This window comes from Anaerobacillus arseniciselenatis, assembly GCF_001865995.1.
Classification (GTDB): domain Bacteria; phylum Bacillota; class Bacilli; order Bacillales; family Anaerobacillaceae; genus Anaerobacillus; species Anaerobacillus arseniciselenatis.
In genome coordinates this window covers 115,343-159,718 of record NZ_MLQQ01000002.1, presented here as the reverse complement: position 1 = coordinate 159,718, position 44,376 = coordinate 115,343, and the positions used below count along the sequence as shown (strand labels likewise).

The 44,376-nt window shown below is 36.8% G+C and carries 40 protein-coding genes; 24 read left to right on the top strand and 16 right to left on the bottom strand.

The genetic code is table 11. The features are described 5' to 3' along the window. Nucleotides 1-92 precede the first annotated feature (92 nt). The gene (locus BKP35_RS05450; protein ID WP_071312397.1) at nt 93-962 is read right to left on the bottom strand and encodes an MGDG synthase family glycosyltransferase; all 870 of its coding nucleotides are present in this window, start codon (nt 960-962) and stop codon (nt 93-95) included. A gap of 236 nt (nt 963-1,198) precedes the next feature. On the opposite strand from BKP35_RS05450, the gene glgB reads away from it, so the two are divergent. The 8 genes from glgB to BKP35_RS05410 all read left to right on the top strand — a co-directional run bounded on the left by glgB (nt 1,199) and on the right by BKP35_RS05410 (nt 12,611). Then, nucleotides 1,199-3,211 (top strand): 1,4-alpha-glucan branching protein GlgB, encoded by a 2,013-nt coding sequence (gene glgB, locus BKP35_RS05445; RefSeq protein WP_084031480.1) that lies wholly within the window; start codon nt 1,199-1,201, stop codon nt 3,209-3,211. Further along, complete coding sequence (locus tag BKP35_RS05440) at nt 3,126-4,295, top strand: glucose-1-phosphate adenylyltransferase (protein WP_071312395.1); 1,170 nt, start codon at nt 3,126-3,128, stop codon at nt 4,293-4,295. The genes glgB and BKP35_RS05440 overlap by 86 nt, the downstream gene beginning before the upstream one ends. Nucleotides 4,296-4,311: 16 nt before the next feature. After that, on the top strand, nt 4,312-5,415 hold the full coding sequence (gene glgD, locus BKP35_RS05435; protein ID WP_071312394.1) for a glucose-1-phosphate adenylyltransferase subunit GlgD: 1,104 nt from the start codon (nt 4,312-4,314) through the stop codon (nt 5,413-5,415). Nucleotides 5,416-5,770: 355 nt separating this feature from the next. Further along, a complete protein-coding gene (gene glgA, locus BKP35_RS05430; RefSeq protein WP_071312393.1) occupies nt 5,771-7,222 on the top strand; it encodes a glycogen synthase GlgA in 1,452 nt (483 codons plus the stop codon). A gap of 514 nt (nt 7,223-7,736) precedes the next feature. Continuing rightward, nucleotides 7,737-10,169: a glycogen/starch/alpha-glucan phosphorylase gene (locus BKP35_RS05425; RefSeq protein ID WP_071312392.1), complete on the top strand. Its 2,433-nt coding sequence runs from the start codon at nt 7,737-7,739 to the stop codon at nt 10,167-10,169. A 152-nt stretch (nt 10,170-10,321) separates the two neighbouring features. After that, on the top strand, nt 10,322-11,278 hold the full coding sequence (locus BKP35_RS05420; RefSeq protein WP_071312391.1) for a TRM11 family SAM-dependent methyltransferase: 957 nt from the start codon (nt 10,322-10,324) through the stop codon (nt 11,276-11,278). Nucleotides 11,279-11,538: 260 nt separating this feature from the next. Then, nucleotides 11,539-11,727: a hypothetical protein gene (locus BKP35_RS05415; protein ID WP_071312390.1), complete on the top strand. Its 189-nt coding sequence runs from the start codon at nt 11,539-11,541 to the stop codon at nt 11,725-11,727. Nucleotides 11,728-11,753: 26 nt separating this feature from the next. Continuing rightward, the gene (locus tag BKP35_RS05410) at nt 11,754-12,611 is read left to right on the top strand and encodes a Cof-type HAD-IIB family hydrolase (RefSeq protein ID WP_071312389.1); all 858 of its coding nucleotides are present in this window, start codon (nt 11,754-11,756) and stop codon (nt 12,609-12,611) included. A 201-nt stretch (nt 12,612-12,812) separates the two neighbouring features. Here the strand turns inward: BKP35_RS05410 and BKP35_RS05405 are convergent, their stop codons facing one another. Then, the gene (locus tag BKP35_RS05405) at nt 12,813-14,003 is read right to left on the bottom strand and encodes an L-lactate MFS transporter (protein ID WP_071312388.1); all 1,191 of its coding nucleotides are present in this window, start codon (nt 14,001-14,003) and stop codon (nt 12,813-12,815) included. A 377-nt stretch (nt 14,004-14,380) separates the two neighbouring features. Here BKP35_RS05405 and BKP35_RS05400 point away from each other — a divergent pair, with 377 nt between their 5' ends. The 8 genes from BKP35_RS05400 to BKP35_RS05370 all read left to right on the top strand — a co-directional run bounded on the left by BKP35_RS05400 (nt 14,381) and on the right by BKP35_RS05370 (nt 20,404). Next, nucleotides 14,381-14,809, top strand: a complete 429-nt coding sequence (locus BKP35_RS05400) for a hypothetical protein (RefSeq protein WP_071312387.1) — start codon at nt 14,381-14,383, stop codon at nt 14,807-14,809. A gap of 35 nt (nt 14,810-14,844) precedes the next feature. Continuing rightward, nucleotides 14,845-16,401, top strand: a complete 1,557-nt coding sequence (locus BKP35_RS05395; protein ID WP_420534802.1) for a spore germination protein — start codon at nt 14,845-14,847, stop codon at nt 16,399-16,401. A gap of 57 nt (nt 16,402-16,458) precedes the next feature. Next, the gene (locus tag BKP35_RS05390) at nt 16,459-17,565 is read left to right on the top strand and encodes a GerAB/ArcD/ProY family transporter (RefSeq protein WP_211274597.1); all 1,107 of its coding nucleotides are present in this window, start codon (nt 16,459-16,461) and stop codon (nt 17,563-17,565) included. Then, nucleotides 17,562-18,779: a Ger(x)C family spore germination protein gene (locus BKP35_RS05385; protein ID WP_071312385.1), complete on the top strand. Its 1,218-nt coding sequence runs from the start codon at nt 17,562-17,564 to the stop codon at nt 18,777-18,779. The genes BKP35_RS05390 and BKP35_RS05385 overlap by 4 nt, the downstream gene beginning before the upstream one ends. Next, nucleotides 18,776-19,000 (top strand): hypothetical protein, encoded by a 225-nt coding sequence (locus BKP35_RS05380; protein WP_071312384.1) that lies wholly within the window; start codon nt 18,776-18,778, stop codon nt 18,998-19,000. Before BKP35_RS05385 ends, BKP35_RS05380 begins: the two co-directional genes overlap by 4 nt. Nucleotides 19,001-19,336: 336 nt before the next feature. Then, the gene (locus BKP35_RS05375) at nt 19,337-19,906 is read left to right on the top strand and encodes a class I SAM-dependent methyltransferase (protein ID WP_071312383.1); all 570 of its coding nucleotides are present in this window, start codon (nt 19,337-19,339) and stop codon (nt 19,904-19,906) included. 40 nt (nt 19,907-19,946) lie between these two features. Further along, nucleotides 19,947-20,120, top strand: a complete 174-nt coding sequence (locus BKP35_RS19395; protein ID WP_169819143.1) for a hypothetical protein — start codon at nt 19,947-19,949, stop codon at nt 20,118-20,120. Continuing rightward, nucleotides 20,114-20,404 (top strand): hypothetical protein, encoded by a 291-nt coding sequence (locus BKP35_RS05370; protein WP_071312382.1) that lies wholly within the window; start codon nt 20,114-20,116, stop codon nt 20,402-20,404. Before BKP35_RS19395 ends, BKP35_RS05370 begins: the two co-directional genes overlap by 7 nt. Nucleotides 20,405-20,440: 36 nt before the next feature. Here BKP35_RS05370 and BKP35_RS05365 read toward each other — a convergent pair whose 3' ends face one another. After that, nucleotides 20,441-21,655, bottom strand: coding sequence for an L-lactate MFS transporter (locus BKP35_RS05365; protein WP_071312381.1), 1,215 nt, complete (start codon nt 21,653-21,655; stop codon nt 20,441-20,443). A 480-nt stretch (nt 21,656-22,135) separates the two neighbouring features. On the opposite strand from BKP35_RS05365, the gene BKP35_RS05360 reads away from it, so the two are divergent. Continuing rightward, nucleotides 22,136-23,968, top strand: a complete 1,833-nt coding sequence (locus BKP35_RS05360; protein WP_071312380.1) for a UbiD family decarboxylase — start codon at nt 22,136-22,138, stop codon at nt 23,966-23,968. Nucleotides 23,969-24,155: 187 nt separating this feature from the next. On the opposite strand, the gene BKP35_RS05355 is transcribed toward BKP35_RS05360, so the two are convergent. Continuing rightward, entirely contained in the window at nt 24,156-24,878 is a 723-nt protein-coding gene (locus BKP35_RS05355; protein ID WP_071312379.1) for a CBS domain-containing protein, read from the bottom strand. Between the two features lie 386 nt (nt 24,879-25,264). Here BKP35_RS05355 and BKP35_RS05350 point away from each other — a divergent pair, with 386 nt between their 5' ends. The 3 genes from BKP35_RS05350 (at nt 25,265) to xerS (ending at nt 29,181) form a co-directional block, all read left to right on the top strand. Beyond that, nucleotides 25,265-26,428, top strand: coding sequence for an iron-containing alcohol dehydrogenase (locus BKP35_RS05350; protein WP_071312378.1), 1,164 nt, complete (start codon nt 25,265-25,267; stop codon nt 26,426-26,428). A gap of 122 nt (nt 26,429-26,550) precedes the next feature. Next, the gene (locus BKP35_RS05345; protein WP_084031475.1) at nt 26,551-27,696 is read left to right on the top strand and encodes a D-alanyl-D-alanine carboxypeptidase family protein; all 1,146 of its coding nucleotides are present in this window, start codon (nt 26,551-26,553) and stop codon (nt 27,694-27,696) included. A 399-nt stretch (nt 27,697-28,095) separates the two neighbouring features. Then, on the top strand, nt 28,096-29,181 hold the full coding sequence (gene xerS / locus BKP35_RS05340) for a tyrosine recombinase XerS (RefSeq protein WP_211274596.1): 1,086 nt from the start codon (nt 28,096-28,098) through the stop codon (nt 29,179-29,181). 244 nt (nt 29,182-29,425) lie between these two features. On the opposite strand, the gene fabG is transcribed toward xerS, so the two are convergent. Continuing rightward, entirely contained in the window at nt 29,426-30,166 is a 741-nt protein-coding gene (fabG, locus tag BKP35_RS05335; protein WP_071312376.1) for a 3-oxoacyl-ACP reductase FabG, read from the bottom strand. Between the two features lie 133 nt (nt 30,167-30,299). Between fabG and BKP35_RS05330 the strand changes: the two genes are divergently transcribed. Both BKP35_RS05330 and BKP35_RS05325 read left to right on the top strand, forming a co-directional pair. Next, on the top strand, nt 30,300-30,527 hold the full coding sequence (locus BKP35_RS05330; protein ID WP_071312375.1) for a hypothetical protein: 228 nt from the start codon (nt 30,300-30,302) through the stop codon (nt 30,525-30,527). Between the two features lie 184 nt (nt 30,528-30,711). Next, nucleotides 30,712-31,299, top strand: a complete 588-nt coding sequence (locus BKP35_RS05325) for a hypothetical protein (RefSeq protein ID WP_071312374.1) — start codon at nt 30,712-30,714, stop codon at nt 31,297-31,299. Between the two features lie 18 nt (nt 31,300-31,317). Here BKP35_RS05325 and BKP35_RS05320 read toward each other — a convergent pair whose 3' ends face one another. After that, nucleotides 31,318-32,181, bottom strand: a complete 864-nt coding sequence (locus tag BKP35_RS05320; protein WP_071312373.1) for a DUF421 domain-containing protein — start codon at nt 32,179-32,181, stop codon at nt 31,318-31,320. Nucleotides 32,182-32,431: 250 nt separating this feature from the next. On the opposite strand from BKP35_RS05320, the gene BKP35_RS05315 reads away from it, so the two are divergent. After that, nucleotides 32,432-32,782, top strand: coding sequence for a DUF4363 family protein (locus BKP35_RS05315; protein WP_071312372.1), 351 nt, complete (start codon nt 32,432-32,434; stop codon nt 32,780-32,782). Between the two features lie 162 nt (nt 32,783-32,944). On the opposite strand, the gene BKP35_RS05310 is transcribed toward BKP35_RS05315, so the two are convergent. The 8 genes from BKP35_RS05310 to BKP35_RS05275 form a co-directional block, all read right to left on the bottom strand. After that, nucleotides 32,945-33,154, bottom strand: a complete 210-nt coding sequence (locus BKP35_RS05310; RefSeq protein WP_071312371.1) for a DUF1657 domain-containing protein — start codon at nt 33,152-33,154, stop codon at nt 32,945-32,947. A 75-nt stretch (nt 33,155-33,229) separates the two neighbouring features. After that, the gene (locus BKP35_RS05305) at nt 33,230-33,925 is read right to left on the bottom strand and encodes an OmpA family protein (RefSeq protein WP_071312370.1); all 696 of its coding nucleotides are present in this window, start codon (nt 33,923-33,925) and stop codon (nt 33,230-33,232) included. Further along, nucleotides 33,918-35,750: a MotA/TolQ/ExbB proton channel family protein gene (locus BKP35_RS05300; RefSeq protein WP_071312369.1), complete on the bottom strand. Its 1,833-nt coding sequence runs from the start codon at nt 35,748-35,750 to the stop codon at nt 33,918-33,920. The genes BKP35_RS05305 and BKP35_RS05300 overlap by 8 nt, the downstream gene beginning before the upstream one ends. 284 nt (nt 35,751-36,034) lie before the next feature. Continuing rightward, nucleotides 36,035-36,499, bottom strand: a complete 465-nt coding sequence (locus tag BKP35_RS05295) for a NapC/NirT family cytochrome c (RefSeq protein ID WP_071312368.1) — start codon at nt 36,497-36,499, stop codon at nt 36,035-36,037. Between the two features lie 136 nt (nt 36,500-36,635). Beyond that, nucleotides 36,636-37,682, bottom strand: coding sequence for an ammonia-forming cytochrome c nitrite reductase subunit c552 (locus BKP35_RS05290; protein WP_071312367.1), 1,047 nt, complete (start codon nt 37,680-37,682; stop codon nt 36,636-36,638). 392 nt (nt 37,683-38,074) lie between these two features. Beyond that, nucleotides 38,075-39,058, bottom strand: a complete 984-nt coding sequence (locus BKP35_RS05285) for an anti-sigma factor (protein WP_169819142.1) — start codon at nt 39,056-39,058, stop codon at nt 38,075-38,077. A gap of 17 nt (nt 39,059-39,075) precedes the next feature. Beyond that, nucleotides 39,076-39,597 carry a sigma-70 family RNA polymerase sigma factor gene (locus BKP35_RS05280; RefSeq protein WP_071312366.1) on the bottom strand — a complete coding sequence of 174 codons (522 nt, stop codon included), beginning with the start codon at nt 39,595-39,597 and terminating at the stop codon, nt 39,076-39,078. A gap of 420 nt (nt 39,598-40,017) precedes the next feature. Then, on the bottom strand, nt 40,018-41,070 hold the full coding sequence (locus BKP35_RS05275; protein WP_071312365.1) for an LLM class flavin-dependent oxidoreductase: 1,053 nt from the start codon (nt 41,068-41,070) through the stop codon (nt 40,018-40,020). Nucleotides 41,071-41,270: 200 nt separating this feature from the next. Between BKP35_RS05275 and BKP35_RS05270 the strand changes: the two genes are divergently transcribed. Continuing rightward, nucleotides 41,271-41,714 carry a YndM family protein gene (locus tag BKP35_RS05270; protein WP_071312364.1) on the top strand — a complete coding sequence of 148 codons (444 nt, stop codon included), beginning with the start codon at nt 41,271-41,273 and terminating at the stop codon, nt 41,712-41,714. 195 nt (nt 41,715-41,909) lie between these two features. Here the strand turns inward: BKP35_RS05270 and BKP35_RS05265 are convergent, their stop codons facing one another. Beyond that, nucleotides 41,910-43,148: a translocation protein TolB gene (locus BKP35_RS05265; protein WP_071312363.1), complete on the bottom strand. Its 1,239-nt coding sequence runs from the start codon at nt 43,146-43,148 to the stop codon at nt 41,910-41,912. Nucleotides 43,149-43,428: 280 nt separating this feature from the next. Then, nucleotides 43,429-43,992, bottom strand: a complete 564-nt coding sequence (locus BKP35_RS05260; RefSeq protein WP_071312362.1) for a hypothetical protein — start codon at nt 43,990-43,992, stop codon at nt 43,429-43,431. Nucleotides 43,993-44,376 lie beyond the last annotated feature (384 nt).

Below are 44,376 nucleotides of genomic sequence, written 5' to 3'. Positions count from 1 at the left end.
TCATTATGAAGTCCTCCTTGGTTAACTAAGTTAGGGGTCATCTCGGTGCACGATTTGACACCCCGTATCATACCAGGAGGGCTCTTTTTTTTTCAAGTCCCCGAAAATCCTTCTAACAGGAATGCTCCTTTAGAAATAATCACATCACTTGCAGCAAGATATTTTGTAAAATCGTCGGTAAAGCCAAACGCTTTTACATTATGGTGCGTTTCTACTTTCTCAAGTTTTTTCAATGCTCGCTCATTATGTGCAGCCATACATAAAATTTGCAGTCGTTCCTGAAATTGCTCCAACACTTCAATCACTTTGTTATAGTTCGTTAAACCGAGCCCTCCACCTGAAATTAAGATCGTTTTTTGCTGAGGGTCTAAATCTAACTCTTCACGAATTTTTGATTTTGGCTGCCAAAATGATTCGTTTTGACGTATCGGAATACCCGTTTGATGGAACTTCTCGATAGGCATATTATACAGGTTGGCATAATACTCTAAATTAAGAGCACCCGTAAAATTGGCATCGACATTTTCTCGAATAAAAATAGGATGCAAAGCTAAATCTGTAATCACATTATAAAGTGGAATGTGAATCTCATTTCTTTCTTTCAATTTCGATAAAAACGCTGTAGCGAAATAATATGTCGTAACGATAAAAGGACAATTGTGACGTTGTATTAATGATAAATAATGTTTTTGAAATAATGTTCCTAAATGATCGAACAGCTTATAAAATTGGTATTCTTGTGTGAAATAATAAACTTTTCCCCATAATTTAGGAGTCACTGTTAAAGCCGATATATAACTACCGAGTACACTTCTAAAAAAAAATGGATGAAGCGTGTAAAAGATATTCACTATATCAGCTTCATACCCTCGTTGATACAGCTCATCTTTGATCGCTCTAGCCGCTTGATCATGTCCTTTACCAATGGCCCCTGAAAAAATCAAAGGTTTTCCTTTTTCCATACAAAAACTCCTCACCGCAGAAATACAAATTCAATCGTGTTTAATGTTTCCAAGATTAAATAAAATGATGATAAAAATAGAAAAAAAGATATTACTGTCGAAAAATTATTAACTTTTCGACAATTGCAATAAAGTTCTTGCTTGAAAGGGCTTTCAGTCATTATCCTTTAATATATTATTAAGTTTTTTAAATTTTCCATAGACAAATTCATAGTTTTATAGAGAGGTTTGAAATGATGATAAATACGATACATAGTGAGCACGATATTTTTTTATTCCATCAAGGAAATTTATACCACAGCTACAATATTATGGGCGCACACATAGCAGTTGAGAATAATGAACTTGGTGTACGATTCACGGTTTGGGCCCGTCATGCAAAAAGTGTTAGCGTTGTAGGTTCGTTTAACGAATGGAATGGTATGAAACATCCCATGAAAAAAATCAATGAAAATGGGCTATGGACAACCTTTATTCCAGGGCTAACAGAGGGAGACATTTATAAATACGAAATAAAAGCGAATGATGGGAATTTACTTTTAAAATCAGACCCTTACGCATTTTTCTCAGAATGTCGACCAAATACTGCCTCTAAAGTAGCAAAGCTCGATAATTATACGTGGGGAGATCAAAAGTGGCAGCAAAAAAAACAAAATGTTTATGAAGAACCGATGAACATTTATGAAGTTCATTTAGGGTCGTGGAAGTTAAAAGAAGATGGGGAGTTTCGTTCATATCGAGAACTCGCTGACGAACTCATCGATTATGTTGATCAGATGGGCTACACCCATATTGAACTATTACCGTTAAATGAGCACCCTTTCGATCGTTCTTGGGGCTATCAACCGACAGGATTTTTCTCTATCACTAGTAGATTTGGATCTCCTGATGAGTTTAAATACTTCGTTGACCGCTGTCATCAAAAAGGAATTGGGGTCATCCTTGATTGGGTACCTGGACATTTTTGTAAAGATGATCACGGCTTACGACTTTTTGATGGGACACCGCTCTATGAATATAGCGACCCTATTAAAGCGGAGAAACGAGAGTGGGGGACGTTAACGTTTGATTTTGGTAAACCGGAAGTCATCAGTTTCCTCATCTCAAACGCCATTTTTTGGATGGATGTTTATCATATTGACGGATTAAGAGTTGACGCTGTATCCAATATGCTTTATTACAACCATGGAAAAGGTGACGACGAAGAAATCGCCCGTAACTCGTATGGTGGTTATGAAAATTTAGAAGCGATCGCTTTTATTCGAAAGCTTAACGAAGCCGTTTTTCAATATTTTCCAAACGCTTTAATGATGGCAGAAGAAGCAACATCTTGGCCGAATGTGAGTCGACCGACGTACATAGGCGGGTTAGGCTTTAACTTCAAATGGAATATGGGCTGGATGAACGACATGTTGAAATATATGGAGATGGACCCAATTCACCGGAAGTACCATCACCAATTAATTACGTTTTCTTTCTTTTACGCTTTTAGTGAAAACTTTATTTTGCCGTTATCACATGACGAAGTCGTTCACGGAAAAAAATCGTTGTTAAATAAAATGCCTGGTGATTATTGGCAAAAGTTTGCAAACTTACGGGCATTTTATGGATATATGGCAAGTCACCCTGGAAAAAAACTATTGTTTATGGGCGGCGAACTTGGCCAATTTTCTGAATGGAAAGATCTCGAGGATATTGACTGGGAATTACTAGATTATGAAATGCACGAAAAAATGCATAATTATACAAAAGCGCTAAATCAGTTTTATTTAAAAGAACCATCGTTATGGCAACAAGATCATACTCCAGATGGATTTGAATGGATTGATGCGAACAATTTTAATCAAAGTATTATTACTTTTATTCGAAAAGGTAAGGTGAGCGATGATCAGCTAATTATCTTGTGTAATTTTACACCAGTCGTATACGAATACTATAAAATCGGGGTGCCTGAACTAGGAGATTACGAGGAAATTTTTAATAGTGATGCGAGTCATTTTGGAGGTTCTGGTCAAGTAAACGATGGCCTATTAAAAGCAGAAGATGAAAACTGGCATAGTCAGCCTTATTGTTTATCCATTAAAGTACCACCACTCGCTTTTGTTGTTTTTCGGTTAAAAAATAAACGATATAAATTAACTACAGATGAGGGAGGCAAAGAACATGAAAAGCAAAAAAGAATGCGTAGCGATGTTACTTGCAGGAGGGGAAGGAAAACGACTCGGGTTACTAACTCAAAACTTAGCTAAACCAGCTGTTCATTTTGGCGGGAAATATAGAATTATCGACTTTCCATTAAGTAATTGTACGAATTCAAATATAGACACTGTCGGCGTACTTACTCAATATCAACCCCTCATTTTAAATTCATATATCGGTATCGGATCTCCGTGGAGTTTAGATCGAAGAAGTGGTGGTGTTGCATTATTACCACCATTTACTGCCCAAAACGGTGGCGATTGGTATAAAGGAACGGCGGATGCGATTTTTCAAAATATCAATTTTATTGATCAATATGATCCAAAATATGTTCTTATTTTATCAGGAGATCATATTTACAAAATGGATTATTCGAAAATGATTCAATATCATGAGGAAAGAGAAGCGGACGTCACCATTTCAGTGATTGAAGTCCCGATCGAACAAGCAAGCCGTTTCGGTATTTTAAATACGACCGATGATTTACGAGTACATACATTTGATGAAAAGCCAGAAAAACCACAAAGTAACTTAGCTTCAATGGGCATTTATGTTTTTGACTGGCAACTGTTAAAAAATTCATTAATTAATGATGCAAGCGATTCCTTTTCTAGTCACGATTTCGGCAAAGACGTACTTCCTAAACTTTTAAATGACGGAAAACGATTATATGCGTATCCATATCAAGGGTATTGGCGTGACGTTGGAACGATCGAAAGCTTATGGGAAGCGAATATGGATTTACTAGAAGATACACCAGAGTTTAATTTAAATGATTACAACTGGAGAGTGTATTCGCAAAACCCTAATCAACCCCCACAGTATATTGGGCCTGAGGCAACGTTAAGTAGGTCCCTAATTAATGAGGGGTGCATAGTTGACGGTAATATCGATCACGCTGTTTTATTTTACGGAGTTCAAGTAGGCGAAGGCAGTGTGATTAAAGATTCTGTCGTCATGCCCAACGTAAAAATCGGTAAAAACGTGATTATTGAAAAAGCAATTATCGGTGAAAACAGTATTATCGAAGATGGATCTATTATACAACCAAATAAGTATGACAAATCTGATATTACTTTAATCGGTGATAATAGCCATATTTCAGAAAAAATTAAAGTTACTGCAGCAATATAATTGGAGGAATGTTTCGATGAATATGATGGGTGTCATCAATTTAGATAACGAGAAAGATTTTTTAAATGAATTAACGTACTTCCGCTGTGGCGCCGCTGTTCCTTTTGCTGGTCGATACCGACTTATTGATTTCGTCTTATCAAGTATGACGAATGCGCACTTAAATGAAATCGCTGTATTTACGAGAAGTAAATACCGGTCATTAAACGACCATCTTGGTAAAGGGAAATGTTGGGACTTAGATATTAAACATGGCGGTCTATTTATTTTACCACCTGACTGGAATGACCCGACAGATATTTCAAAAGGGGATTTGCAACACTTTCATAATAATTTAGATTTTTTCCATCGCAGTAAAGCGGAGTACGTGATCATTTCTGGAAGCCAACATGTTTGTAATGTCGATTATGAAGATGCCTATCAACAACATCTTCAATCCGGAGCAGATGTTACTGTTATTTATAAAAAAGTAGATCGCCTCGAGACAGAGCATAAACAGTGCCAAAAGTTAGACGTGCAGGCGGACGGTCGTGTTTTGGAAATCACCAACGAAGAATATAATAACAACATTTACATGAACATGTATATTATTAATAAATCGTTTTTACTACAGTTATTGGAAGAAGGTATTGCTTACGGTGCTTCTCATTTCTTTAACGACTGCATTGCATCCAAAGTGAAATCATTGAATATTCAAGCTTACGAATATACAGGGGTGCACTCTGTCATTAATTCTGTCGAGAGTTACTATAAAGGCAATTTGCAATTACTAGATCGAAAGTTTTACCAAGATTTATTTGATAAAGAACTGACTGTATTTACAAAAGTTAAAGATGAACCACCAGCAAAATATTTACACGGATCTAAAGTGACGAATTCGATTGTCGGTAACGGTTGTGTGATCGAGGGTACCGTCGAAAACAGCATCCTATTCCGTGGTGTAAAAGTTGAAAAAGGCGCAGTTATTAAAAACTCGATCATCATGCAACGTGGTGTCATAAAAGAAGGTAGTGTTATGGAGCATGTCATTCTCGACAAAGACGTGTCTGTAACAAACGGAAAACGGTTAATTGGTAATGAACAAATTCCGTTTGTCATACCGAAGCGGAAAGTGATTTAGGGGGCTTGTTGGATAGTTGGATAGTTGGATAGTTGGTTTGTTGATTTGGTGATTAGCGGTTAGGCTGCAGTAGAAAGTTGGAAAGTTGGAAGGTTGGAAGGCGGAAGCGGGAGATGATTACTCTTCTATGAGTTTTGCGCGAGAAGAGTAATTGAAACTGCGGAATGATTACTCTTCTACGAATTTTGCGCGAGAAGAGTAATTGAAAGAGCGGAATGATTACTCTTCTACGATATTTGCGTGAGAAGAGTAATTGAAACTGCGGACTGATTACTCTTCTCCGAATTTTGTGCGAGAAGAGTAATCAAAACCGCGTAATGTTTCTGTATAAATAAAATTGGGAGTTGGTACAATTATGAAAGTCTTATTTGTTGCTAGTGAGTGTACACCGTTTATTAAGACAGGTGGTCTTGCTGATGTTGTTGGTGCATTACCAAAAGAATTACAAAATGAGGATTACGACGTACGAGTCGTAATCCCTAAATATGAAGGCATCCGAGAAGATTTAAAACAACAAATGACTCATATTTATTCAGGTAGTGCTCCTGTTGGATGGCGAAACCAATTCGTCGGTGTTGAGAAGTTAGTAAAAGACGGGATTACCTTTTACTTTATTGATAATGAGTATTATTTCAAGCGCGAAGGTCTTTACGGCTATTATGATGATGCTGAGCGTTTTGCTTATTTCAATCGTGCAGTACTTGAAATGCTGCCGAATATAGATTTCCAACCAGATATTATTCATTGTAATGATTGGCAAGCATCACTTATTCCGTTATTTTTAAAAACGCACTATCATGATAGCTCTTTTTATGAAGAAACAAAAACAGTTTTTACCATTCACAATTTAAAGTATCAAGGTATTTTTCCGAAAGAAGTTTTATACGAACTTCTCGGATTAGGCGACGAGCACTTTACGGTCGATAGTATCGAATTCCATGGTAACGTTAACTATTTAAAAAGTGGGATTAGCCATGCAAACGTGTTAACTACGGTTAGTGAAACGTACGCTAAAGAAATTCAAAATCCTTATTACGGCGAACAGCTTGATGGTTTGCTACGAGCTCGTTCTGAAGAATTATATGGGATCGTTAATGGTATCGACTACGAAGAATATGATCCGATGAAAGATGAAAATTTATCTTTTCCTTACCGCAGTTCTCGTATCAAAAAGCAAAAAAACAAAACAGAATTACAAGAACAACTCGGTTTACAAGTGGATGAAGAGATTCCAATGATCGCGATTGTTACTAGATTAGTTGAACAAAAAGGGATAGATTTAATCACGCATATATTTGATGATTTATTACAACGAAATGTCCAAATCGTATTATTAGGAACAGGCGACTATCATTACGAACAATTTTTCCGTGAAGCGGCAAATCACTATCCTGAAAAGGTTTCGACGCATATTACGTTCAATGAAGGATTTTCTCGTAGGTTATATGCGGCAAGTGACTTATTTTTAATGCCTTCTCGCTTTGAACCTTGTGGGCTCGGACAGCTAATTTCCTTACGATATTTTAGTGTACCGATTGTTCGCGAAACAGGTGGTCTGGTCGATACGGTTCAACCTTTTGATGAGGATACATTAGAGGGAAATGGCTTTAGTTTCACGAATTACAATGCCCATGATTTACTTTTTACCATCAATCGCGCCTTAACGATTTATAACGATAAAGCTTTATGGACTAGTCTCTTTAATAATATTAAAAAATCGAACTATAGCTGGAATAAATCAGCTAAAGAATATTTGAATCTATATGATCAAGTGGTGAACTCATCAAAAATTACAGTCAAAAGCTAGTAAACTATAGTTTGTTGGTTAGTGGGTTTGTTGGTTTGGTGATAGTTGGAAAGAAAACATCGAATTTATATATGTTAAAGGGGATCTTTCAGCGGATGATTTCGTGAACGAGCGTCTGAGCTTCGTCAGAAAGTCACGGCGAAGTGAAGGAAATCATCAGCCTTTTTCAACCTATCTGGTAACGAATAATCGCCATGTGCGTTTTGTATAAAGTTTTATGTCGGTCGATTTTCTTTCACAGCCTCTTAGATCGAAAGAGGTCTTATTGAAAGGAAATCGACCGATATTTACACGCTAGAGGCGAATTTATGCTTCATAAAATAGATGATGATCATGTATCGCTATCACGAAATCTGTATAAAATAAATAACCTGTTTGAATTTCTTGAGCGAATTTCTAATTTGACAGATGTATAGGCTAAAGAATCGTCGTCCCGTATCTACTTTAGTAAATACGGGCGGTGTGCTGTAATGATAATTTAGTATGTTAATGAACTGAAGTTTGGAGGGAACGTATGTTTACTAATAAGGAAAGTTTTAAAAAAGCTTTTGTTGAAACACTCGAGAAAAAATTTAGTAACCGACTTGAAGATACATCCCCGATTAACTGTTACAAAACATTAGGCAGCATGATATGTACACACGTAAGTAACAATTGGATTAAAACGAGAAAAAAATATCAACAAGATGAAGAAAAGCAAGTTTATTATTTTTCCATGGAATTTCTAATGGGACGGTTATTAGAAACAAATTTACTCAATATCGGTACTTTGGAAATCGTTCAAGAAGGGCTTCAAGAACTAGGTCTTGATTATGAACAAATCGTCGATCAGGAACATGATGCTGGACTAGGTAATGGTGGTTTAGGCCGTTTAGCAGCTTGTTTTTTAGATTCGCTAGCTTCACAACAGTTTCCAGGTCATGGCTGCGGTATTCGCTACAAATACGGGTTATTTGAGCAAAAGATCATTGAGGGTAATCAAGTGGAATTACCTGACTACTGGTTAAAAGAAGATTATGTATGGGAAGTACGACGATCCAATGAAGCGGTGCAAGTTCGTTTTGGAGGGCATGTTGACATCCATGAAAATGATGGGAAGTTAACATTCCACCATAAAAACTATGAACCAGTACTAGCGATCCCTTACGATGTGCCAATTGTCGGCTTCAATAACCAAACTGTCAACTCTCTTCGTCTTTGGAGTGCTGAACCTGTCGTCAACGACTCGAATATTCAGTTCGCTAACTTAAATAACTACTACAAGTTTTTAGATTATAAGCGATCGATTGAATCGATTTCTGAGTTTTTATACCCTGATGATTCCCACATTGAAGGAAAGAAGCTACGCTTAAAGCAGCAATATTTTCTCGTTTCTGCAGGTATTCAAAGTATAATAAAAAGATATAAGGAAAAATATTCAACAAGCTTAAACAGGTTACATGAAAAAATTTCACTTCATATTAACGATACACATCCAGCTTTAATCGTTCCTGAACTAATGCGAATTTTAATGGATGATGAAGGTTTTAGCTGGGAAGAAGCTTGGGAAGTAACAACGAAAACGGCAGCATACACAAATCATACGACTTTAAGTGAAGCATTAGAAAAATGGCCAATTGAAATGATACAAGAGTTGATGCCTAGAATTTTTATGATTATAGATGAAATTAATGAACGCTTTTGTCGTGAACTATGGGAAAAGTATCCAGGAGAGTTTTCCCGCATCGAAGAGTTAGCGGTTATCGCTCACGGCCAAGTGCGCATGGCTCACTTAGCCATTGTCGGTAGCTTCAGCGTGAATGGTGTCGCTCAACTGCATACGGATATATTAAAAAGTCGTGAAATGAAACACTTTTATGACGTTTTCCCTGAAAAATTTAATAATAAAACAAATGGAATTACGCATCGACGCTGGCTTTTAAAGGCGAACCCGAATTTAGCGGATCGTATTACAGATGCGATCGGGAATCGTTGGATTGATGAACCGAGTATTCTCACTCGCTTAACTGAATTTGCATCAGACCGTGAATTTCAACAGCAATTAAAACATATTAAATACGAAAATAAAAGAAATCTTGCTAACGTGATTTACAAAAAAACAGGTGTTAAAATCGACGAACATTCTATTTTTGACGTTCAAGTCAAACGGTTGCATGCGTACAAACGACAGTTGTTAAACGTTTTTCATATTATGCACTTATATAATCGTCTACGAGAAAATCCTCATTTAGACATCGTTCCTAGAACGTTTATTTTTGGTGCAAAAGCAGCGCCGAGCTATTATTTTGCGAAAAAAATTATTAAGTTGATTAATACAGTGGCCAATGTCGTTAATAATGATCCTACAATCAATAATAAAATAAAGGTCATATTCCTTGAAAATTACAATGTATCTTTAGCAGAAAAAATAATCCCGGCAGCTGATGTTAGTGAGCAAATTTCTACGGCCAGTAAAGAAGCGTCAGGGACTGGTAATATGAAATTTATGATGAACGGCGCATTGACACTCGGAACGTTAGATGGAGCGAATGTCGAAATCCATGAACACGTTGGCGATGATAATATTTTCATTTTCGGTTTAAGCTCTGAAGAAGTGTTAAACTTGTATAGCTACGGAGGCTATTCAGCAAGGCAAATGTACAATTGCAACGAACGAATAAAAACCGTTCTTGACCAGCTTCTTGAAGGATTTTTCGGACATACCGACGTTGAATTTAAAGACATCTACTATCAAATTTTACAAAACAATGATGAATACTTTGTACTGAAAGATTTCGATAGTTATACAAAAGCGCAAGAGCATGTCGACTTAGCTTATCGGAACGAAAATAGCTGGTATGAAAAAGCAATCATTAATATCGCTCATTCCGGTAATTTTTCTAGCGATCGAACGATTCGCGAGTATGCAGAGGATATTTGGGGAATTCACCCGGTGAAGATTGATTAATCAATAAAATAAGACTCATTGCTGTGATGAACGACTATTGTTCGGCGGTATAAAAAGCAGACGCATGGATTTTCACATAGAAAATCTCCTGCGTCTTTTTGTGTAGGCACAATGGTATAATAAAGAAAATTGATTGTAAAGGATGAACTAGTTTGGCTGAAACTATACAAACGCCACCGTACTATTTATATAAATACTCCTACCATGAGGATGAACTTGCTTTATGCCAGTTAGAAATGCGCTCTCTATTTGGTTTTGATACGACATCGAGCTTTTTAGAAAGTCCACTACAAATAGCTCCTAGTCGTAGTCCATTTATTAAAGAAAGAATTGATGTCATTTATGAGGGGACAAGCATTGAAGACATTTCTCGCAAAGTTGCTAGGTTTCAAGTAGAAAAGTCAACTTTCAAAGTTGTTTTAATTCAAAATGACAATTATGAAGAAACTGAAAAAGTTGAGTTTACAGAAAGGCGAGCTATTGAGCGTAAAATTGGATTAAATATTAAAGGGACGGTCGATTTACATAACCCTGACCTCCTATTTGCGATCGTAAAACTAAAAACAAAATGGGTTTTCGGTCGTTTTACGAAGAGCGAAGCGGTGTGGTTACACCACCAACAAAAACCGAAAAATTATTCTACAGCCCTTAGTACAAGGGTAGCTAGAGCCGTCGTCAATATTGCCGTTCCAAACACAACAAATATGAAAGTAATTGACCCTTGTTGTGGAATTGGTACAGTTTTAATCGAGGCTTTATCGATGGGAATTGATATTGTAGGGAGTGACCTCAATCCACTTGTTCTTCCTGGAACACGAGAAAATATCGCTCATTTTGGTTTTAATACCGAAGTAACCTTAAAAGACATTCGAAATGTCCAAGGTGAATACGATGTGGCAATTATCGATATGCCCTACAACTTATGTTCCGTACTTGATGAAAAAGAACAACTTGAGATGCTTCTTGCTGCGAGAAAATTCACGGAAAAGCTCATCGTCGTTACGGTAGAAACACTTGATCCAATCATTGAAAAAGCAAATTTTAAGATCGTCGATCGTTGCGTCGCCAAAAAATCCTCTTTTACTCGGCAAGTGCTTGTATGTGTGTAAAGTTGGATAGTTGGTTTGTGGTTTGTTGGTTAGGGTTAAAAGAGGTGCTGCGAAGTATTCTAAAGTTGCTGCAGGAGCTTGCGACGTATTTTAGGGGATTGTTCGAGAAGCTTTCCCATGAACGGTGAACGCTGAACATACTAATGAGAACAACTTCACTGTAGAATTCCATCGATTTTTCGGGTATCATTAAGATATCAAATTGCTAGCACTAGGATATCACATAATATCATAAAGCTATTTAAGGGGAGGGCTGTTACGTGAGTGAAGAAAAAAGAGTGCAACTGAACGTGAGGGTAAGTAAAGAAACAGCAAATCAGTTAGATGAAATTGTTGAGTACTATCAACAAAACACAAAGCTTGGCAGAGTTTATAAAGGTGATGTTTTATCGGATATCATCGAAAAAGCCCATCAAATTATGCAAAAACAAAAAGAACGCGACCGCTAAAACATACATAAAGGAGTTAATTAAACATGAAAAAATTAGTAGCGATTGACCTAGATGGAACGTTGTTATCGTCCAACTTAGACATTTCAAAACGAAATATAACAGCGATACAAAAAGCGCAGCAACAAGGACATATTATCATGATTTGTTCTGGGCGTGCTCCAGAAGACATTAAGGAGGTATTAAAGGATACACCTATAGAGTGCCCGATTGCCGGTAGTAATGGGACAATCATTGAAGCAAACGGATCTCGCCTATTAGAAGTTTCTATCGACAATCAAAGCGTTAAAAATGTTGCGGCTATTTTAAACGAGAACCATTTCCCGTTTAAAGTTTATACGAACAAAGGAATATTTGTCGAAGCAAACTTTACCGAGCGGATGAAAGTTTTGCTAGATGAAAATGAAGACATAAGAAAACACTTTTCTGCTAGACAAATTAAGTTAATGACCGAACAACCGAAAGAAACGGAAATGTTAAAGTTTTTCGAGAGCATTGATCACATATTACAACTTGAGAATATCTCGGTCCAGAAATTTTTTATTGCTACTTTTGTGGGAAAGGAAGCTTTAATATCTTTATTAAAAGAAAAGGTAGAAAACATCGTCATTACAACTTCTGGTCCATATAATATTGAGATTATGGATACGAACGGAAATAAAGGCAATGCTTTAAAATTAATGGCAGAGCACTATAATGTTCCGATAGAAAATACAATCGCAATTGGTGATAACTTTAACGACTTACCGATGTTGGAGCAATCAGGTTTCTCAATAGCAATGGAAAATGGAGATCCAACGATAAAAGAACGTGCTTCAGCAGTCACAACGGCGAATGATGAAGATGGAGTTGCTACGGCGATTGAAAAATATGTTTTTGATTAGAATTTAAGTAACAATCGATGAGCAAATGTTAACCACTAGATAGGGAAATGTCTCTATTTAGTGGTTTTTAAGTTATCACTAACTAATCACTGAATAGTACATTTCTAAATTACAGAATACTGTTCTTTCTGAAGACGAGAATAGAAAAACCTGAATTAATGACTGAAGAATACATTAATTCAGGTTTTGTTGTTTTAAAATTTAGGTTGGGGATTTAGATACGCAAGTAGTTGGCGCAGTCACTAGCCTAGACATAATTACTGCAATTACACATAGTAAAGCTGCGATCAAAAAAGCTGTCGTAAAAGGTGTTTCAGCGGCGATCAGTGGACCAATGAAAGCAGACAATCCGTATGCTTGATACATTAATCCGTAATTGATTCCGATATTTCTCGTTCCATAAAAATCAGCAGTAATGGTAGGAAATAAAGATAAAAAACCCCCAAAACAAAAACCGATGATCGACATATAAAATAAAAACGTAGCAAAGTTCATCGTGACATCACTCATTAAAAACATCACTAATCCGGTTAAAATGTAGATAAAAGTTAACGTATTGATTCGACCAATATTATCAGAGATAACGCCTAACAAAATTCGACCAGCAGCGTTAAAGATCGCAATGACCATGACAGATGTGCCTGCTGTATCAAGATCAAGTTGAACTAACTCCATTCCGATATCAACGGCAAAGCTAATCACCATAAGTCCTGAAATACAGCCAAATAAATACATCGACCATAAAAGGTAAAATTGTTTCGTTTTAAGCATTTGCTTTGGCGTAAATTGATCATCGCATAATTGCGAAATACCTCCGAGTTTATTTTTACTCGAATAATTCGGAGGGTTGATTAATAATTGAGCACCACCGACAACTAAGATAAAATAAATGATCCCTAAATATAAAAACGTTGAAGATACACCGAAATTCTCGATGAAGTAAACCATCACCGGTTTAAAAACCAAACCACCAGCACCGAATCCAGCTACAGCAACCCCACTAATAAAGCCTCTTTTTTCAGGAAACAATTTGACACAGGCAGCAAGTGGACAAACATAAGCAATCCCGATACCGGCGCCACCAATAATCCCGTAAAATAAATATAATTGATATAATGACGTCGCTTGACTTGATAGTAGTAGCCCAACACCTAAAAGAAATCCACCGACTGTAGCGACTAACCGAGGTCCAATCATGTCTTGAACCTTTCCAGCTAAGATCGTAAATAAAGCAAACGTAGCGATCGTAATAGAAAAAGTAATGATAATATCGTCTTTTGCCCAACCAAACGTATTGGCGAGAGGCTGATTAAATAAACTCCACGCGTAAACAGCACCTAAACTTAATTGGATTAATATTGCACCAAGTACGACAAACCACCGGTTAAACATGTTAACCCTCCTTGTTAGTTAGTATCGTTAATGAAGTGCTATTTTATTTAAAAGTCGTCATGAAAATATTCACAGAAATAAGATGACGATAATTTTATTATGTAAACTAAATAATGAATTTCTTAATTCAATATTATCGCCATTAAGTAACTATATGTAGTTGCGTTAAACCGCTCGCAACTACATATAGTTTGATATGGCTCAATTTAGGGGGTTATGAAATTCACTCTACTATTTGTTTTTTAAAATTAATTGATTATCGATTTGCTTGGGCGTATTTGTTATTTTTATTTTCCATATTAAGAAGTGTTCAAAGGAAAATCTACTTTTTTGAAGAACTATATAAAATAAAATATTTGGAAAAGGGATGGAAAACGATGATTTATAGCAATTTTACATGTACGAAATATATAGCTGTTCAATCGGGAACTTCTAACGAGGCAAAAGCTGGATTTTTAGGGCATGCTACTCCTACTGAATTATGCAGGTTTATAAACGGGGAAATTTATCATGCGACAGCAATATTAGGACAAATAAGAACGGGAATGGATGATTTTAAGGAAGAAATGAAGAGATGGCAGCAAATTTTATTTCAGTGCGGAGGAGATTTGTACATTACTAACGATTTTAATGTCACTGGCAAAGAGGTCACATTTTTAAAAGAATGGTTAAGTAGGTTAGAGCCTAAAAACTTTGTCTTACAACTCTTTGTAATACGGTTCGCTCTCGGCTGGTTGGTTATTTTTTTAGGTTTAATGGAAAATATTTTTTTCGATACATATATTTGCTTTGATTTAGCAAAATAACCAGTAGTAATTATATTTTTTAGGAGCTGTTATTATTGTTTCGTAAACGGAGGAAAATCAAAAAGCTTGAGCAATTAATAGCAGAGAAGGAATTGAAACAGCCACAGGAATCTGTACAGCAGGCACCAAGGTCACAAGGTTCTCTCTCCGGTGACTTAAATGAAAACGTTAATGCCCTCCGTTCCATATATGATAATTGTTCAGATTTTATTATTCGTCCCTTTTTAATAGAGGGTAAGGAAAAAGCAACCTTACTGTATATAGATGGGTTATCAAATATTGAAGAGATAAATGCAAACGTCCTTACACCGCTTATGGAAATACCTAAGGGACAACAATCATATGAACTGACTGAACAAGAAGTTCATAACTTAGCATCTATTCTAGAAAAAAAGATCTCTGTTTCACAAGTTAAAGAAGTACATACCTATATGGATATAACTAATCAAATTTCTTTAGGAAAGCCAGTTATTCTTATTAATCAAAGTGTTAAAGGTTTCTCAGTAGATTTAGGAAAATGGGCAAAGCGAGCAATTGAAGAACCGTCAGCTGAATCAGTCATTCGTGGCCCTCGCGAAGGATTTATTGAGTCGATCGGGGTAAATATCGCACTCATCCGTCGAAAGATTCGAAGTCCTAAATTAAAAATGGAAGAATTGGAAGTAGGCCGTATAACGAAAACTACTATAGTACTTGCTTACATAGTTGGATTAGCAGAGCAAACATTGATAGATGAGGCCAAAAGTCGATTAAGGCGAATAGATATTGATGGAGTCTTGGAAAGTGAGTATATCGAAGAATTAATAGAGGATAATCCATCCTCTCCTTTTCCACAAATATTAAATACTGAAAGAGTCGATGTCGTTGCATCTTATTTGCTAGAGGGACATGTGGCCATCTTTGTCGATGGTAGTCCATTTGTACTCATTGCACCGACTACACTTTATTCTTTATTCCAAGCGTCCGAGGATTATTATCAGCGCCCTTTGTTAAGTACCGCAATTCGTTGGTTACGTTATTTGTTTATTGTAATTTCGCTTTTACTACCTTCTCTTTATGTTGCTGTTTTAACGTACCATCACGAAATGCTCCCAACAACACTTCTAATTAGTATGGCGGCCTCTCGTGAGCCCATTCCATTTCCAGCTGTAATTGAGGCATTATTAATGGAAATTATGTTTGAAATTTTACGTGAGGCAGGGATACGTTTACCAAAACAAATTGGGGCTGCAGTTAGTATTGTCGGAGCTTTAGTTATTGGACAAGCCGCTGTTGAAGCAGGAATTGTATCTGCACCGATGGTTATGGTTGTAGCAGTAACTGGAATCGCATCATTTTCGGTCCCTCGTTATAATGCTGGAATGGCGCTGAGAATGTTGCGTTTTCCGATGCTTATTTTAGCAGGAATGTTAGGTCTTTTAGGGATAATGCTCGGTATTATTGCTATTGTTGTACACTTATGCACCCTTCGTTCTTTTGGTGTTCCATATTTAAGTCCAATGGCTCCAATGCAAGGACAAGACATGAAGGATGTGATGATGCGCTTACCACGTTGGGCACATAGGTCACGTCCACATTTGACAGGAAACTAAAATAAATTTCGGGAAAGACCAGGTCAAAAGCCGAGCCCTACTAGAGGTGGTGACTAAATGATTGAAAAAGGGAAAATCTCCGCAGCACAGATGGCACTTATGATGCATCCGACAATAATTGCTACTGGTATTCTCTTCGTCCCGTCTATTTCAGCAGCTAAAGCGGGACGAGATATGTGGCTATCACCTATATGGGGATCTTTCATTGGTTTTCTTGTCGTTTTCATTGCCTATCAACTCCATAAACACTTTCCGAATGAAACAATTATTGAATATAGTGAACATATTGTTGGACGTATCCCTGGAAAAGTAATCGGGTTGATCTATCTGTTGTTTTATCTTCATGTAAATGGAATCATTATTAGAGAATACGGTGAATTTCTATCAGGAGTTTTTCTTATGACAACTCCCGAAAGTGTCATTTTCGGAAGCATGACACTCGTTTGTGCTTTCGCTGTAAGGGGAGGTTTAGAAGTTATTGCCAGATCCGCTCAGCTCTTTATCCCAATTGTTGTACTACTCTTCTTATTGATTGTTTTTTTCTTAGCTCTCGATTTAGCCCCGACAAACATGCTTCCAGTATTTGAGGAAGGAATTACGCCATCTATTCTAGGAGCAGCAGCTCCTGCAGCATGGTTTAGTGAATTCTTACTTATAGCATTTCTTCTTCCTTATTTAACTGACAAAGAAAAAGGGTTAAAATGGGCGAATCTTTCTGTTCTTAGTGTTGTTTTCATTTTGGTGATTACAAATGTTACTGCTTTGTTTTTATTTGGCGAAATCACAGCTGACCTCCTTTATCCTGTTATGAGTGCCGGAAGATATGTTAGGGTGGCTGAGTTTTTTACACACTTGGAATCGATTATTATGGCGATTTGGATTTTAGGAACATTTATCAAAATCTCGGTTTTCTATTATGCTCTAGTACTCGGCACAGCCCAATGGTTAAAGCTTTCAGAATATAAGTTTATCGTTTTACCTCTTGGTTTTCTTTTAGTTTTATTTGCTACATGGTCAGCCCCAAATCTAACGGAGCTAAAAGGTTTTCTCGGAACATCGGCAGTCTTTTATCTCCTTTCCGTGCAACTTGTATTGCCTAGCATTCTGTTATTAATCGTTGTCATACAAAAAAAAGTAATACAGAAGAGGAGCATACAGGCATGAACTCCTTTCATATACCTAAAATAAGCAAAACGCTATTAGTCATTCTATTATCCATTTTACTTTCTCTCGTTATTGGTTGTTGGGATCGCCGAGAAATAAATGATATTGCTATTGTATTAAGTACAGGGATTGATTATATAAATGAGGATGAGATAGAGCTTTCGGTTGAAATCGTCATGCCAGAAGAAATGGCTGGTCATATAGGAGAAGGTGGAAGGGGTGGGGATCGGTCAACTTTTGTAGAATCAGCTACAGGTGTTACAATGGCTGATGCAAGATCCAAGCTACAACAAAAGCTATCACGCTTTCTATTTTGGGGGCATGCGGAAAATACTGTAATCGGAGAGAAGCTAGCAGAAAAGGGAATTCGCGAGCATTTAGATTTCTTTTCCCGAATGCCAGAAACACGCTTACGAAATTGGGTTTTTGTTAGTGAAGGTAAAGCAAAAGATCTAATTTCAAGTCTTCCTCATTTAGAAAATAGTGCGGCTGCAACCTTTATCGAATTATCTGAATTTCAAATCGGAATGAATGTTACGATGAAAGACTTAATGCAAATGTTAAAGAGTGATACTGGAGGAGCGGCTTTACCGATATTCGAAAGTTTACCCCCTAAAAAAGAAAAAGGGAAATTGGAAGGAAGGTTCCAACCTTATCTAAGTGGGACCGCCGTATTTAAAGACGATAAAATGATAGGCAAACTCAATGATGAGGTTTCGAGAGGTTTATTGTGGATTAGAGACGAAATTCATTATGCAACGGTTACAGTTGACGTTGAAGAAGAAGGTGCAACAGGAAAAGTTTCTTTGGAGTTGATACGCTCACATACGGAACTTATACCAAAAATTAAAAATAATAAATGGAGTATGATTCTTAAAATATATGCTGAGGATGATGTGATACAAAATGCAAGCCATCTAGACTTAAGAAATCCTGACTTTATTAAAATGATAGAAACAAAAATGGAAGAAGCGATAGAGGAACGAATAAAATTAGTCGTCGAACAAGTCCAAAAACAAATGAAAGTTGATATTTTTAACTTTAACGAAAGTTTCCAGCGTCATTATACAAAAGAGTGGCAGACAGCAAAAAAAAATTGGGATGAAATTTTCCCGGAGATTGAGATTGAGTATATCATTGAGGCAGCTGTTCTCCGTCCTGGTACATCAACTACACCATCAGCAGTTCCAGAAAGGGAGTTGAAAGACGAATGAAGTGGGCAATGATTTTTGGTATTACGATTTTGACTGCATTGATACTTTGGTATGAGTTGCCCAAAATCAATCAAAATCAAAAAAAGGATAAATATGTACTTATAGCACTCTCAGCTATGAGCTGGGTTCTGGCAGTCCTCCTTCTATTTTTTCCAAATATGCCAGGCCCCACTGAATTAGTTGATCAAATTTATAAACCGTTAGGAAAGTTGCTGGAATAGTACTTGTTAACTTCCTCCATTGCAGTGAAGGTCTTAGCTTTGTTATATAAAGAAAGAGAGAACGGCAAATTAATGTAGGTAGTTCAGTTAACGTGGAGAAAAAGTAGAAATATCGTAGTAATAGCTACTAAAATCACAAATGTATATTAGTTGCTATTTTATTGTATTTACAATATTTTTTTGAATTTGGACCCCTAGTGGTCAGAGAAAAGTTAATGGAATTTCGAAGTCCTAGAATAGAATTTTTGCTGATGCATGTGCTTGTACAAGCAACGTGTTGGACCGGCTTTGTTATAATAATCCCTACCTAAATATGACATGAAAGGAGATTTCATTTTGGATCCGAATGAGAAATGGAACCATAAATACCGAGACCGGTTGAACCGTTTGGAGCAACCTCAACCTAATGACAGACTGCAAAACCTTTCTGAATACTTACAAGGCGGTTTAGCGCTTGATTGGGCATGTGGCCTCGGTGCTAACAGTTTGTATCTAGCTGAGAACGGTTATGAAGTAGATGCGTATGATATTTCAGAAGTTGCCCTCGCCCACCTTAAAGATCAGGCAGAAGCAAAACAATTAGCCGTTACGCCTCATTTAGGTGATCTTGAAAATTGGGCTCAAATCGATTTGAAAGAAGAAGCCTATGACTTAGTGACGATTACATATTATCTTGATCGTTCGATTTTTCCACTTGTGAAGTTACTCGTTAAGGAGAATGGCTATTTTTTTATGGAAACTTTCTTTTTATCACCACAAAAGGAAAAGCAAGGCGTGTCTGATCAATATAAACTACGACCTAACGAACTTCTTTCTGAGTTTGGCGATTGGCATATTCTTTATTATGAAGAAAATGAACAAGAGGGAAGGCAGACGATTTTTGTTCGAAAGCAATTCAAATTTTAATAACGTTTGGAAGCTACATAGTTAGAAAGGAGGGAAAACAATGTTTAACCCAGGATGGATTTTTGTCATTGCCAGCATTATTGCGGTATTAGGGATCGTTTATACCTTTAAACAACTAATGTCTAGTATTGATACTAAATTAGAAAAAGGCGACGAAGTGAATACTCAAGCATTACAAAAAGAGAATAACCGTTTTTTTATGAGAGGGTGTTAGTTGAGGCTATACCGATCATTTTCGTTATCGTTGGATTTATTCTTATTGCACCATTAGAGGGTGCCCTAGAAATGGTTGAGATTTTACCGGCTTTAGTGCTTGTTATTCTTATTTTAGCTGTTGGGCTAATAAATGTTTTTATGAGGTTACGTGAAACTCTAGCAATCGGTAACATATCGAATGAGGCGAAAGCAGCCATCTTAACGACGACGTTGATAGGTGTCAGCTTAATATCTGCTATTCCGATCGTTTCAATTGTTGCGATATTAATTATGCTCGCGTAAAGAAAAATGAGAGCCCGATGAACGGTACTCTCATTTTTAACTTCTGACAACTTCTTTTTTAATTAGACTAGCTACTTTTTCTTTCGGCTTTGGCTCCTCGGCTAAGCGCGCCATAAATATTGCTAAAACAGAGATTAACCCGGCGATGATAAACGCTTGTGTAAACGGAATTACTTTAATAATAAATGGACCAGCGAATGCTGACACTCCATAAGCTTGATACATTAATCCGTAGTTGCTGCCGATATTTTTTGTCCCGTAATAATCGGCAGTGACTGAAGGGAAGAGGGCAAGGAAACCACCGAAACAAAAACCGATTAAAGAGACAGCAACTAAAAACGTCACATAGTTCATTACCCCTATACTCATATAAAACATGATAAGCGCCGTTAAACCGTAAATCATCATTAAAGTGTTCATTCGACCAATGCGGTCCGATATTTGCCCTAAAACAATACGACCAGCGGCATTAAATAATGCAATGACCATCACTGCGTTTGCAGCTTGGGAAATGTCTAGGTTTACTACAGAAACTCCGATATCAACAGCATAACTAATCACCATCAATCCCGACATGCTACCGAATAAAAACATGACCCATAATAAGTAAAATTGGTACGTTCCAAGCATTTGCTTCGTTGTAAAATGCGTAGCAGTATCCATGTTTGTTTTATCTGAATTTGCGACTTCATTTGTTGTCGTAGGAGGGTTTTTCAACAATTGCGCACCAGCAACGACAAATAGTAAATAAATAATTCCTAAATATAGGAATGAATTTGAAACCCCAGTATTTTCAATAAAATAACCGATAACAGGTTGATAGATTAGACCACCAAGACCAAAGCCGGCAACAGCTACACCGCTAATAAATCCTCTTTTATCAGGAAACCATTTCACACAAGCAGATAGTGGACATACATACGTCATCCCGATCCCGATACCACCAATGACGCCATAAAAGAAATATAATTGCAGTAATGTCGTTGCTTCGCTAGCGAGTATTAACCCGATACCGAGAAGGAGACCACCGATCGTTGCAACCCACCTAGGGCCGATTTTATCTTGTAATCTACCAGCAAAAATGGTTGCTAAGGCAAATGTCGCAATCGTAATCGAGAAAGTGAAAACGACATCTTCTCTAGACCACCCAAATTTATCAATGAGTGGCTGATTAAATAAGCTCCATGCATATACTGCCCCTAAATTTATTTGTATAATTACTGCCCCTAACACTACTAACCATCTATTCATGAGATGAACCTCCTTAATAATCAAATGTCAGAATTTTTCGAATGATAACAAAAAGAGACCAATGTTGTGAGTTTCTCATCAACATTGGTCTCTTTTGCACGCACAAAGGTGTTTGCTTAAAGCCACCAAAAATATTATTTTTATAAATACTCAGATCGTTCCACTAAAATGCATTTGTACAACCCCGTCCTAAAAAGGGGTTAATTATTTTTAAAAATCACTTAATTGTATAAGCTAATAACATATTCGTAACCGATTTCTTTTGCCCTTGCTTAGAAAAACAGTGACAAAAGCTATCGTTTAATAATATTTTTTAACTCGTCTTTTATTTTAATCTATTATGTCACAAATTTAATTAATGTCAAGAAAAAGGATTTTTAGTTTAAATCTACACAAATTTTTCAGAGGTGAAACAAGACATCAGTCGACAGAAACGGTATAATTATCGATATAAACTATAGAAATAGGAGCTAGTGAGCCATGTATCGCAATTTAGAAGAATGTATACTTGATTTAGAACAGAATGGTCAGTTAATTCGTGTACATGAAGAGGTGGATCCACATCTTGAAATGGCCGCGATTCATTTAAAAGTTTATGAGGCGGGAGGGCCAGCGCTTTTATTTGAAAACGTAAAAGGTTCGAAATTTAAAGCAGTTTCTAATTTATTTGGGAACTTAGAGAGAAGTAAGTTTATTTTCCGTAAAACGATTGATCAAGCGCAAAGTGTAGTCGCACTTAGAAATGATCCGATGAAAGCTTTAAAAAATCCGTTTAACCATGTAAGTACAGGGTTCGCAGCATCAAAAGCGTTACCTCAGAAAAAATCAAATGGTTTACCGGTAACGCACAAAGAAATTAACATCTCAGACCTGCCACTGATTCATCATTGGCCGGATGATGGTGGAGCATTTATCACACTACCACAAGTGTATAGTGAAGACCCGGACAAACCAGGAATTATGAATGCGAATCTCGGTATGTACCGTGTTCAATTAAGTGGTAATGAGTTTGAATTAAATAAAGAACTCGGTTTGCACTATCAAATTCACCGCGGGATTGGTGTTCATCAAGAGAAAGCGAATCGATTAGGGAAGCCTTTAAAGGTGAGCATCTTTGTTGGTGGTCCGCCAGCGCATACTTTGGCAGCTGTAATGCCGTTACCTGAAGGGTTAAGTGAAATGACGTTTGCTGGATTACTAGCGGGGCAGCGTTTTCGCTATAGTTATGTTGACGGCTATTGCATTAGTAATGACGCTGACTTTGTGATTACAGGAGAAATCCACCCAGAGGAAACGAAGCCTGAAGGACCTTTCGGTGACCATTTAGGTTACTACAGTCTGACCCACGACTTTCCTTTATTTAGAGTACATAAAGTGTACGCCAAAGAAAATGCAATTTGGCCGTTTACAGTTGTAGGGCGTCCACCACAAGAAGATACTGCCTTTGGTGATCTTATTCATGAATTAACAGGGGATGCGATTAAACAAGAAATCCCTGGCGTCAAAGAAGTACACGCAGTTGACGCAGCGGGTGTGCATCCGTTACTTTTTGCGATTGGTAGCGAGCGTTACACACCTTATCAAAAAGTAAAACAACCTGCTGAGCTACTGACGATTGCGAATCGTATTTTAGGAACCGGTCAATTAAGTTTGGCGAAGTATTTATTTATTACGGCAGAAGATGGACAACCTTTAGATACGCATAAAGAAGAAGAATTTTTATGTTACATTTTAGAGCGTCTTAACTTACATCGCGACATTCATTTTCAGACGAATACGACGATTGATACGTTAGACTATTCAGGAACGGGATTGAATACAGGAAGTAAAGTTGTCTTTGCTGCTTACGGCGATAAAAAACGCGACTTATGTACAGAAGTCCCTGAGCAACTGAAAGGTTTGCATGAGTTTAAAAATCCACGCCTAGTCATTCCAGGAGTCGTCGCAGTGGAGGCTCCGAAGTTCTCAAGTTACGAAGAGGCTCAAAAGGAAGCGGACGCACTTTCTGAAGCAATCCAAGCAAAAGGTGTCATGCCAACTTGCCCAATGATTATTTTATGTGACGACAGTAGTTTTCTTAGCGAATCGATGAGTAACTTCCTATGGGTTTCCTTTACGAGAAGCAACCCGTCACACGACATTTATGGTGTGAATAGTTATTATGAACATAAACATTGGGGTTGTGACAATATGATTATCGATGTTCGCACGAAACCACATCATGCACCACCGTTAATTCCAGATCCGACGGTGGAGAAAAATATCGAGCGCTTCTTTGTTAAAGGAGCAAGTTTAAGCGAAGTGAAGATTTAAGAAATACGAGTGTATAGTCGTGCTTAAACTTCTGTAAGGAAATCGAAAACTAAGGCGTTTCGCTTTTTTAAAGCGGTGCCTTAGTTTTTTTGTAATTAGATGATTGTGGTGTATGCTTCGTCTCTAAATTTTAGGGTTTCGATTTAAGACATATATCAATTTTCAAATAATGAGACATCCACCGCATTTAATAGCACTTAAAGCTATTTGTTTGTAATAAATCAAAAGGGGTGATGATCCCTAGTAATTTTTCTAGCGGGTCACCGGTTTCCGTTATTAGTACTGCTTCGAGTCTAGTTAAATATTGATCGCGGTGGTTAAGAAATTTTTGTTGAATATCAAAAAGGTTTTGATTTTTATCAACAAAAACTACATTTTTCTTCTCTTTTTGAACAAATAAAATGTCCGATACTTTTATATCATCTTTTCTTATTTTCACTTCGATATCGTCTATATTTTGCGCCATCCATCTTACAATCGAACGGTCAGTAATTAAGCCTACAAATTGGTTGTCGTTGAATGCCGGAAATTGTGTATACGAATAGCTTTTCATTAAATGGAGCACTTCGCTTAACGTCGATGTTGCTTTTAACGTTTTTACATCTTTTTTAAATAGCGGGATGACTTTTTGTGGTTTTTGGATTTCCTTTAAAATATGTTCTAGCTTTTCGACAATGTGTGTATGCGGTTCTGCGATAGCGGTCTCTGGGTAGTTTTTATCGTGGACAATGGCATTTCGTAGATAGGTAATATCTCTTAAATCATTTAAATAATGCTCAATGACACCGTTTTTCTTTTTCGCCATTTCTAAGAGCTGATGGAAGGGGACATACTTTTTGATTTGAAGCATTTTTTCAAGTTCTTTCGTAATGGCATTATAAGCAAGGATAAAGCGCTCAGAATTCCTCAATTACCCCACCTCTTTAGGAGAATACGATCTTTTTTTATACTAGAGTGAATTTCATTAATACCTAAATCGAGCCATATCAAACTTTATGTAGTTGCGAGCGGTTTGACGCAATTACATAAAGATACTTTATGGCGATAAGGTTGAATGATGAAATTCATTACTTATCATAAAAATAGGATTTAAATTGGAGAAAAAGTTTTGCGTATAGATAGCTACACTTAACATGTAAAATTATTTTAATAACATTATATTCGACTATAATGGTTTTGGATGGGCATACGTACTAACCGTTCGTTTTCGTAGCAACTTATTTAAAGGGCAACCGATTGCATCTACTGAGCATTTCTTATAAAATTACTATAATACGATAAAGGGGGATACAAACAATGCAAGATTTTACATTTCAAAATAGCACGAAACTAGTGTTTGGTAAAGAAGCGGAAAATACGGTAGGTAAGGAAACCGTGAAATACGGAAGAAAAGTTCTTCTACATTATGGTGGAGGTAGCATTAAAAAAAGTGGTTTGTACGATCGTGTTGTCGAGTCATTACGCAAAGAAGAGGTTGAAGTTTTCGAATTAGGTGGGGTAAAACCAAACCCACGTGTCGACCTTGTTAGAGAAGGGATCTCCATTTGTAAGGAAAATGAAATTGAGCTTATTTTAGCTGTAGGCGGGGGCAGTGTCATTGATTCTGCAAAGGCGATAGCAGCTGGAGCGAAATATGATGGTGATGTTTGGGATTTCTTCACAGGAAAAGCAGAAATCAACGATTGTTTACCGATTGGAACAGTGCTAACGATTCCGGCAGCTGGAAGCGAAACAAGTGGTGCAACAGTGATCACGAATGAAGATGGTTGGTATAAACGAGCAACAGGTCACGATTTAATGAGACCAAAATTTTCACACTTAAATCCAGTTCTTACATATACATTACCTGAATACCAAACCGCTTGTGGCATTACCGATATGATCGCCCATATTTTAGAAAGATATTTTACAAATGAAAAAAATGTGGAGTTAACCGATCGTTTATGTGAAGCGACATTAAAAACAATCATTAATAATGCACATACAGTGTTGAAAGAGCCGACGAATTATGCCGCTCGTGCTGAAATTATGTTAGCTGGGACCATTGCTCATAACGACTCGTTAAGTACGGGTAGAATTGGTGATTGGGCAAGCCATGATATTGAACACGAAATAAGTGGAATTTACGACATCGCTCATGGCGCGGGATTAGCAATCGTTTTTCCAGCATGGATGAAGTACGTATACAAACATGATGTAAATCGATTTGCCCAATTTGCACATCGAGTCTGGGGTGTTGAAATTGACCTAAATAATTTAGAGAAGACGGCTTTAGCTGGCATTCAAAAAATGGAGGAGTTTTTCACTTCCATTGGTATGCCAATCACATTAAATGAAGCTGATATTACTGAAGAGCATATTGATGAAATGGCGCAAAAAGGGACAGAAAGAGGACCTTTAGGAAATTTCGTGAAATTAAATGAAGAAGACGTACGCCAAATATTACAGTTGGCGAGATAGCCCTGTCATGAAACTTGAGTAATTTTTTCCATTTTCGAAAGTTCTCAATTTGGTCATATTTTTCCTTTATAATAATAAACGTCTAGATCACAACGAGACTTTTACAAAGGAGAATATGCTCGATGATAAAGAAATTACTTTGTTTATTTATAATTGGATTTATACTATCGATATGTCAGCAAGACTTGGTGGATGCGCATGCTAAACCGATGTTACAAAGTGAGTCAGCAATTTTAATTAATGCTAAGACGGGAGAAGTATTGTTTGAGAAAAATAGTGCTGCACATATGTACCCTGCTAGTATTACAAAAATAATTACAGGGATTATAGCGATAGAAGAAGGGAATTTGGATGACATCGTTACGGTTAGCGAAAATGCTAGAAATGTCATTGGAACAAGAGTTTATTTACTCGAGGGAGAAGAAGTTCCTTTAAAAAGATTAGTTCAAGGCTTATTGATAAGTTCAGGGAATGATGCTGGAACAGCTATTGCCGAACATTTAGATGGAAGTGAAGAGGCGTTTTCAGAACGGATGAATCGGTTTGTACGAGAACAAATCGGTGTTTATAATACGACTTTTACGAATCCACACGGACTTTTTCACCGAGATCATAAGACAACAGCAGCAGATATGGCAAAAATAACCCAGTATGCGATGAAAAATGGAAAGTTTCGAGAAATTGTTGGTACGAATGAGATGGAGTGGATCGGTGAAGGTTGGGAGACGACCATTTATAACCATCATCAACTAATAAGGCAATATGAAGGAGTAACAGGAGTAAAGAACGGCTTCGTTAGTCTAGCCGGTTTTACTCTAGTCACTTCTGCAGAACAAGGCGATATGGAGTTAATAGCGGTAACATTAAAAGCTTATACGAGCGAAGGTTCTTACACCGATACTTCTAATTTATTAGATTATGGATTTGAAAACTACACAACAAACGTAATTCCAAAAGGAACAATTTATGAAGATGAGTTAGGAAAAATATATAGATTAACTGAGCCAGTTAAATTTACCACTAAAAAAGATGAGGAATTTGCCAAAGAGTTCACCGATGGTGGCATTTTAAAAGTATACGATATTAACGAAAATAAAATCTTAAAAGAGACGATAGAGCCTGGAGAGTTAACGAAAAGAAAAAACAAAGTAGGAGTAAGTTTGTTAGCGCAAGAACCGATGCCTAAATCTAATTTTCACAAATATATCTATATCTCAATTTTATTAGCGATCGTTTCAGTGGTTGTTTATTTTAAAAAAAGGAAGTAATTGATTGCTGTAAGAAGAATGATTAGCCGAGTGTTTTTGCACTCGGTTTTTTGAAAATAACGTACTGAATGTCCGTAAAATATATTTCACAAATCGCGCTAATGCAATATTCCAATACCTAAATGACTACTTATATTAGTAGTTTTTAAATATAGATTAGACGAGTAAGGGAAGGAAGTTTAACTATTTGAGATTTTTTTATTAAAAGAAAGTTTACAGCATAAATATTTACCACGAAATTGTACTTTGCCGTGAATTAAGGGAAAGGGAGGGAGCAATATATTTTAATTCAAAAATGTGTTTCATCCTGATAAAACACAAATAAACATTATTACGTAAAATATAAATTTGACGAAATAAACTCCATATATTAAAATAAAACGAAAGGGTGTGATCATTTTGAGCCAAGAAAATCGCCAACGTTATTTTGAGCGCATTGAAGAAAAATCAAACCAACTTCCTTGGTATGTCGTTGAATACATAGATAAACGCAAACGTAAACTTTCACCAGCGTCATTACTTAATTATTGCCATGACTATATCATCTTTTTTGATTGGATTTTAGCAGAAGAAATTTTCAAGGGCGACCGTAAAGATATCCCTCTTGAAATCTTAGAAAAACTAACAAAGCAGCAAATTGAAGATTTTCTATCGCATTTAGAATTTCGCTTAAATAACTCTAAACTAACCGTGAACCGCAAGCTATCTGCGTTAAAATCACTGTTTAATTACTTACAAAATATCGCTGAAACTAGTAACTTACAGCCTTATTTATCGCGAAATGTGATGGCGAAAATTGAATTAAATAACATTAATGAAGATCAAGAAACGCTAGCAAACCGTATGGAAGGCAAAATTTTGCGTGGTGATGAATATGAGCAATTTCGGCAGTTTGTTGCTCATGATTATGGAGTAATTAACAAGGAAAATAAAAAGTTGTATAATTTTCATGTTAAAAATCGCGAACGTGATACAGCAATCGTCTCACTTATATTAGGTTCGGGACTCCGTTTGTCTGAGCTCGTTGGTCTTGATATTGATGATATTGATTTTCAAAAAAATACAGTAAGAGTGCTACGTAAAGGAAATAAAGAGCAATACGTCTACATTAGCGATCAAGCGATGCTCGACTTAAAAGACTATTTAGCTGTACGAAACGATCGTTATAATCTTACAAAAACGACGAAATCATTATTTGTATCAGCGCCAATGGGTCCTAAAGGAACAACTAGACGGTTAACACCACGAGCGATCGAAAAACTTGTTGAAAAATACGCCAATGCGTTTGGAAAATCATCATTATCCGTGCATAAGCTGAGACATTCATTTGCTACTAGATATCATTCAGCGATCAATGATGTTCCTAAATTACGCCGTCAACTCGGGCATTCATCGATCCAAACAACGATGATTTATACGCACATTAAAAACGATGAACTTGGCGCTGCTGTAAAAAAGATGGATTTGCCGAATGAAGATGAATAATAACCTACATTATGAATTATAGAGGGAACCCCATTTGCAGCTCCCTCTATTAATTATGTTAGTTTACATAATATACGTTATGTAAACTAACTTCGGTATGGTCTCAAATGAGAAGAATACTCTGGATAGTGAGACGAAATTTAAAATTAAACGATTTCCTTCACTTACACTTATAACAAAACATCATAGAAAAAAATTATACAACTTGAGCATACCCAGTTACCACATGAACAACAGCTCTTTTTTATAAAACTACTCCCCCATCAATGCTTAAAATCTCACCTGTAATAAAACGTGCCTCATCTGATGCTAAAAATAAGTATCCGTTGGCGATATCTTCTGGGGTTCCTAATAACTTTAATGAAGACTTTTCTTTCATATAATCCAACACTTTTTCTGGCATTTTTTCGGTCATTGGTGTCAAAATAAATCCTGGTGCGATTGAGTTTACACGAATTCCAAATCTTCCAAGTTCTTTTGACCATGTTTTTGTCATGCCATTAACGCCCCATTTAGTCGCTGCGTAATTCGTTTGACCGAAGTTTCCGTAAACTCCAACAACTGATGAAGCATTAAGAATAACACCCCCCTGCTGTTCTTTCATTACATGAGCTGCCGCCTGTCCGACATTGAAAACCCCTTTTAAATTAACATCGATAACTTTATCCCACTGGTCTTCACTCATTTTTAATAATTGCGCATCCATTGTAATCCCTGCATTATTAACCACGATATCTACACGCCCGAAAGCATCTACAGTTTGTTTAATTAAATCGTCGACTTGCTTGCGATCCGTTACATTAACAACCGCCCCGATCACATCTGCGCCTGTTTCTTTCATTTCGCTGACGGTTTTTTCAATGTCTGCTTCATTTAAATCAGCAACAACGATTTTTGCTCCTTCTTTTGCGAACGTTTTCGCTGTTACCTCTCCAATGCCTCTTCCGCCACCTGTAATAATTGCTACTTTATTTTGTAATCTCATGATCAGCTTCCCCCCTGCATGATTAAGTTTGTTTTTATAATCTTCTGACTAATTAAGACTCTCTATCATTTTACATTTATTTCTTAAATAAGCACAAGCTAATCTTAAGTTTAATTTTAGGAGGAATTTGTTTATGACAGGTCAAAAAGGCTTTCAACCGCGTTCTACTCACCCTGATGGAAAAAAGGAGAGTATTATAAACGACAGCGTTGGCAAAGAAATGGGGATAAGTGCCGATGCGAACCCTCGTAACGTTGATCAAAAGTTCAATGATTTAGAAAATAGAGTGAATAACACGAGGAAAGAAGATATGGAAGAGCTAATTGAAGAAGTGAATATTGAAAAAGACGCTTTGCGATAATTAAAGGTCATGCTTAATAATAATTTAGAACAAATGTCCATAAACGGTAAGGGAATTCTCTCCACCATTATGGACATTTGTTCCAATTGGTATTTCACTCTTAATAGCACTATATTTCTTGAAAAAGGTCTCGACAATAACTAATCAAGGAGCTATAATATAGTCAAAAAAGGAGGTGATTTACATGGAGCACATTTTAAAGCAAATTTTAAATAAACTTGATTCGTTAGAAATGGGACAACATTCCTTTGACAAGAAATTAGATGGCTTTGAGCAAAAGTTAGTCGATTTTGGCCATCGTCAAGACAGTTTTGAAGAAAAGTTAGTCGATTTTGGCAACCGACAAGACAGTTTTGAAGAAAAGTTAGTCGATTTTGGCAACCGACAAGACAGTTTTGAAGAAAAGTTAGTCGACTTTGGCAACCGACAAGACAGTTTTGAAGAAAAGTTAGTCGATTTTGGCAACCGACAAGACAGTTTTGAAGAAAAGTTAGTCGACTTTGGCAACCGACAAGACAGTTTTGAAGAAAAGTTAGTCGACTTTGGCAACCGACAAGATCGTTTTGAAGATAGAATGACTTCCCTCGAAAAAGGACAAGACGCTATCGCTTTGGAGCAATGTGAAACTCGAAAAGAAGTTGGATTTTATTATGCTAGTATGATGAAAAAGTTTGATGAAGGTAAAAAAGAATTAAGCAGTGAAATTAAGCAAGTAACTGCCGTTCAAAAAGAACATCAAAATGTTTTAGAGTTTTTAAACGAAAAACAATAACTCCTCGATTGCACGCCATTACTCCTTTAAATAAACGGCCATTTCACCGATGAGCTTGTCCATCTGATCAGCATAAGTTTTATACATTTGTTTAGCTTCCTTATTTTCAGTTTGTAAAGAAAAATTAACGAGATTAGACTGAAGTTGTTTAATATTGGCTGCGACTAAGAGCTTTTCTTTCATTTGTGGAATTTTCAATTTATCATTAAAAAGATCTACGTAAACATTTCCTAGTGAATCTATTTGTGCTAAAAATACGTCAGCAAAATCGTTGGCTCCCTGCTTTTTAATTTCTCCGAGTAACCATTCTTTCGTATATCCGTAATCAGTTAACGTTTTGTTTAGTACGTTTCCGTCCATAATCACGATACACGGGGCCGATTCTTTTTCAACAACAAGTCCAACATCTTTGGCTGTGATTGGTTGTAACTCACTTTTTTTCATGACTGTGATTTCACCGTTTTTTTCTAAAATCGCGGTCTGAATATCGGAAATTTTAAAAATATCTTTTTTTCTGAGTAAAAGCATCATTTCATCGATCGTTAAATGTTCCTTCTTTAAATTTTTTTCAAGGATTTGACCATCTTTAATGAGGGTTGTCGTGCTTCCCTCCATTAATGTCCTAAACTTTACTGATTTTAATTCAATTTTCGAAAGGATAATTGGTACGAATGCCCATATGACCATCCCTACAATAAAGTTTGACATTCGAATATGAGGACTGAATGTTAGTTCTGCAGCTATACTACCGATTGTAATTCCGACAATGTAATCAAAATACGTAATCTGGGTAATTTGTCTTTTTCCCATCAGTCTAGCAAGGATCATCATTAAAATAAAAGCAATAAATGTACGAATAATTACATGAACCAAATCATTCATTTGTTTCACCCTTCAATGTTGTACTATTTTATCATTATTGGGCAAACTACGAAAAACATACTTCTAAAAATCATTTATGTATGAACGTCTTTTGGCACGAAAATTCATCGTACTATCAGCGAACTCGTTTCAGCAAGCTGAAACACCGAGAAATCAGATGAAGTCTCGACTCCATCTGATTAAAAGTTCCCACTAATGGCGTTAATAATGAATTATGAAATTCATTAAACTATACTCGAGGTGTATTTCAATGGCTAAAACAAAAATTTTGATTGCGATATTATTCCTCCTCATTTTCAATTCAGGTTGTGATCTAATAAAAACTGAAAAAGACCGTTTATTATTACAGTCAACTACTGAGCTAGAACAACTAATCAAAAAAGAAGATTGGGAAACGGCTATGGAGAATATTGAAAAATTCGAACGGCATTACGATCAGCGTAAATGGAAATTACAGCTTCTTGGTGAGCTCGAAGATTATAAAGAAATTGAACTACAACTATTATCACTAAAAGAAAATATTAACAATGAAGAAGAAACGGAAGCAATCATTAGTATAAAACAAATTAACCACTTACTAAATATCATCTATAACCTTTGATATCACAACTGATATTTAGAACACAATTTTACATCAAAGGGGCTGTACCACAAGTGTCTGACACCATGCAGAACTTACTAAATATAGACGAATTTAATGTAGTATCCCTCTATATTTTTGGTGCCTAACGGTGTCTGACATTTACTTTGCGGCAGCCCCTTCTTAATTTACTACATCGAACTCAGGTTCTTCTTGCTGAATTCGTTCCATCCGTTGTTCTAATCCGTTAATTACGGTTTGTAATTGTTGTGCAGCATCAGCGTACTTTTGTTTAGCTTCCTCGTCTTTCGTTTGTAGAGAAAATGCTTCAAAGTTTGCTTGAACCCCTTTTGCTGTAGCGAGCGCCTGTTGAACTTTTGTTGCTACTGTCATTTTTTCCTCCTGCTTATATTTGTTTCTTTTATTTTAGCTTTTTTGGTAGCATTTTATGACAGTGCACGTTGCGAATTAATTTCTCCCTAACAAGTCGCGAGTTGCCTCTAAAATCTCTTCATCTTTTAGGCGGAACTTAAATTCTACACGTCGTGATTCTTGGTGACTATAGTTACCCTCTTCGTCTGTACGACCATCGGTATAAGATTTCCCATTCACAGTTAATTTTTCTTTCAAATGTTGTTGAATGTTTTGGTAAGGGAAATCCTCACTTAAAATATATTCAGCGACACTATACGCCCTTGCTTGAGATAGCTCTAAATTGTATAAATAGCTTCCAGTTCGGTCCGCATGCCCTTCAATAATAATTTCCGAAATGTAGTCTTCATACCCTCTTTCTAACAACACATCTAAGTAAGCTGGAACAAACTCATCTAAAAATTCAAATGCTTCAACCTTTAATACAGCATCATCAAACTCAAACAAAATATCGGTATTAAAGATCATCGCTCCAGTTTGCTCATCAATTTCAATACCGAGAGTCGAATCACTAAATTCATCATTCAGATCTTCAATTAAATTAACGCGTACCCCCATAATTTGATCAATTGTTCGTTTCATTTCTTCAATTTGAAACGATTTAATAACCATCATTATAATGAAAATGAGGATAAAACAAAGTAAGATGGCCGTTAATAAGTCGGTGAATGAAGGCCAAAAATGGCCTTCGTCCTGCTCTCCTTTAAACAACTTTTTATATTTATTAATCATGGCTTCCAATCCTTACCGGGCGTCCTTGGCTTTGTCTTTGAGCTTCTTGGGTGATCGTATGGAGCTGGCGGTTCAAGTTTTGAAATTCTTGCCCTAACTCATTGATCGTTTGCTGCATTATGCGCGCATTTCTTTGCTGGCTATCTTCGGTAATATCTCCAATTTGTTTAAATTCTTTTTTTATAGCATCATTCATATCAACGACATACTCTCCTAAGTTGCGGCTCACCTTATCTAATTTGTCACCGAGTGTTCCTTCTAAATTAGCGACATACCTTGATAACGTATCTTTTAAAACCGATACATTCGTTTCGAGCTGATTTTCTCGGTGTTGAAATGAATCTGACATTTGTGAGATCGTTCGGTTAATTTCAGCGATCAATTGCTGATTTTTCATGCCGATTTGTTCATAAGAGCGTGTCGCATCATGAACATTTTTTTCAAATGCTCTTGATTCTGCGTGATGCGTTTTTAAATGCTGGTTGAAATCTTGATTAAATTGTTTTAAATCGTCGAGTCGCTCTTTAAGTAGATTTTTATATTCCACTTGAGCGATGTTAATCATATCTAACGCCTCCGGTAGGCGAACGACGGAATTCCCTAACTTATCAAAATCATGCTTCAGTTCTTTTAAATAAGTATTTATTCCAGATAGTTTTCCGCTCAAATCGTTCCCAAAAATCCCTTTAAATTGCTGGTTGTTTTGTTGCATTAATTTTACGAGATGGTCGCTTTGGGTGTTCGTTCTCTCAAAAGCCGCTTGGATCGCCTCTTGCCGCCCGGCAACAGAGGAGAAAAACTCCCTCAATTCGCCAACCGAAGTTTGGAATTCATTTAGCGTTTCCGTTTGCGACGTTGTTAAATCGGCAATTTTTTTATACGTTTCCGTAAAAGCGCTCGTCATCTTTTCATTTCGCTGATCCATCTTGTAAAAATAATTGAATAATTGATCAAAGTTTTTATTGAGCTTTGAGACTCCTTTATCAAAGCCGTCAGTTAATTCCTTAATGCCGTCAAAAATAACCGTGAAATCTTTGAGGTTTTGCGATAATCCTTCGTTAAATTTAGCTAAATCTTTCGCGGATTGCTGGAGACCCACCGTATATTCCTGAAAGCCGTGAAACGATTGTACGATGTTTTGTAGTGATTCTTGATTCGTTTCGCGTAGCTCGACAATCGATGAGTTAATCTGTTCTGATACATTAATGAGACGTTCAAGCCCATCTTCCTCGTTCTCTTCTAAATACGACTCTGTTTTTAACATAATATCAGTTAACATATATTCCGTATTTGCGACGCGTGTGATGACCGTCATAATGAGCGACAAACCCATACCAGTTATACTCGTATAAAATGCGACATCAATCCCGGCGAGGACAAGCGCAACATTTTCGACGAGCTGATCTCCTGTGGCATCAATACTTCCGAGTGACATAGCAAGACCGATGAACGTTCCTAATACACCAACTAAAATAAAAACGGAAACCGTCATTTGAATCATTTTAATAAGACTAACGACCGGTACGTTAAACATTCTCCAACTAGAAAATTTCTTTTGAACAAACGTCTCAACCTTCAACGACTCTTGTTTATTTTTATGTTCAAACTCCCGTTGAAAGCGATTTAACGGCTCAATATCTAACGAATTATTCGTACTAAGGAAATTCCGTATTCTTCTTAATTTACTATACAAAGTAAAATGAATAATAATTGCGATCGCAAATGAGACAAATAACACCATAAAAATAAATTCAATGAAAGAATTCGATAAAATCGATTGCGCTTGCTGTTCACTTATGAAAATTTTTAAAATAGCTTCAACCATTCATCATCCCTCCTAGTCAAAATCTCGAGCTTGTCACTATATCCTTAATTAATAGCTATTCGCAAGGGGGACAAATCATGCATGTACTATGTAATTGAAAAATGGCTACATACTATAAATTTCTAGGGTCACCAGTAGTATTGAAGAACATGAAAAAAGCGTACTAAAAAAGTAACCATCCCATTTGACGACGGTTACTTTTTACTCGTTTATTGGATTGGTACTACAGTATCGCATGCACTTTCCCATTATGAAACAAGTTTTTAAGGGGGCACAGCCAACGATTAGTTAGAGTGATCATCGAGTCTTCCGTGCATAAACACACTATCATGACAGTCTATACACGTTAAATCATAATTACGATAAATCTCATGTCCTGAAATTACTGCAGGATGACGATTTACATTATTCATGTTGTGACAAGATAAACACATTTCGTCTGGTACGTCAGCCTTCATATTTGGATAATTATTCGGGTCTTTTTTACCTGAAACAGTATCAAAGAAATGCCCAATTCCACCAATTTTGTCTTTAACAAACCCCTGTCCATGACAATCTAAACAATCGAGTCTGGCATGAGGAGTAAGGTCATAATTGGCTTTGAATTCTGGAGCATCATGACAATTTAAACAAAAGCTATTACTGGAGGTCGCTTTAATCCCTGAATTCATAACAACGGCTAAAACGATCCCCGCAAATACACTTAATAAAATGATCAACGTTAACTTCTTATTAAGGTTTTTAAACATTTCTAATCACCTTCTTCTTGAGGAGTTTTCTTGCGCTGTGTTTCAAATGCTTAAAAATGTCTCTTGCTGATTTTGCTGAAAAGGAGGCTAATCTTGTACTTAAGCTCCATCTCTTAATTTATTATTCAACTAAAAACTAGCGAAGCTTTTTCAAAGACTCTTCTAGTAGAGAAATCGCATATTTAGGATTGTGAATTCCTCCACTCTTATCAGTTTTTACGAGATAATAATTGTAGGCTGAAACGAAAGCTTCTGTACTTACATTGTCAAGGTCAACAGTTTCACCTTCTGCATCGACAAACGGGAATGTTAATCTCGACATGCCGATAGCTTCCGCTCCATCAACAGCGGCTACTGCTGCCTCGTGTAGTTCTTCAAGTAACTCATCAAGTTGAGCTTGGAGGTTTCCGCCTACGTAAAAATCACTGAGATTCGAGTGACATGAACCACAACTTGCTTCAATATCTGCTATATCCATACTAAAGTTATGTGAAACATATCCTTTATCAGTAACAGGCATGTGACAGCCTACACAACCAGGGATTTGGTGTCCAATCGTATTTCGATATTCGACATCTGGGTACTCCATACCACCGACCCCTGAATATAATGCTCCAGCATCATAATGCGGATAAGCTGTTGGTTTTCCTTCTCCTGATGCCCATTGTTCATACATATCAGCTGTGTCTCTTCTCCCGTTATGACAAGAAATACAAAGTGCCGATTCCTTTCCAGCGTCGTATGCCCCATCTACAAATGGTACATACCCTTCAGTCATTCCAGTTTTCAACATTTCTTGACCAGGACCAATATGACAGGTCGCACAGTCAATCGTCGTCGGTAATTTCAATTCTTCTCCTGCTTCCTCATCAGCTTGAGGTGTATAAGGATTATCGGTTAAATGCTGCATAAATCCATTTCCAGAGTGACACGGTTGACAGCCATCCCGTAAACCTGCAGAGTTTAGCGGTGCGCCAGTATTCGCGTGCCCAGTAAGTGACCATTCTTCACTAATTTTTTCAGTCATTGTTAAACTATCTAAATCTGAGTCAGTTCTTGGATCGGTAGTTTCAGAGGGTAAGTTATTGTTTTCTTCTGGAGGTTCTGTGGAACTATCTCCACTACAGGCGGCTAAAAAAAACGCTAAAATCAACACAATTGACATAGACCATAGCTTTTTCATTCATTCTTCCTCCTCTTCAAAGTTGTTTTAAACTCTCGGGTGTTTTTATGGAAGGTTATTAAATAATTCTTATCCCATCCCTTCATTTCTCTATATAAACAATATACAACTTTTTCCATAATTGAACATACTTTTTCACAGAAAATACATATAAACATTTTGTGAACCTTTACAATTCACACAAAAAAAGCGTTAGATGCAAAGCAGCAACTAACGCTTTTCTATATTTTCATTGATAATCTATCTCTTTGAAATCCAACGTATTAGCAACGTAATCCCGCCGATTACTGCTACAAATACGAAAAGAATAAGGAACAAACCTGAAAAATTGATAGTAACCACGCTAACCTCTCCCTTTTATCATATCTATTTTTCGTCGTGCTGAAATCCAACTACCAATTCCAAAACGTAATTTCGCCGAGTTGAACGCCTTGGATCTCATCAAGTTCTTGTAATCGTAATAGTTCTTTCGTTGGGCCGGTGATTACAGCACCGTAAACATTAAAGCCGTTTTCTTCAAGGTATTGAATCCTTTTCGCAAAATATTGGGTGCCGAAAAGCGTTTCCGCAAATTTTGAATCATCGTTGTAAATAAGTTTCATGTTATCAAGCATTAGTTGCTGGTTTCTGTCGATACTTCCTATCGTTAGATTCGTAGTACTGTATGAGAGAAAATCACTTCCAAACTCTCTTCCATATGTGAGTCCCCAAGCTTCAACAGCGACACTATTATCTCCGCCCCACCATCCTTCTGTAAACAGATCGAGTTCACCCATATAAACGGGCATCCACTCAACTTCTACGTCAAAATCTTCTAATAACATAAACAACTCTTCTGGTGTCATAAATTCTTTAGTTGAAAACGCAAGATCGGCAACGGTACCTTCATGAACTTTGTCTAGCGTCTCCCAAACTCCAGGATAATTATTCGCCTCAAGCGCCTCCCCAGTCTCTGGGTGAACTGGAAGCCAAAAGTTAAAGTCAGGCTGATCATTTTTTTGATAAAATTCAAAGTTCGATCGCGTAAATCCAGTCAGTGGTTTCCTCACGTGTAGCTGACCTACATCTTTTTTCTCTTGACCGATTTTCCGATAAAAAGGAACGGCCGCTTCTTGCGTGAGAAACGAGTTAATTTCTGCAAAACTAAGTCCGTGCTCAGCAGAAATTCCCGGGTATGTCCAGTCAATCGCAAGCTGCGAATAAGCGACAAGTTTATGGCCTTTCTCGGAATGGAGATAGCCGATGGATACGACCATCATATACGCCCAATATATAAAAAACATAATTACTGCGACCCGAAGGATACGTAATGTAAGCATAAAACGGTATCGGCGTAACACTTTTTTCTCCTTTTTTTCATTCCATTCAGTCATCATGTATTTCATTCCTTTCTTTAAAAGTGCTGTCTACTAGCAAATTCATGAAGCCGGTTCCGGGCCCGGTGTAAAGTCACTTTTACTTGATTTTCATTCATATCTAGAACGGCCGCAATTTCTTGATATGATAGTTGTTCGTCTTCTCGCAAATAAATGATCGTGCGATAAGTTTCATTCAGTTTTTTCATTAATTGGATCATGTCGTCCTCACTTTCTTTAGCGGTGACATAATCTTCTGGCTGCTCATATGGACTTAACAGATCGCTTTGTTTGTGGATCGCATCGATAAACGGGACCCATTCCCACCGTTTTCGTTTGCGCCACTCATCTAAATAAGCATGCCTTGCCACTTTGAATAGCCAACTCCGCACTTCATAATCTTCGTAAAAAGACAAAGAAATTGTTGCTTTATAAAAAGTCTCTTGAACAAGATCTTCTGCGGTCGTAGAGGATCCTGAGAGCCGGTATAAAAAATAATAAAGCGACTTTGCATGCTTTCGGTAAATCTCATCAAGCTTTTCTTTTTTGTTTTTATCCAAGCTCCGATCCCCCTTTCACCTTTATAACGAAAAAAACGAGGAAATGTTACACCTAAATTTTAAAAAAACAGATCATTACGATGGATTTCTCGAAAAAATATAAGTTTACTGCTTGTTTGGCCTGTTAACGGACATGTCCGTTACACTTATTAATCTATCAAATATGTAATCCCATTAACTCTCTAACTTTTTTCAATCTTATCATAAAAATATCATTTCATTGTGTTAGAAAAAAGAATCATCCACACCAAAAAAGCGTCAGTCACCTCTAGTCAACGAAAATAGACAAATACTACATACACACGTCTATTTTTCGTGATGCTTGGTGATCTGACACTTAAAGGACAATTCTTTAATAAAAATATTTTTTACCGACTGAAATCAGGTTGCTCGAACTAAAATACACTCGCCCGCTATCGCTTAATTGTTTTCCGCTTCCCATTTACCAACTTCTTCGCGGACTCGTGGTGCGACTTCTGTCCCTAACAGCTCAATCGCCTTCATGACATCTTCATGGGGCATAGTGCCTAGTGGAACGTGTAACATAAAGCGAGTAATGCCAACGTCCTTACGAAGGTGAATAATTTTCGTTGCCACTGTTTCAGGATCACCTACGTATAGTGCACCTTCTAAGCTGCGGGCGGCATCGAAGCTTGAGCGATCGTAATGTGGCCAACCTCGCTCGCGACCGATCACGTTCATCACTTGCTGAGTCGAAGGAAAGAATTTATTTGCTGCCGTCTCGGTGTCTTCTGCAATAAAGCCGTGGGAATGTGAAGCTACTGGCAATTTCGAAACATCATGGCCTGCCTGAGTTGCAGCTCTCTTATACAGTTGCACGAGTGGGGCAAACTGTTTTGGATTACCCCCGATAATCGCTAAGACAAGTGGTAATCCGAGCCTCCCAGCACGAACGACAGATTCTGAATTTCCGCCGCTACCAATCCATACAGGCAATGGATCTTGCACTGGTCGCGGATAAACACCGCGATTATTGATCGCCGGCCTGTGCCCACCTTTCCACGAGACTTTTTCAGACTCCCGTATTTTTAACAATAGTTCTAACTTCTCATCAAAAAGCTCATGATAGTCTTGGATATCGTAACCAAACAAAGGAAATGATTCGATAAAAGAACCTCGTCCAGCCATAATTTCAGCGCGACCGTTCGAAATCCCATCTACGGTAGCAAAATCTTGAAAAACACGAACAGGGTCTGCCGAAGAAAGAACCGTCACTGCACTCGTTAAACGAATATTTTTCGTTTGTGCAGCAGCCGCAGCCAAAACGACGGCCGGAGATGACGCAGCAAAATCTTCACGATGGTGTTCACCAACACCAAACACGTCCAAACCTACTTGGTCTGCTAGGACGATTTCTTCTACAACTTCACGTAAGCGCTGTGCATGACTTATTACTTCACCAGTTTTTACGTCCGGTGTTGTTTCTACAAACGTACTTATACCAATTTCCAATTCACCATTCCTCCTATTCCTTTCCTGCTATTATAATTTATTGCTATATTTCTTTATTTTCCCTAAAAACTAAAGTAATAACTCTATTTTGAATTTTTCTGTCGGCTAATTCAAGTTTTATGCCTTGAAATAAAGTTTTTGCTTAAGGTATGGTTTCTTTTCATTTTGAACAGAATTAATCAAAGAAGGAGGATTATACAATGAAACATTTAAACGTATTATTAATGAAATTTGTAATTAGTTTTATTGTCTTTTGGTTTAGCTTAGGTTTGTTATTTAATGCACCTTTAGTTGAAATCATATCATTTAGTTTACTAATTACGATTTTTTCATACTTTGTTGGTGATCAAATCATTCTTCCGCGAATTGGAAAAAGGAACGCAGTCGTCGTCGATTTTTTCCTCATCTATACAATCGTCTGGGTGTTTGGCAGCATATTTTTTCACAGCTATTTAATGATTGGTTGGGGAAGCATAATATCAGCAACGCTTATCGCGGGTTCAGAAGTATTTGTCCACTCTTATATTTTGAAAAACATAAAGCCTATTGTCCGTGAAAAACAACCGAACTTCAATCGAGATTTCGCTTTTGAGTTTGCGGAAGAGCAGGAACCAGGACGTAATCAAGAAAAAAATGATAAATGAAATAATCAACGTGGTTTCAAGAAAAAAGGCGTTAAAAACTGTTGCAGTTTTTCGCCTTTTTTTCTGTTGAGTGAATTTCATAATAACCAAAAATGAGCCATATCACGCAATAGATAGTTTGCGAATGGTTATGACGCAACTATCTATTGATCTTAGTGGCGAAAATAATGAATTATGAAATTCATTGTGGGAATTTCATATTGTACCTGTATATGACACCATTTTTGGTGAAAACACTGGTGGTGAATCAACATTTTCGATCCACATACGTTCTTTTCCATCGATACCGTCCTTTAGCCATACATCCCTACGATTATCATTTTTTGTGCGGCGAAACCATGTTACATAAGAACCAAATACTTGAGGTTTTACATCGAGCTCCTCATTTTTCGGAAAAGTGATTTGCATTTGTTCATTTGATTTTAAGTTTATAGCGTAAAGAGACGTAAACATCGTTGGGACAGGGCCTTCCTCCCACTCTTTATTTTCTTTGGCACGAGCTACAATCATCTGATCTTGAGAAAACCACTCTAAGTCTAGATCTACATATCCTTGAGGTGTGTATTGTTTCTGTTTTTTAGCAACAGGAATATCTGCAATCGTTGTTTTCTTATTTTCAACGAAAAATCTTCCCTCACCTGAAATATAGGCAAGTTGGTTTGCTGATGACGCCCACTTTATCCAATCTTCATACCATAACATTTTTCCAATGGCTTGAAACTGCTCTCCAGTTGACGATAAAACACATAACGTATTACTGTCATTGGACATGGATGCTGTAGGGGTGGCAAGAAAACTAACCCACTTACCATCATGACTCCATTTAAAATGTTCTGCGTTTATGGCAAATAGATCAGTCGTGTTCGTGTCCAGTGTATAAAATGACATCATTTTTTCGGCATTAAGATTTGCATCAATTGGAATTTTAAAAAGATGAATTGGTCCCCATCCATTAGGGAGTAATTTCGCTTGTGAGGAAACGATAAAATCGTGTCCATTCGGAAACCATGCGAAATCACTTACACCTAAAGAAACATTTTCAAACCCGAACGGACGACCATTCTTATTTTTCGTAACATTTAAAACTGTACCTGAAGTAAAGGCAAGTTGATTGTTAATAGGTGACCATTTAAAATTTGCTGTTTCAAGCACCTCATACGGCTGGTAATTTTCTTGTTTTTTCACATCATAAACAAGGAGGTTAGATTGATCCCCTTTTGCCCCTCTATCAATATAGGCGATAAAACGTTCATCGTATGACCATTTTGGAGAGTACACATTCTGCCCTTTTGTAAGTTGTATTTCTTCGACTCCCTTTTTGATCCATAATTGCTGATCGCGAAGAAAAGCTGCTGTTAATGGCTCTTCTGCACTAACAATCGTTAAAAAATTAAAGCTAATAATTATACATAGTAATAAAATCTTAATTTTCATTATGACTCCTCCTACAACTAGCTTCTCCGAACTTCGCATGGTCATTCGCAGGAACCGGAGGTGGAACTGACTACATCTAAGTAAATCAGTTTCACTAAATTGTCTGCTATTAGCGAGGATTTAACTGTGTTTTATAAAAGAAAAAGAAGATATCGACCTGCTACATAGGCCTTACCTTCTTTGAAATTGCATATCAAATATAAAGTTGCTCAAAAAGTGAAATTTTTACAGAGATATTATTTATGGATTTATAATGCATAGCCAATTTATGTTATATCAATCATGTTAACGCTTTTTGATAAAGAGAAATGATCTTTTGTAGTTGTGATTGAGCTTCTTGTAGTTCTTTTAGTGTCTTTTTAGCTCCCTCTGTATCTTTCTCACTCTCTTTAATTTTATCCTTTAAAACGGTGACTTCGACATTCGTAATTTCAGTTGGTGATGTATCATCTAAAATGAGACTTGCAAATATATCAAAATACTCTTGTGAGATTTTTCTTCTTTTTGTTAGTTTTTCATAGATCGGCAAAGCTTCGTTATTCGCTGTGATCGATAAAGCAAGAAAAGTGATAAATGCTTCATAAAATTTTATATACAGCTCGACTTTATCAAGTTCCTTTTTTACGTCTTTAATATTAGATACTAATTGTGTTTTTATCTCTTCCTTATCGGGTTCGTCTTGTTCCATTTGCTTCGTTAGCTTCATAAAATTTTGGACGTGATTTTTAGGGCTTATACTATTATCGTTTAATGCTTTTACCATTTCTTCGTATTTATTAAGTTTTTCTTTACTGGAGACGAGCGCATCCGTTCTTTCTTTTAACTTTAATAAATTCGAATTCAAATCAATTCACTCCAATTTTAAAAGTTGTGGTGGTACAGATTTGGCATGTATAGTGTTGCTTTTTATCCTATTGAATGCATTTTTATTTTAATTCATTATATTTATGCTAATGTTGTTGTAGAACTCTTCGTTTCGGTGTCCCCTGTACATAAGTTACTACGGGAAAGTTCACTTTCTTTGAAGGAACATTTCTTAGGAACTTAATTTCATTAATGTTGGTGAAAGTGAACTTTCATTGGTGTCTGACACCGCTCGTGGACATTTGACGTTTTTGTCCACGAGAGAAGGACACGCAGCTGGATTTTGTCGTGGGAATGGCACGCTTTAGAAATGTAGTTCATCATTTTTATGCTAGCGAAATCATTTTCATAACTAAACAACAAT

Bases quoted from the DNA above. Each gene is read 5' to 3' on its own strand.
- BKP35_RS05450 (WP_071312397.1), bottom strand. From the start codon at position 962: ATGGAAAAAGGAAAACCTTTGATTTTTTCAGGGGCCATTGGTAAAGGA.
- glgB (WP_084031480.1), top strand. From the start codon at position 1,199: ATGATAAATACGATACATAGTGAGCACGATATTTTTTTATTCCATCAA.
- BKP35_RS05440 (WP_071312395.1), top strand. From the start codon at position 3,126: ATGAAAAGCAAAAAAGAATGCGTAGCGATGTTACTTGCAGGAGGGGAA.
- glgD (WP_071312394.1), top strand. From the start codon at position 4,312: ATGAATATGATGGGTGTCATCAATTTAGATAACGAGAAAGATTTTTTA.
- glgA (WP_071312393.1), top strand. From the start codon at position 5,771: ATGAAAGTCTTATTTGTTGCTAGTGAGTGTACACCGTTTATTAAGACA.
- BKP35_RS05425 (WP_071312392.1), top strand. From the start codon at position 7,737: ATGTTTACTAATAAGGAAAGTTTTAAAAAAGCTTTTGTTGAAACACTC.
- BKP35_RS05410 (WP_071312389.1), top strand. From the start codon at position 11,754: ATGAAAAAATTAGTAGCGATTGACCTAGATGGAACGTTGTTATCGTCC.
- BKP35_RS05405 (WP_071312388.1), bottom strand. From the start codon at position 14,003: ATGTTTAACCGGTGGTTTGTCGTACTTGGTGCAATATTAATCCAATTA.
- BKP35_RS05400 (WP_071312387.1), top strand. From the start codon at position 14,381: ATGATTTATAGCAATTTTACATGTACGAAATATATAGCTGTTCAATCG.
- BKP35_RS05390 (WP_211274597.1), top strand. From the start codon at position 16,459: ATGATTGAAAAAGGGAAAATCTCCGCAGCACAGATGGCACTTATGATG.
- BKP35_RS05385 (WP_071312385.1), top strand. From the start codon at position 17,562: ATGAACTCCTTTCATATACCTAAAATAAGCAAAACGCTATTAGTCATT.
- BKP35_RS05380 (WP_071312384.1), top strand. From the start codon at position 18,776: ATGAAGTGGGCAATGATTTTTGGTATTACGATTTTGACTGCATTGATA.
- BKP35_RS19395 (WP_169819143.1), top strand. From the start codon at position 19,947: ATGTTTAACCCAGGATGGATTTTTGTCATTGCCAGCATTATTGCGGTA.
- BKP35_RS05365 (WP_071312381.1), bottom strand. From the start codon at position 21,655: ATGAATAGATGGTTAGTAGTGTTAGGGGCAGTAATTATACAAATAAAT.
- BKP35_RS05360 (WP_071312380.1), top strand. From the start codon at position 22,136: ATGTATCGCAATTTAGAAGAATGTATACTTGATTTAGAACAGAATGGT.
- BKP35_RS05350 (WP_071312378.1), top strand. From the start codon at position 25,265: ATGCAAGATTTTACATTTCAAAATAGCACGAAACTAGTGTTTGGTAAA.
- BKP35_RS05345 (WP_084031475.1), top strand. From the start codon at position 26,551: ATGATAAAGAAATTACTTTGTTTATTTATAATTGGATTTATACTATCG.
- fabG (WP_071312376.1), bottom strand. From the start codon at position 30,166: ATGAGATTACAAAATAAAGTAGCAATTATTACAGGTGGCGGAAGAGGC.
- BKP35_RS05330 (WP_071312375.1), top strand. From the start codon at position 30,300: ATGACAGGTCAAAAAGGCTTTCAACCGCGTTCTACTCACCCTGATGGA.
- BKP35_RS05325 (WP_071312374.1), top strand. From the start codon at position 30,712: ATGGAGCACATTTTAAAGCAAATTTTAAATAAACTTGATTCGTTAGAA.
- BKP35_RS05320 (WP_071312373.1), bottom strand. From the start codon at position 32,181: ATGAATGATTTGGTTCATGTAATTATTCGTACATTTATTGCTTTTATT.
- BKP35_RS05315 (WP_071312372.1), top strand. From the start codon at position 32,432: ATGGCTAAAACAAAAATTTTGATTGCGATATTATTCCTCCTCATTTTC.
- BKP35_RS05310 (WP_071312371.1), bottom strand. From the start codon at position 33,154: ATGACAGTAGCAACAAAAGTTCAACAGGCGCTCGCTACAGCAAAAGGG.
- BKP35_RS05305 (WP_071312370.1), bottom strand. From the start codon at position 33,925: ATGATTAATAAATATAAAAAGTTGTTTAAAGGAGAGCAGGACGAAGGC.
- BKP35_RS05300 (WP_071312369.1), bottom strand. From the start codon at position 35,750: ATGGTTGAAGCTATTTTAAAAATTTTCATAAGTGAACAGCAAGCGCAA.
- BKP35_RS05295 (WP_071312368.1), bottom strand. From the start codon at position 36,499: ATGTTTAAAAACCTTAATAAGAAGTTAACGTTGATCATTTTATTAAGT.
- BKP35_RS05290 (WP_071312367.1), bottom strand. From the start codon at position 37,682: ATGAAAAAGCTATGGTCTATGTCAATTGTGTTGATTTTAGCGTTTTTT.
- BKP35_RS05285 (WP_169819142.1), bottom strand. From the start codon at position 39,058: ATGATGACTGAATGGAATGAAAAAAAGGAGAAAAAAGTGTTACGCCGA.
- BKP35_RS05270 (WP_071312364.1), top strand. From the start codon at position 41,271: ATGAAACATTTAAACGTATTATTAATGAAATTTGTAATTAGTTTTATT.
- BKP35_RS05265 (WP_071312363.1), bottom strand. From the start codon at position 43,148: ATGAAAATTAAGATTTTATTACTATGTATAATTATTAGCTTTAATTTT.